Origin of the sequence: Dasania marina DSM 21967, assembly GCF_000373485.1 — a bacterium.
Taxonomy (GTDB): Bacteria; Pseudomonadota; Gammaproteobacteria; order Pseudomonadales; family Dasaniaceae; genus Dasania; species Dasania marina.
In genome coordinates this window covers 1-50036 of sequence record NZ_KB891580.1, presented here as the reverse complement: position 1 = coordinate 50036, position 50036 = coordinate 1, and the positions used below count along the sequence as shown (strand labels likewise).

The window sequence follows — 50036 nt, the reverse complement described above, 5'->3', positions numbered from 1 at the left end:
GGCCATGGGTAGATCGCCGGGTTTCGGGTCTAATGCCTGCAACTATGACGCCCTATTAAGACTCGGTTTCCCTACGCCTCCCCTATACGGTTAAGCTTGCTACAGACATTAAGTCGCTGACCCATTATACAAAAGGTACGCAGTCACAGAACAAGTCTGCTCCCACTGCTTGTACGCACACGGTTTCAGGATCTATTTCACTCCCCTCTCCGGGGTTCTTTTCGCCTTTCCCTCACGGTACTGGTTCACTATCGGTCAGTTAGTAGTATTTAGCCTTAGAGGATGGTCCCCCTATCTTCAATCAGGATATCACGTGTCCCGACCTACTTAATGCGTCAACTATCGCTTTCGTGTACGGGGCTATCACCCTGTATCGCCAGACTTTCCAGACTGTTCCACTAGCTAAAGTTGCTCGGCTAATCCCCGTTCGCTCGCCGCTACTAGGGGAATCTCGTTTGATTTCTTTTCCTCCGGGTACTTAGATGTTTCAGTTCCCCGGGTTCGCTTCCACACACCTATGTATTCAGTGTGGGATAACAGCTTATGCTGCTGGGTTCCCCCATTCGGACATCTCTGGGTAATAACGGTTGGTTGCCACCTAACCAGAGCTTTTCGCAGGCTCCAACGTCCTTCATCGCCTCTAACTGCCAAGGCATCCACCGTGTGCGCTTAGTCGCTTGACCATATAATTAAACAGCCTAGTGGCCTTCCGCTCACTTCGTTTTGTATACCGAAGCGCGCTTTCAACCGGCCAGTTACTACATGCACTTACTTAAAAGTGATTGCCAAGAACTTTGCCACACCATTACGACTTCACTTGGTATGACTACGATCGCCGGATCGTAGATATAAATTTTACACTTGAGAATTCAGTGTTGAACAAGTCGCTATTTGTCATCACAACAAACAGCGCCCATTCGTGATGACTATTGTCGACTAGGACAATAATCATCGTTATCAGCTTATTTATCTTGTTAAAGAACATCAGGTTGTAAAAACCAGAAACAAATATTCTTGTTAAAGAACACTTTTTTCTAATCTCTTAATGTAGTGTGTGCACCATTTAAAATGGTGGAGCTATGCGGGATCGAACCGCAGACCTCCTGGATGCAAACCAGGCGCTCTCCCAGCTGAGCTATAGCCCCATCTAAGTCTCTAGTAACTAGTCAATAGTCGCTAGGGATAAGTGTGTAATTTGTGCTTATCGAGGCGAAGGTTCGCGCCGCGTATTAACAATACGCAAGCGGACATTCAACGAAGAGAAACGCAAATTTGGTAGGCCTGGGCAGACTTGAACTGCCGACCTCACCCTTATCAGGGGTGCGCTCTAACCAGCTGAGCTACAGGCCTAAAACATACCCCGGCCAGTAGACCCTATCTGGGTATCACTACATCAACCAATTTGATCAAGTAATTCGTGTAGGTACTTAAAGAACAATGCTTGCGCACTTTTTAAGGAGGTGATCCAGCCCCAGGTTCCCCTAGGGCTACCTTGTTACGACTTCACCCCAGTCATGAACCACAAAGTGGTGAGCGTCCTCCCGAAGGTTAGACTACCCACTTCTTTTGCAGCCCACTCCCATGGTGTGACGGGCGGTGTGTACAAGGCCCGGGAACGTATTCACCGTGACATTCTGATTCACGATTACTAGCGATTCCGACTTCATGGAGTCGAGTTGCAGACTCCAATCCGGACTACGAGCAGTTTTATCGGATTAGCTCCACCTCGCGGCTTGGCGACCGTTTGTACTGCCCATTGTAGCACGTGTGTAGCCCAGGTCGTAAGGGCCATGATGACTTGACGTCGTCCCCACCTTCCTCCGGTTTGTCACCGGCAGTCTCCTTAGAGTTCCCACCATTACGTGCTGGCAACTAAGGACAAGGGTTGCGCTCGTTACGGGACTTAACCCAACATCTCACGACACGAGCTGACGACAGCCATGCAGCACCTGTCACTCTGCTCCCGAAGGCACCAAGCTATCTCTAGCGAGTTCAGAGGATGTCAAGACCTGGTAAGGTTCTTCGCGTTGCATCGAATTAAACCACATGCTCCACCGCTTGTGCGGGCCCCCGTCAATTCATTTGAGTTTTAATCTTGCGACCGTACTCCCCAGGCGGTCAACTTAGTGCGTTAGCTGCGCCACTAAGAGATCAAGTCTCCCAACGGCTAGTTGACATCGTTTACGGCGTGGACTACCAGGGTATCTAATCCTGTTTGCTCCCCACGCTTTCGCACCTCAGCGTCAGTATTGGGCCAGGCTGCCGCCTTCGCCACTGATGTTCCTCCACATATCTACGCATTTCACCGCTACACGTGGAATTCCACAGCCCTCTCCCATACTCTAGCTATCCAGTATCGAATGCAGTTCCCAGGTTGAGCCCAGGGCTTTCACATCCGACTTAAATAGCCGCCTACGCGCGCTTTACGCCCAGTAATTCCGATTAACGCTTGGACCCTCCGTATTACCGCGGCTGCTGGCACGGAGTTAGCCGGTCCTTCTTCTGTGGGTAACGTCACGGCTAGTTGCTATTAACAACTAACTTTTCCTCCCCACTGAAAGTGCTTTACAACCCTAGAGCCTTCTTCACACACGCGGCATGGCTGCATCAGGCTTTCGCCCATTGTGCAATATTCCCCACTGCTGCCTCCCGTAGGAGTCTGGACCGTGTCTCAGTTCCAGTGTGGCTGATCATCCTCTCAGACCAGCTAAAGATCGTCGCCTTGGTAGGCCATTACCCCACCAACTAGCTAATCTTACGCAGGCTCATCAAATAGCGAGAGGTCCGAAGATCCCCCCCTTTCCCCCGTAGGGCGTATGCGGTATTAGCATGCGTTTCCACATGTTGTCCCCCACTACTTGGTAGATTCCTACGCGTTACTCACCCGTCCGCCGCTCTACTCACCCCGAAGGGCTTTCACGCTCGACTTGCATGTGTAAGGCCTGCCGCCAGCGTTCAATCTGAGCCATGATCAAACTCTTCAGTTTAATCTTTTACCTCTGTCACCTTACCCGAAGGAAAGTAACAAGAGGGAAAGGTTACGCAAATAGCCGAAGCACCTGCTTTACCTTCCAAAATCTCGGCTCAAAAGAATCATTACATTCAAAATATACATTACTGCATGTTGTGTAAGTAACTTAACTTTTGATAATCTTTGTCGCAATTATCATCCAGTAAGCACCCACACGAATTACTTGATCAATTTGTTAAAGAGCGTCTGAATCGCTAGGATTCCCGACTAATTCTTGCTGCGCAGCGCTTAGCGCTTGCCTCAACAAGGGATGCGAATTATACACGCCGCATCCTGTTTGGCAACCTCTTTTTGAAAGTATTTTTTAGCGTCTCGCTAAACCTATTTCCAAAAGAACTTACCGGCGGCAAGAAAACAAATAACTGCGTTTCCTACCTTCTCTACTCGACCGCAGCCTTGTAGAGAGCGGCGCATTATAGACATCTAATCCGCCGTGGCAAGGGCTTTTTAAAATTAATTTTCAAAGCCGTTTTGCCTGTTGAAAAAACCATCAAAAGACTGTCTTTTCAACCTCTTGCTAAGGACTTGCCTCAACCAGAGAGCGGCGCATTATAGAGATCTAATTCGCCATGGCAAGTGCTTTTTAAAATTAATTTCAAAAGCAATTTGCCTGCAGAAAAAACCATTAACACTTCGTTTTTCCTGCACTCTAGTTGGTTGTTCTCAACCAGAGAGCGGCGCATTATAGGGAGATAAAGACGGGAGTCAACGACTATCCGAAAATTATTTGCTTACCGTCGATTCCTTAAGCAATACGTTTAAATATCAGGCTATTTCGAACAAGTGATACTTCTTTTTACCCAACTTGACGATAAAAAAGCGATTGTACAAGGACTTCTCTTTAGCAAAACACTCGGCGGCTTTCATATTATCCTCTGCCCCCTTGGCCTCACCATTTATTAGCACCGCATTTCTACCTAGCGCATCCTTTACCTCACGGCCCGCCTTCACCATACCGCACTCAGCCAACAGCGTAGTTAGCGGTGTATCCGCAAGAGCTACAATATCGAGATCACTGGCCGGTAAGCCATCTAATTTTAACTGCTCTAAATCAGATTCCGACAAACTAGACGCATCACCACTAAACATCGCCTCGGTAATGCGCTGCGCCGCCAACAAGCCTGCGTCGCCGTGCACCAACTGCGTGGCCTCTTTGGCCAAGATCATTTGTGCCTGCGGACGACCCTCTCTAGATTCATCCTCCGCCTTTATAGCAGCAATCTCTTCGGCGCTTAAAAAGGTAAAATAGCCGAGAAATTTATACACATCGTCATCGGCGGTATTTAGCCAGAACTGGTAAAAGCTATAAGGCGAGGTTTTAGCCGGATCCAGCCATACCGCACCTGATTCCGTTTTACCAAACTTGGCGCCATCAGCCTTGGTCACCAGAGGCACGGTCAAACCAAAGGTTTGCGCCTGGTTTTGGCGACGCGACAAATCTATGCCGCCCACGATATTGCCCCACTGGTCACTACCCCCTATTTGCAGAGTGCAATCGTAACGGCGATTAAGCTCGGAAAAGTCCATCCCTTGCAGCAGGGCGTAGGAAAACTCGGTAAAAGAGATGCCCGCCCCTTCGCGGTTGAGGCGCTGCTGTACCGACTCCTTATTAACCATAGCATTGATAGAAAAGTGCTTGCCTATGTCCCGCAGGAAATCCAGCACAGTCATCTGCCCGGCCCAATCTAGGTTATTCACCACTTCGGCGGCATTATCACCACAATCAAAATCGATAAATTGACTAACCTGGCCACGTATCTTATCGCACCAGCTAGCCACTATATCAGGGGTATTGAGCTTGCGTTCTTCCGCTTTAAATGAAGGATCACCGATAAGGCCGGTAGCACCCCCCACTAACGCTATAGGTTTATGGCCTGCCATTTGAAAGCGCTTAAGCACCAGCAAAGGCACTAAATGCCCTAGATGTAGGCTATCGGCCGTGGGATCAAAGCCGCAATACAAGGTACGCGAGCCCTCAGATAAGTGTCGCTCTAACTCGCCATCGCCGGTCATTTGCGCCACCAAGCCTCTGGCCTGTAAATCGTTAATCAGCGCCGAATTTACTTCAGACATACCTTATTGCACCTTCTTATATATACCTATTTACACAAGGGTAAACCCGGATTGCACTCACCGTACACATCGGGCATCATCCCCTGCAAAATCGCGCACAATACAACAACTCTAGATAATTGCAAACTGAGTTGTACGCTAACTAAGCAAAGAAACTAGTTAGATGGCACTTTTTTGTTATACTTCTGTCAGTTATACGGTTTTATTAGAATCTACTTTATCAGCAATAGATAGCGAACTATGAGCCAAGCGACACCCAACAAGCCTTCCCCGCACCTCAGCCAGATAATAGCCGAGTATCCACGACGCCATTTATTGTTTGCCGCAGCAGCCTGCTGCCTGCTATTTATTACCTTAATGGTCATTCCCAGTAAAGAAGCCGAGGCCCTACGCACCAGCCAAGCCATCACCCTACCCATAATAAGCAGCAAGCCGATTATCACTGAGGCCGCCACACCCGACACCCCGCAAGCGCCCTGGAAAGAGTTAGTGGTGCAAAACGGTGACAACTTATCCCTACTCTTTCAACGCGCCCAACTCACCGGCCGCGATGTTTATGAAATCACCAGCTCTAGCAAAGAAGCCAAGCAACTCGCCCAAATTTTTCCCGGCCAAAAAGTCGCCTTTCAAATAGATGAGGACGGCACGCTGCTCGCCCTTAAGCACCAACACGACTTACTCAAAAGCACCTTATACCAACGCCAAGGCGATAGCTTTGACGTTAGCGACTTAGAACGTGAGCCTGAAATACGCCAACGCCATGTTACCGCCACCATTCGCTCATCACTGTATACCGCTGCCAGCAAAGCGGGCCTGCAACAAAACCTGATCATGGAAATGGCTAGCGTCTTTGGCGGCGTTATCGATTTTGTTTACGACATACGCGCAGGCGACTCATTTAGCATACTGTTTCAAGAACATTATATAGATGGCAAAAAAGTGGGCAGCGGCCCTATTTTAGCCGTCGAGTTTACCAACCAAGATCAAACCTATAAAGCCTATCGCTACGAGTACGGCAATGGCGATATAGGCTACTACAACGAGCAAGGTATCAGCATGCGCAAAGCCTTTTTACGCGCCCCCTTAGACTTTACTCGCATCAGCTCTTCCTTTAACCCCAACCGTCTGCACCCCGTATTTAAAACCAAGCGCCCCCACCGTGGTATCGATTACGCCGCCGCTAAAGGCACGCCCGTATACGCCACTGGCGATGGCCGAGTAACAGAAGCAGGCTACAGCAAAGCCAATGGCAATTATGTGGTGATTAAGCACGGCGAAAGCTATACCACCAAATACCTACACTTTAGCAAGCGTGCGGTTAAGCGTGGCCAAAAAGTCAAACAGCAGCAAATCATAGGCTGGGTAGGCTCTACCGGCTATGCTACCGGGCCACATCTGCATTATGAATTTTTAGTTAACGGCGTACATCGCAACCCTCGCACCGTGCTGCGCAAACTACCTAAAGCCTTATCCATAGCAGCAGCCGATAAAGAAGGCTTTTTAACACAAATAGGCAGCTTGCAGATGCAGTTAGCGGCATACCAAAATCACCACAAGTACGCAGCTAATACACAAGTCAGCAGTAATACTCTGTAGTGGCTAGCCCCGCGCAGCGTTATATAGGCCTCATGTCTGGTACCAGCATGGATGGTATAGACGCAGCCATACTGGAAATAACCCCACACAGCTACACCCTAACTCATCACTATTGCCACAGCATCCCAGCAAATTTACGCACGCAATTACTGGCCTTATGCCAGCCTGGCGAAAACGAAATTATGCGCATGGGCCAAGCTGACTATCAGCTGGGGCTGGAGTTTGCCGCTGCCGTACGACAACTATTAAACATTAGCGACCTTAGGCCCGAAGACATTCAAGCCATAGGCAGCCACGGCCAAACCATACGCCATCACCCTGAGGGCAACACCCCTTTTAGCCTGCAAATAGGCAACCCCAATATTATCAGTCATCATACCGGCATCTGCACAGTCGCTGATTTCCGCAGCCGCGATATCGCAGCAGGCGGCCAAGGTGCGCCGCTAGCCCCAGCCTTTCATCAAGCCGCATTTGCCCATAGCAATAAAAATCGCATTATCATCAATATAGGCGGCATGGCTAATATCACACCACTAATTAAAGGCCTAGCCACGCAAGGTTTTGATACCGGCCCCGGTAATGTGCTAATGGATTATTGGATAGGTAAACAGCTAGGTGAGCCCTACGACCGTAACGGCGATTGGGCCAGCCGCGGATTAGTGATACCTGAGCTATTAGCGCAGCTGCTGCAAGACTCTTATTTCGCGCTGCCCGCCCCCAAAAGTACAGGGCGTGAACACTTTAACAGCCACTGGCTAGAGCAGCGACTAATAGGCTATGACGAACAACCCGCCGACGTACAAGCCACCCTGCTGCAACTCACTGCCAGCAGCTTAGCGCAAGCCATACTCGCTCTGGATATAGCGATAGATGAAATATTTATTGGTGGTGGTGGTGCCCACAATCAAGCACTGCTAAAAGCACTACAAACAGCGCTACCGCACTGCCCGGTGGCCGATACTAGCGCACTGGGTATAGCGCCTGACTGGGTAGAGGCCGCCGCCTTTGCCTGGCTGGCTCAACAAACACTTAACGGCCTAAACGGCAACATTCCTGCCGCAACTGGCGCATCGGTGCCCTGTATTTTAGGCGCCATACATCCCGCTTAAATAACGCTAGAAGTAGTTATAACCCTGCTGGTTAAGCAAACGCTGCTCTTCCACCGGCCCTAAAGGCACCGTGCCCACAAAGGGCAATAATTGCTGCGCGTCTAAGCTATGCATCCCCATCCAAGTCCTACACACTTTTATATCCACCACTTTAAACGCTGATAGCTTAGCGGCAAGGTCGACTAAATCCTGATGGCGGCGGTATTGTCCGCGAAAAAACACTTCGGCCTCAGGGCCGTGCAGCACAAAAGCCACCGGCACCGCAGGTGCCTGCTGAGACAACATAAATAACTGTTCAGAGCGCTGTAGCAGCGCATATAACTCTGCCGCCGTATGTAGCTCTATGCGCGCTAAATAGGCGGGCTCATCAGCCACTGCTTGGGTGACCTGCGCCAAAGATAAGGAGGATAAACAATAAAAGCTAATGGCAATAACTAACGGCTTTAAACCCATAGCAAAACCTCTAGTTAGATACCTCAAATAGCAAAAGAGGAGCCGCAGCCACAAGTGGTTTCGGCATTGGGGTTGGCAATCACAAAGCGCGAGCCCTCTAAACCCTCTTTATAATCCACCTCGGATCCAGCCAAATATTGAAAACTCATAGGGTCAACTAAGGCAGTAACGCCCTGTTTTTCAATAACAGTATCGTCTTCAGCGGGAAACTCATCAAAGGTAAAGCCGTATTGAAAACCCGAACAACCGCCGCCAGTCACAAACACCCGCAGCTTTAGGTCGTCATTAGCCTCAGCAGCGCGCAACGCCAACACTTTATTGATCGCATTGTCGGTGAGTATCAGGGGTTGAGGTGAAAATTGCTCTACAGCAGACATCTATATTACCTTTCAGTTGGGCAGCAAAAGGCTGCCCGACAGCGGATTATGCTAACAACCTAGTGTTTTAGTCAACTTCTACCGCTGTTTGTGCCACCGCCTTAGTAATAGGCGTCGGAGAAACGGCGAGTTTAGTCGCGGCGTACAACAGGCTGCCATTAACCTGCGCGCCTTTTACCATCTCTATCAACTGGTAGTGCACATTACCCTGTATTTGCGCCTTGGCAGCCAGCTCTATATGTTCAGCGCTGTGTATATCGCCTTTCACCAAACCATTAACGATAATATGCGGGGCGTGGATTTCGCCCTCGACATGGCCACCTTCAACAATACGTACTGTCGCCTTGCTTTGATCTTTGGCGATAATATTGCCTCTCACCGTCCCTTGAATTTCCAAATCGCCGGTAAATTTTATATCGCCCACAATTTCAGATTCTTTCGATATCAGCGTGGTTGCGCCGCCTTGAAATGCCATCGTATTCCCCTTTTTGCCCCACATGATATGTAATTCCCGTTTTATGTACCAAGCGTCATCACTAAGTACTATAGCGCCTGCACCTTCCATTCATAGGTTTGTTCTATTTGAACCTTTTTTGGTGACGACGCTCTAGCGACTAGTTCAATTTTTTGCACATCAAAATCTACCGGCAAGGTCAGCTCGCCCTCTATGTTTTGAAAGTATTTAAAGCGCAGTGGTATATCCACTGTTTTCAGTTCCGGCGATAAATCCGCCAAAGCATAACGACGTTGGCTGGGCATCCCCTGCTCATTAGGCGCCGTGCCCACCAACACTACTCTTACCGAGCCTTTTAACAACCGGTGCTTTAACGCGGTTTGCTGTAAGACCAGTTTGTATTGGTATACCTGCTCTGCTGCCGTAGCCAGTATTTCCATATCCCTCACACTCAGCCCGCGCTCACGTTCACTGGGTGACATCAAGCCCTTATAAAAACCAATTTCTTCAGTGAGCTCGGCAATTTTATTTTGATGGTTTTTTAACTCTATCTGTAGCCCCGCTACCGCAGCTCTATCGACATCAGCGCCAGTACTGATATTGGCTAGCTGTTGCTCGGCCACATCGCGCTGCTGCTTAACCCGCGGCAACTGTTTGTTAAGTGTGTGATTCTCTGCCAACAGCTGCTTATGCAACTGCGTGTAATGCGCTCGCGTCCACCATGCGCTGCCGCCGGCTACCGCCAGCAATAATAAAACTATCACGACTATCAGTACCACGCGCTGCCAAGGCCGGTAGCGCACCACGATAGAGCGATACTGGGAGCTGCCTTTTACATCCACCATAGCCACTAGCCTTTAGGGTGTTAACGCGACAATATTTAAGCCAGCCGCTTCTTCCAGCCCCAGCATAATATTCATATTTTGCACGGCCTGACCGGATGCGCCTTTGACTAAATTATCAATCACCGATAACACCACGATGGTGTTTCTGTTTTGTGGTTTGTGCACCGCTATGCGACAGACATTAGCACCTTTTACCGTCCGCGTTTGTGGGTGACTACCGGCGGGCAACACATCCACAAAAGGTTCGTTGGCATAACGTTGCTCAAATAATTGCTGCACGCTTTCTAAAGAGGTATTGGTATCGATAAGCTCGGCATATAAGGTTGCATGCATGCCCCGCACCATAGGCGCCAAGTGCGGAGTAAACGTTACGTTTACCGCCGCACCACTGACATCTCGTAGCTCCTGCTCAATTTCTGGCAAATGTCTGTGGCCCGGTATGCCGTAGGCTTTATAACTATCGCTAACTTCCGATAATAAATTATCCACTTTTGCCTGACGGCCAGCACCGCTAACCCCCGATGTGGCGTTAGCGATTAAACGGCTATTGTCGACCAGACCGTTTTCTAGCAACGGCAAATAACCCAATTGTATAGCCGTAGGGTAACAGCCGGGGCAGGCGACAAGTTGCGCGTTTTTAATCTGCTCGCGGTTGCGCTCGGGCAAACCATACACCGCCTGCGTTAAAATATCGGGGCAAGCATGAGGCTCGCCGTACCACTGCGACCACAGCTGCGCGTCACGTATACGGAAATCGGCGGATAAATCCACCACCCGTACACCTTTATCCAATAACTGCGGCATCATGTTCATCGCCACGTTATGAGGTGTGGCAAAAAACACCACATCACATTGCCCCAACACCGCAACATTCGGCAAAGAAAAAGCGATATCGGTGTGACCGCGCAAATTAGGATATAGGCTATCCACGCGCACGCCTTCTTCGGCGCGAGAGGTAATCGCCACCACTTCAGCCTGTGGGTGATTCACCAATATGCGTAATAATTCCACACCGGTATAACCGGTGCCGCCAACAATACCTACTTTAACCACGATCAAATACCCTCTCTAGACGCCGCAACATAGCAATCCCCGCACTAAAAACACTAACTAGGCTTTATTAGTAGGTGCTACACTCACTTTAAGCTGGCTATAATAAATCAAATAACGATGAAACGTTAGCGCCCATAAATTCTTATATAACTCCACTACACTTTTATGCTGCAAAACCAGCTACAACATTTTCGCCACCACTTGGCGCATGATAATTCCCTGTTGCACTTTTCCTTATTGGGTGTAGTCGCAGGCATTAACTGCGGTCTTATCATGCTGGCCTTTCATGCCCTATTGGCCTTTATACAAGAGCAAATACTGCCCGGCAGTGAAGCTGATAATTTTGAAGCGCTACCGCTATGGGCTTATTTTGCCCTACCCGCCAGCAGCGGCTTGATTATAGGCATAGTCATGCGACTATTTGCCAAGCACAACTCGCGTACCGGTGTGCCGCACGTATTGCACTGCCTGCACTCCAAACATGGCCACATGCCCGTTAAAAATATGCTAGTGCAATTTTTTATGGGAGCCTTTGCTCTAGCTACGGGGCAATCGGGCGGCCGCGAAGGCCCGGCAGTGCATTTAGGTGCTGGCGTGAACAGTTTAATGGGGCAAAAATTATTATTCCCCAATAACAGCATACGCATGTTGATTGGTTGCGGCACCGCCGCAGCGATAGCCGCGGCCTTTAACACCCCCATAGCCGGAGTGATTTTTGCCATGGAAGTGGTGATGATGGAATACACCATCGTCGGCTTCATACCCATTACCTTAGCCGCCATCAGCGCCACCGCCGTGATGCGGGCAATGAGCGACTCAGAAAAGCTATTCGCCATCCCCAATATTGAACACATCGCCATGTCATCGCTAGCAGAGCTACCGTTTGTGGCCGTAGTGGGGCTACTAGCGGCTTGCTGTTCGGCCTTATTTATCGTGATTTTAAAACTGGGGCTAAAACAGTCAGATCGACCCGTTATTGCCCGCTGTCTACTCGCGGGGGTCATTACCGGTAGCTGCGCTTTACTCGTACCCGAGGTCTTAGGCATAGGCTACGACAGCCTCAACGCGGTACTAGCCAACCAATACACGCTGGGGATTATTTTGGTGCTACTGGCCGCCAAGGTATTAGCCACTGCAGCCAGCTGCGGGCTGGGCTTGCCCATAGGCCTTATCGGCCCCAATCTGCTGATCGGCGCCTGCCTAGGCGGTGCTGTCGGTATAGTGGTAGAAAGCTTATTCCCTGGACTCAACTCACAGCGGGGATTTTATGTGCTACTAGGCATGGGCGCCGTTATGGGTGCGGTGATGAATGCCCCGCTGGCTGCCTTAATGGCTCTACTGGAACTGACCGAAAACACCAATATCATCTTTCCCGGCATGCTGGCCATTACCGTAGCGACCATAGGCCACAGTGCTATCTTTAAACAGCGCTCCGCCACCCAAACCGTGTTTCGCCGCTTAAATACCTTGCTGCGCACCGACCCTTTAAGCTTGGCACTGCAACGCACCAGTGTGGCCGGCATTATGGAGCGGCAGGTATTAAGCACGCCGCAAGTTATCAGTGCGATTAGCGCTCAGGTTTTATTAGATGACGCCGCCCGCCAACACTGTGTCACCCTAGTTAGCAGCAGTCGCGAACAAGGCATCAATTGCTACCCGTGGCAGGACATCAAACCCTTGCTGGAAGCTGCCATTGCCAACCAAGAAACCGAAATCGATTTATATAAAATCGCACCGGCCTTTGAAGCCGCCAGCCCGCTACATATACAAGCCACCCTGCGCGAGGCTTTAGATTTGATGAACGAACACGATATAAACTATGTGCATATCACTGGCCCACGCTTAATACAGGGCGCCCTCAGCCGCAAGGCGATTAACCACCACGCCAGCATGCCGCAGTGATGGTAATCCGAATCAGGCAGAAAAGGTCTCTACTATGCTGTGGCTAAAAGCCCTACATATTATTTTTATGGTGTGCTGGTTTGCCGGCATTTTTTATCTGCCTAGGCTGTTTGTGTATCACGCCATGGCCGAAGACCAAGCTACCCGAGAGCAACTGGCCATTATGGAGCGCAAGCTATACCGCTTTATCAGCCCCTTCGCCGTGCTCACCATCCTCTTTGGCCTATGGCTGGCCAGTTATAATATTGACTATTATCTACAAGCTAAATGGTTTTACGCCAAGCTGGCATTGGTACTACTATTAGTGGGCTACCACCTACAGTGCGGTCGCTATATTAAACAACTGGCGCAGCACAGCGAGCAGCGCAGCCATGTCTTTTACCGCTGGTTTAATGAACTGCCGGTGATTATCTTATTTACCGTTATTATTTTGGTGGTGGTTAAGCCATTCTAATAGCGGAGGAGAATAACGTGTCCCTAGCCGTACTCAATTGCACCCCCATAGTAATGAGCATTAACAGCCACGACCCGCTAGGTGGCGCTGGCATCTCTGCCGATATAGAAGCACTGAGCAGCCTGGGTTGCCACTGCACCCCCATCATCAGCCAACTCTCCCTGCAAAACAGTAATCCCGACGATCAACAAATCACCAGCGCCAGTTTACTGATAGCGCAGATGCGCTCGATATTAGAAGATGCGCAAATAGACCTAATCAAAGTTGGCCAGCTCACCAGCCTCACCCATATAGAAGCCGTACATACAGTAATCAATGACTACCCCCACATACCCGTGGTGTTAGACCCTTTCACCGGCAATATTAAAGGCCACGCACTCAACCCCGCGCTATGTGAATTATTATTCCCGCTGGCCACCATTACCCTGCTTAGCGAAACCGATGCCTACCACCTTAGCAACAGCGCCGACAGCCTCAGCGCCTATGCCCATGAGCTGCTAGAGTTTGACAGCGACTATTTACTGTTTACCAACACCACCCATAAAACCCCGCAACAAAAAGTCTGCAGCCAACTCTACAGCTCCCGCGGCCTGTGTCAGCAATATGAAAGAGAACGCCTGCCAGGCCACTTTCACGGCGGCGGCGATACCTTGAGCGCGGCACTCGCCGCCTACCTGGCCCACGGCCTCAGCGTGGCCGAATCGGTACAACAGGCCCAGCACTTCACCTGGCAAGCTCTGCAAAAAGCCAAGCGGGTAGGCATGGGTGAGCTCATCCCCGATCGCATGCATTGGGCGAATGAATAAGAGTCTCTAGTTGGTAGTCGCTAGTCTCTAGAGGGTTTTACTAGCGACTAGAGACTGCCAACTAGGAACTGGCGACTAGCGACTCTTCGCCGCTGACTGTTACAATGCCCGCAAATTTCCAGCCATTGATTGTAAAGGTACGCCATGAGCCGCTCTGAAACTCTGTTTGCACAAGCCCAAAAGACTATTCCCGGTGGCGTCAATTCGCCGGTGCGCGCTTTTAAAGCCGTAGGCGGCACGCCCATTTTTATAGAGCGTGCGCAAGGCCCTTATATCTTTGATGTCGACGACAAGCGCTATGTGGATTACGTGCTGTCTTGGGGGCCGATGATTTTAGGCCACGCCCATCCCGCCATTATCAAGGCGGTACAAGAGCAGTTAGTTAAAGGCCTAAGCTTTGGCACCCCCACCGAAATAGAAACCACCTTGGCCGAAAAAATCTGCAGCATCATGCCCAACATGGATTATGTACGCATGGTCAACAGCGGCACCGAAGCCACCATGAGCGCCATACGCTTGGCCCGTGGCTACACCGGCCGCGATAAAATTATTAAATTTGAAGGCTGCTACCACGGACATTCAGACTCACTATTAGTTAAAGCCGGTTCCGGCGCCCTTACCATGGGCGTGCCCAGCTCACCGGGTGTGCCAGCAGCACTGGCCGACCACACCGTGACCCTAACTTACAATGATATAGATGGCCTTAAAAAAGCCTTTGCCGAGATAGGCGAGCAAGTGGCCTGCGTTATTGTTGAGCCGGTAGCCGGCAACATGAACTGCGTGCCACCTATACCCGGTTTCTTGCAAGCCATACGCGAGCAGTGCGACCAATACGGCAGCGTGTTTATTATTGATGAAGTGATGACCGGTTTCCGCCTAGGCTTAACCGGCGCGCAAGGTTATTACAATGTAGAAGCCGACATCACCACCTTAGGTAAAGTGATAGGCGGCGGCATGCCGGTAGGCGCCTTTGGCGGTAAAAAAGAAATTATGGAACAGATCGCGCCACTAGGTCCTGTTTATCAGGCTGGTACTTTATCGGGCAACCCTATCGCCATGGCCGCAGGCTTAACCATGTTAAACGCCATTAGTGTTGAAGGTTTTTACCAACCGCTGTTTACAAAAACGGATACTTTGATGGCAGGCTTAAACGCCGCCGCTGAAAAAGCGGGCGTGCCATTTACGACTAATCATGTAGGTACTATGTTTGGTGGTTTCTTCACTAAAGAAAAAACTATCACCAACTATCAGCAAGTCATGGCTTGCGACATCCCTGCTTTTAACCGCTTCTTCCACGGTATGTTAGACGCTGGGGTTTATTTAGCGCCTGCGTCATACGAAGCTGGGTTTATGTCAGCGGCGCATACTGATGAAGATATACAATTTACGATTGATGCCGCTGAGAAGGTTTTTGCTGGCCTGTAACTAATAAAGGGATCAGAGTCTAGCGAGCCTGACCCCGTTCACCAACGAGAATAATCATGTCCAAATCCCTACATCGCGGCCCTTACCCACACACCCGTATGCGCCGTATGCGTAGCGATGATTTTTCGCGCCGTTTAATGCGCGAAAACGTATTAACGGTTAACGATTTAATTTATCCGATGTTTGTTTTAGAAGGTAAAGGCAAAAAAGAAACGGTTGCGTCTATGCCCGGCGTTGATCGCTTAAGCATTGATTTATTAGTTGAAGAGGCGAAGCATATTGCCGCACTAGGCATACCGGCTATCGCCCTATTCCCCGTTACGCCACAAAGTGCTAAATCCGAATTTGCTGAAGAAGCCTACAACCCCGATGGCTTAGCCCAGCGTGCGGTGAAAGCGATTAAAGATGCCTGCCCCAACTTAGGTGTGATTACCGATGTCGCCCTAGACCCTTTCACGGTACACGGCCAAGACGGCATACTCGATGCCAATGGTTATGTATTAAACGACCGCACTATAGAAACGCTAGTGAAACAAGCCGCCTCCCATGCCGATGCCGGTGTCGATATCGTCGCACCCTCCGACATGATGGATGGCCGCATAGGCGCGGTTAGGCAAGCGCTGGAAGAAAATGGCCATGTTAATACCAAAATAATGGCCTACTCCGCCAAATATGCTTCGGCCTATTACGGCCCCTTCCGCGATGCGGTAGGCTCAGCAGGCAATATCAAAGGTGGCGATAAATTCAGCTACCAAATGGACCCCGCCAACAGCAACGAAGCCTTGCACGAATGTGCGCTGGACTTAGCCGAAGGCGCCGACATGATTATGGTTAAACCCGGCATGCCCTATTTAGATGTGGTGCGCCGCGTTAAAGACGAGTTGCTAGCCCCCACCTATGTGTATCAAGTCAGTGGCGAATACGCTATGCATGTAGCCGCCTTTGAAAACGGCTGGCTAAATCGTGAACAGGTTATTTTAGAATCACTGATTAGCTTTAAGCGTGCTGGCGCCGATGGTATTTTGAGCTATTTTGCGAAAGAGGCCGCAGAACTACTGCAAAAATAACAAGTTTTACCGCACATTAATGGCTTAGTGCTACACTCTTGCTATCTTTAGCCCTAAGCTAATATCACTACATAGTTAATAAACGCGAATAATAAAATCGCTCCAGGAGCCCCCAATGAAAAAAACCACTTTAGCTGGCGCTATCGCCCTAAGCTTATTATCCACCGCAGCTACCGCCGACACCTTAGGATTTCGGGTAGGTGCTAACTCTTGGCAACAAAACTTCTCAGGTGATATTCAATCAGGCAATGCTGGCACCATCGTCGACATGGAAGACACCCTAGGTTTTGATGACGAAACCAACAATAACTTTTACATCGCCTTGGAACACCCAGTACCTTTAGTTCCCAATGTAATGCTGGCCCGTACCGAGATGGAAATTAACGCCAACTCTAACAGCAGCTTTAACTTTGACGGCGTAGATTACACCAGCAACATTAAGGCCACCGCTGACCTTAGCCACACCGATGCCACCCTATACTATGAAATACTGGATAACTGGGTATCACTGGATATAGGTTTCACCGTGCGCGCCTTTGACGAAGGCTTTAGCATTAGCGGTACGGCTGGCGGCACAACCGAAAGCAGCGACTTTGATGTAGACGTCGTGCTACCCATGATTTATGTAGGTGCCCGCTTTGAATTACCTTTGTCGGGCTTGTACTTACGCGCCAGCGGTAACGGCATTAGCTATGACGGCGACAGCATACTCGATTACCAAGCCGCCATAGGTTACGAGCATGACTTAGGCCTAGGTGTAGAAGCAGGTTACCGCTCTTTTGAAATCGATTATGAAGACGGCGATGAAAGCGCAGATCTAACTATTGACGGCGCTTTCTTAGGTGTGTTTTATCACTTCTAAGTATTCGCAGCTTAAAAAGCCCTAGCTACTGCGGTGACTAGGGCTTTTTTATGCCCAATATCTATTACTATAGCTCGCTAACCCTTAACACCAATTTAATAACAACGCATAGTTGCCAGTCACCGCTTAGTAGGTTTACCCAGCAAAGCTAAAAAACGACTAGTCAAAAGACTTAACCATGTTTAAACAGTTAATCCTACTCACACTTTTATTACTTAGCAGCCAGGCCAGCCTCGCCTGCCAATGCTTATGGCAGGGCTCCTTCACCAAAGCCGCGAACAACGCCGACCTTATCGTGAGCGGTAAAGTGTTAGCGCACAAAGGCAATGCCGCCGACTTTGAAATCAGCAAAATACTCAAAGGCAAAGAATTTTTAGAGGTGATACGACTATGGGGCGATACCGGCAAACTCTGCCGACCGAATATTTACGGTTTCCCCGAACATAGCGAATGGGTATTAGCTCTGCATAAAATCACCGAAGTACCCGATGATGGCTTTAACCCCAACACCCCCAGCTTTAGTTATGGCCGGCTAGGTGATTACAGCCTCTCCAACTGCGGCGTCTACTGGCTCAAAAATGAGCACGGTTTTATTACCGGTAATATCATCAACGGCCCACGCTGGCAGTGGCAAGATGAAAAAATGAATCCCGTGCGCATAGAAGTATTGGAAGCTTATATCAATAATAAAATTGACGACAAAAAACTGATAGAAGCCGCCAAACCACAGAAGGCTCTGAAAGACCTAATGAAAAATACCCTACAGTCGCTAGAGTAGCAGTCTCTAGTCTCTAGTCTCTAAAAATCTTTTTCTAGCGACTAGCGACTAGCGACTAGCAACTCGCATTAATTCATCTAACATTTTCAATGATAAACCCCACACCCGTTTGCCTTGGTACAAATAACAGGGCAGGTCTACGGTTTGTTTACCGCGCTGCCACTGCATAGCCTGACGATTATTTTTATTCGCTAAATAATTTAATGGCAACCAAACCACTGACGCCACCTCGTAATTTAATTGTAAGTCCGGCTCATCCTCAAGCATAAATACATAGCAGCTAATCACCATAGGGCGCAGATGCTTTTTTGGTGTGGCGATAATGTCTGGCAGGCGACCTATGCAATCACTATAAGCATTGCTAGGTAATCCTATCTCCTCGTGGGTTTCCCGCTGTGCGGTCGCCATGCCGCCGCCATCGTATTTTTCCATACGGCCGCCGGGAAAACCCATCTGCCCCGACCAAGGGTCATTTTCGCGCTCGGCGCGCTGTATCATTAAGGCCTCTAGGCCCTGCTCGCCCTGCCGTAAAATAATGGCTACTGCCGAGCGATAACAGTAACGGCGATACCATTTTTTATGGGCGCGATACTGCTGTAAACGTTTAATTAAACTCTGCATAACCCTACCGGCTTAGTTATTACCTTCACCATCATAAGCGCTGGCTTAGCATTATAAAAGCCGTTAAGCTTTGCCGGTACTCACCCACAACCGCCGTAAGCTTTACCACCACATGAGCAAGCCCACACTCTTTCAATTCCAAAACTTTTACGCTGCCTATAAAACTGAGCCGGTGTTGCAAGATATTAACTGGCAATGGCAGGAGGGGCAGCAATGGGCGGTAATAGGTGACAACGGTGCCGGCAAAAGCGCACTGGCCGACGCTCTCAGCCTCAAGCTGAAAGCCCTCAAAGGCCATTACCAGCATACCGAGCAGCTAGACCCCAAGCACGACATAGTGCAATTAAGCTTTGAATTACACAAACAACTGATAGACCACGACAAGCGCTACGACAACAGCAACGAGCGCGAAGACGCCCATGATATAGGCACCCGGGTGGACAACTTTATTTTACAAGGCCGCTCTGTACACAATCAGGCTCCCTGCCCACGCTTTCAGCAACTGATTGAGCTTTGCCACATCAGCCATATTTTAGATCACGGCATACGCTATATTTCCACCGGCGAAAGCCGCAAGGTGATGCTGGCAAAAGCGCTGTACACCGAACCTAAAGTATTAATTATCGACAACCCCTTCGAGGGTCTAGATGCACAGTCGCAGCAAGATTTACAAAGCCTATTAGACCAAGCCTTACACAGCCGCATTAATATTATGCTACTGCTACAAAGCCCTGAACGGCTGCCACAGGCCATTAGCCATGTGCTAGTACTGGAACAAGGTCGGCTAATACTGCAGGGCGAACGCGAACAAGTACTGGCCCAACTTAACCAGGCTCAGGCCGCCAACAGCGACGCCTTAGCGGAACTGCCCCCTGCCGCAAAACGCAACTACCACATAGACAACTCACAGCCTTTATTAGATTTACAGCAGGTCAATGTCAGCTACCACGAGCAAGCGGTGCTCACCGACATTAATTGGCAATTACAGCCCGGCCAGCATTGCCATATCAGCGGCCCCAATGGCGCCGGAAAATCTACCCTGCTCAGTATGATTTGCGGTGACAACCACAAAGCCTATGGCCAAAACATTTCCCTATTTGGCCGCAAACGCGGCAGCGGCGAAAGTATTTGGGAAATCAAACAAAAGTTTGGCCTGGTCAACACCCAGCTACAGCTTAACCACGTTAGCCGTATGCGCGTCACCGAGGTAGTGGCCTCCGGTTTATTTGATACCGTAGGCCTTTATGATAATTGCGCTGGCAAACAAAAAGACATAGTCAGGCAATGGCTACATTTTATTGGTCTAGATCATTTAGCCAAGAGCCGATTTGAGCAACTCTCCTTTGGCCAACAACGCTTAGTGCTATTAGCCAGAGCCATGGTGAAAAGCCCGTTAATATTAATATTAGATGAGCCCTGCTTAGGTTTGGACAGCGCCCACAGGCAGCAAATTTTACGCATAGTCGACCACATAGCCAACAGCGGCCGCAGCCATATTTTATATGTTAGCCACGAGGCTGAACAAATCCCCCTGTGCATTAATCAACAGTTACAACTTGCCCCCCACCCTAACGGCGGTTACACCGCATCAGTCAATGACATAACTCACTTATAGGATTTACCATGTCACACTACAACGTTAACTACTCGGCAGTAGCACCCACGCTAACCGCCAACTGGCAAGACCCACTCTGGCAAGCAGCGGCGGTGATTCCGATTAATCATTTCCGCGAAGAAAGCTCAGATCACCGCCCCATCACCCAAGCCAAGTTGCTATACAGCGACGAGGGCATACACGGTATTTTTCAGGTGCAAGATCGCTATGTGCGCTGTGTGCAACAACAGTTTCAAAGCTTGGTATGCAAAGACAGCTGCGTAGAAATTTATTTTCAGCCTAAGAGTGATCGTGGCTATATGAATTTTGAAATCAGCGGCAACACCACCCTATTAAGTTATTACATCACCGATGCTGAGCGTGCCCCCGGCGGCTTTAAAGAGTTTGTTGAAATCACACCGCAACAGGGACAGCAAGTCAAGATAGTCAGCAGCCTGCCGCAGGTGGTAGAGCCCGAGCTAACCGAGGCTACTGAGTGGACGCTGCAATTTTTTGTGCCCTTTAGTTTATTGGCCCACTACGTAGGCGACCTAGGCAGCATTAAAGGCCAGCAATGGCGCTGCAATTTATTTAAATGTGGCGACGAAACCTCACAGCCACACTGGGCCTCTTGGCAGCCCGTGCCCGAGCTCAACTTTCATGTGCCAGCCACCTTTGGCCATATTGTGTTTGCTTAAATAATCATTATAGAAACACAGTGTTGCCAGCGGCATCACGCTTAAATACTGGCGCGATGCCGCAACTGCCATTACAGTGAGTAGTAACAGTAACTACTTACCACTAACTGTAACTACTAGCACTAACAACAATGCCGTAGAGGTCGCCATGCAGCAGTCATTGATTATGAGTTTCATCGCCGAAGACCGGCCCGGCATCGTCGACGCCCTTTCTGAAGTGATAGCTCAGCAACAGGGTAATTGGCTAGAAAGCCGTTTAACGCGTTTAGGCGGCCAGTTTACCGGCATAGTCCGTATAGAAATTAATGAAGATGCAGTAGACGATTTAGAAAACTCCTTACAAGGCTTAGCCGTAAAAGGCATTACTTACACGCTCAACGCCAATCACGCTGGCGTAAGCAACGAAGAATTATTCCCGGTTAATTTTAAAGTTACCGGCGACGACAGGCCCGGCATAGTGAAAGAGCTATCGTCACTGATGGCCAACTGCGGTGCCAATATAGAAAGTTTAAATACCTATATCAGCCACGCCCCTTGGTCAGGCGGTCTACTGTTTACTATGGAAGGCAGCGCCACCTTGCCGCCAACCTTGGGCAAGGGTCATTTACGTAGCAAGCTAGAAGGTATTTCTGACGATTTAATCGTGGAAATAGATCCCGCCTAATTCACTGCTGCCCCACAAATTATGGAAGCATGACTTCGGTGTTGATTGTTGTGACCTTCGCCAGCATGGATGCTGGCGCGGAGCCTGCCCCACGAGCACCACGAGTGCTTTGGGTACAGGGATGTATTTACGGCGTGTCACGGCAATCAATACCGGAGTCATGTCTCGAAAGCAGCGATTAAGCTAACCGAGCCCAATCGAACAGTCACCATGCACCATGCACCATGCATCTAATATTTAGGGACACTAGTGCCCCTAATCCACTTGTTAAAACAACTCCCTAAACCATTGCAACACACCCTTAACACTGGTGCTGCAAGGGGCTTTTTGCTGTGGCGCACTACCCTGTAAAAAAGGCACGTAGCGGGCATTATCGCAGGGGCCACTGCTCAGTAGGCCGCTGTCGCTGTCCACCCAGTGGTAGGTCACCCCCGCGGGGGGCTCTAAATTAATAGGCTGCCGACTGACGCGGGCAAATAATTCACGCCAGACTTTTAACGCACCACCGGCACCGGTTATACCCGCACTTTGGTTATCGTCGCGGCCCATCCACACCACTGCTAAATAATCACCAGCAAAACCGGCAAACCAAGAGTCGCGCAAATCATTGGTACTGCCGGTTTTACCCGCCACGGCAAAATCTTCCCGCAGACGCTGGTATACGGTTTTGCCAGTGCCTTCACGCACCACTTCCATCATCGAGTAGTGCAATAGGTGCATCACCGCGGCATCAACCACGGGCTGTGACTGCACCGGATAACGCGCTAAGGTTTTGCCCTGCTGATCACTGATTTGGGTAATGGCCCGCAACGGTCGACTCACCCCGTGGCTGGCTATGGTTTGATACATTTGCGCCACCTCTAAAGGCGACAACTCACCCGCACCCAATAATAAGGCAGGCACCGCGGGCAGCTTGCGGCTTACCCCTAAACGTTCAACCATATTCAGCACCGGCTCTATGCCCAGCTGCATGCCCAAACGGGCGGTCGCCTGATTGTAGGATTGCGCCAAGGCGTTATGCAGCAACACTGAACCGTGGCTTTTCCTATCAAAGTTTTGTGGCTGCCACAGGCTGCCATCACCGCCTTCAACCGCTACCGGGCTATCACTTATAGGCGTTACTAACGTGTAACGTTTGGGTTGTTCCAGTGCGGTCAAATACACTGCCGGTTTAATTAGCGAGCCTATAGGCCGCACCGCATCCAAGGCGCGGTTAAAACCGGCATAGCGCATTTCGCGGCCGCCCACCAACGCGACTATATCGCCACTGTTAACATCGCTCACCACCACCGCACCCTCGGTGCTCTCATCCAGCGTTTTTACCACGGCGCTTAGGCTTTGCTCGGCGTGGCGCTGCACGATGGGATCAAAAGCGGTGTATATCTGCAAGCCTTGGGTTTGCAACTCTTGCTCGCTGTAATCCCTACGCAGCTGCCTACGTACTAAATCTAAATAGGCGGGAAACACCACCGCCACAGCGCTGGGCTTGGCCAAGCCCAAACTATTTATTTGATAAAAATCACTTTGCTGTGGGGTAATTAATTGGTGCTGGGCCATCAGCTTTAGCACCACATCGCGGCGTGCTTCGGCGCGCTCGGGATGCCGCCAAGGGTCGTAATAGGATGGCCCTTTAACTATGCCCACTAACAACGCTATTTGGCCGGGGTTTAATTCATATAAGGGGCGATTAAAATAATGCTGACTAGCCAAGGCAAAACCGTGAATTGCGCGCGGGCCTTCTTGCCCTAAATAGATCTCATTAATATAGGATTCTAAAATTTTATCTTTGCTGTAATGCAGCTCTACCAATAAGGTCATCACCGCTTCGGTGGCCTTGCGCCACAAACTGCGGCTGCGGCTGAGAAAAACATTTTTAACCAGCTGCTGGGTAATGGTACTGCCGCCCTGCACCGTGCGGCCGGCTTTGATATTGGCGATTAATGCGCGGGCTATAGCCTTGGGCGACAAACCCCAGTGGCTATAAAAATCTCTATCTTCTACTAATAATAAAATTTCCCGCAGGCTTAGCGGCACTTCTTCTAACTGTACCAGTAGGCGATCTTCTTTATGGCTGGCGTATATGCTGCCTATTTCTACCGGCTCTAAGCTGACTTGATCTAGGGCACTGCCCCAGGCCGAACGTAAGCCCGTCACCCGCTCATTCACCAGTTGCAGCTGAAAGCGTTGCGAGGGTTGTTCGCCATTGCCGCGCGTCACCACGCTAAAATGCTGACCCTGCTGCCAATAACTACCGGGGCGGCGGCCATCACTGTTTAATTGATAACCTAATAAGGTCAATTCATAACGCAAATCATCCGCTTGCAAAAATTGCCCGGCCCGCAGGGTTAATGCTCGGCTGTATACCCGCGCCGGAGATTGCCACTGGCGCTCGTTTAAACCGTAACGCACATTGGCATCGAGCATAATAAAAACAACCGCCAACAACACGCTAAGGCTGGCGATTAATTTCCACCAAGGGAATTTTGCTGAGGTTTTTTTGCTACTACGAGGGCGGCTGGTTTTGTCTTTTTTTGTCATGGCGAGAGTCTATCACGCCGACCATTAATTCTTTAAGCGACATTGCAAAGCACATCACAACCGGGATAATAGCCCACCATGACATTGCAGCCCCATACACAGCACAGGAATTCAGCCATGAAGCAATACCACATTTACGGCCTAGGCGCGGCCTTGGTAGACACAGAAATAGAAGTGCAAGACCAAGAGCTAAGCGCCATGGCTGTGGATAAAGGCCTGATGACCTTAGTGGATGAGGCCAGGCAGCATGAATTACTCAGCCACTTGCAAGGCCATTTAGTGCATTCTAAACGCGCCTGCGGCGGTTCGGCCTGCAACACTATTATCGCCGCCAGTTATTTTGGTGCCCGTAATTACTACAGCTGCAAGGTCGCCAACGACGACAACGGCCAGTTTTATCTAGATGACTTAAAAGCCGCGCAAGTCGATAGCGACTTTGCTAGCGTCAAGCCCGAGGGAATTACCGGTAAATGTTTGGTGCTTATTACCCCCGATGCTGAGCGCAGCATGAATACCTTTTTAGGGATTAGCGAAACCTTGTCTGAGCAAGAGCTTAATGCCGACGCCATCGCCAATTCTGAATACCTGTATTACGAAGGCTATCTTGTTACCTCTGCTACTGGCCGCGCCGCCGCGATCAAAGCGAGGGAGATTGCCGAGCAACATCAGGTTAAAACCGCCATCAGCCTGTCCGACCCCGGCATGGTGCAGTTTTTTAAAGAGGGCTTAATCGCAATGATAGGCGATGGCGTAGACTTGCTGTTTTGCAATGAGGCCGAAGCCATGGGCTGGGGCAACAGCAACAACCTAGCTGAAGCGGTCGCCACCCTAAAAACCTTGGCCAAGCAATTTGTCGTTACCTTAGGCGCCAAAGGCGCGCTACTGTTTGATGGCGAGCAGCTCATAGAAATAGCTGGCCATCCCGTTACAGCGGTAGACAGCAATGGCGCAGGCGATATGTTTGCCGGTGCCTTCTTATATGCCCTCAGCCAGGGCCAGAGCTTTAGCCAAGCCGGTCAACTCGCCTGCCGCGCTGCGGCCGAGGTGGTTAGCCACTACGGCCCCCGCCTCAACGCCAGCCAACACCAGCAGCTGCTCAGCAACCACGGCTAAGCCAAACTGTCAGGTCCAGAGAATCTGGGCCTGTATTTGCCAGCAAAACCTCCTTTTGTAAGCCATACTATAAGTGACTACCACTTGCCGTAGCTTATCTTATGAGTCAACAACCCTCTTATGCAGACCTAAGCGCCGAAGTTCAACAACTTAAAGCCGAGCTAGCTCGCCTGCGCACTAGCGACCACCGAGCCTTAAGCAGCCAATGGTTTCAGCTAATTAATCACGATCGGCTCAACGCCCAAAACCTGTTGCAAATCATGGCGGAGCTGGCAGCTCATATCCAGGTTAGCAGCGTGGCGCTGTGCCTCTATGATGGCGATAAAAAAATCTTTCACCCGCTGCTGTCATACCCCATTATCAACAGCAATGAAGAACACCGCAGCAATACTCCCAACAAACGCTACCCCTATATCACCCAGCAGTTGTTGGCAGGGCAAAACGTAGTCATCAATAACCTCAATAATTTACCCAGCGACAGCTCAGAGCGGCAAGGATTAACACAGCAAAGCCAACCAAGCCTACTCTCTATACCCGTAATGCATCACGGCAAACTACAAGCCGTAGTGGATTTACACAGCGACCAAAAACCTAAGCAGTGGCCTAGCGCCGATATAGAGCTGGCGTCTATAGCCGCACATATACTGTTTCAGGGCTTACAATTATTAGAGAGCAATAGCTTTACAGAATGGTTAAGCAATTACAGCCAACAGCTGTCTAAAACCACCAGTATAGAAAACATAGAACACTGCATGCGCGAGCTATGTCAGCTTATCGATGTAGACGGCATGAATTTACTGATACCCGACAATGCCACCAAGCACGGCATAAAAGTAACCTGCTGCTACCCCACTATAGCTGAAGATCAACTTGCGCAGACGCCTATTGATTTACAAAGTTTTCCCTGGACTTACCAGCAAGTTATCAATAACAAACCTGTCATCATTAACGACATTGAGCATCTGCCTACAGAAGCCAAGCTAGACCAGCAACTACTACGTGATAGCAAAAACTACTCCTACGTCATTTTACCGCTGCACCACAAGGGTCAAATCAGCGCAGTGGTAGATTTATATACCACTGACCGTCGGCACCAATGGCTAACTAAAGAAATAGAACAAATTAAAAAGGTGTTGCCGCTGTTATATACCGCCTATGAACAACTACAATTGCAACGTCGCCGCCAAGAATCATTGGCTACACTACAGCTAGTCATGGAAAGCACTAACGTAGGCTACTGCATAATTAATCAAGATTTATCCGAGTTTTTCTTCAGCACCTCCACTGCCATCATGCTGGGCTACCCCAGCAGCCAAGAGCTCACACCTACTTGGGTAAATAATTATTTACTATGGAACAAAGCGGTCAGCAAAAAAGACATAGACATGCGCAATCAGGTCTTTGCCAGCGGTAAAAAACAATCACAAACCCTAAAAGTTCGCACCTGTGACAATCACCCTATGTGGGTCATGGCGACCTACGTGCCCAACAGCCACCACAAGAATGGTCGGGTAGAAACATTACTCGTAGGTTACAGCGACATTAGTAGCCAAATAGAAAAACAAACCGCGCTAAAAAAAGCACGCATAGAAGCTGAGACTGCCAATGCTGCGAAAAGTGAATTTTTAGCACGCATGAGCCACGAAATACGCACCCCTATGAATGCCATTATTGGCATGAGTCATCTTATTCAAGACACCAGGTTAACTGAAGCGCAACAGGAACAAATCGATCATATAGACCAAGCGGCACAAAATCTTTTAGCCATTATCAATGACATACTGGATTTTTCAAAAATAGAATCAGGCAAGCTAGAGCTAGAAGCCACCGAATTTGATCTATACACACTACTAGATCAAGCCGTACATGTTGCCACCTTCCACGACAGTGACCGCCAACAGGAATTAATTTTAGATATAGCCGACAACGTCCCACAATACTTAATAGGTGACTCTTTACGTATCAACCAAGTTTTAACCAACCTGCTCAGCAATGCTGTTAAATTTACCCCTAAAGGCAATATCATCTTGCAGGTTAAAGCGCAAAATAAAGCACCCTATACGCAGCTATGTTTTTTGATTCGGGATAAGGGTATAGGCATGAATCAGCAACAAATAAAAAACCTATTTCAGCCATTTTCACAAGCTGACGGCAGCATATCCAGAGAGTTTGGCGGCACCGGATTAGGCCTAAGCATAGTCAAACGCTTAGTCGAACTAATGGACAGTAGCATCAAAGTAAAAAGTCAGTCCGGTGCAGGCACCGAGTTTCGGTTTTCCCTACAACTCAAGGTCATTAACCTCAGCTCACAACAGCTGCCGAAATTAAAACAGTTGCGTACTCTAGTAGTCGATGATAACAGCCAAGCTAGGCAAGCCATATGTAATATAGCACGCACACTCAAGCTATCAGTAGAAGAGGCCGACAGTGCACAGCAGGCCATTGCAATACTAAAAAATCAAAAATCAGAAGAAAACTTCGACTTAGTATTAATGGATTACCGCATGCCTGGCATTGACGGCTTGCAAGCCGCTCAGCTCATCAAACACGACCAAAGTATCAATTATGCACCAACCGTTATTATGATCTCTTCCTGCGACCGCGAGGAAGTCATGAACAATGACCTTAGTCGCAACATAGCAGGATTCTTAAGTAAGCCTGTTAGCCCGTCAAAGTTATATAACAGCGTCAATCAGCTCTATCAACAAGTACGACACACGACACCGATTCATCTAGACACCTCCGACGCCAATTCATCAGGCCTTAACGGCCTTAGAGTGCTATTAGTAGAAGACAATATTGTTAACCAAAAAGTCGCCGTAGGCATATTAAAAAAGAAAAATATTTCCACCACCATTGTTAACAATGGCCAAGAAGCCATAGATATTTTAATGGAGCGCAGCAAAGACTTTGACGCAGTACTGATGGATATAGAAATGCCGAAAATTGACGGCTACCAAGCAACCCATTTCATACGCCAGCAACTGCATTTGAGCATACCCATTATCGCCATGACCGCACATGCTATGAGCAGCGACCGCAACAAATGTTTGGACGCTGGCATGAACGCCCATATACATAAACCCATAAATCCAGACTTACTCTATCAAACACTGCATACACTATGCCGAAACACTGCATAAACGACTAGCAATACCGCCTTCAACCACCGTATTATCTGGCGACTAAAACTATATGGACAGTCAAGAACTTAAGCGATTACGTGAACAAGTCGCCAAGCTCAGCGTCGAAAAAACCGCGCTGCAGCAACGCCTGTCTGAGCTACCGAATAATGAAGAGCAAGAATTAGCCGCATGGCTAGACAGTTGTAGTAGTGCCATCCATATAGAGCAGCTAGACCTACTACTGGGCAACGTCGTCAACTACCTTCATGCCGATGGCGCCACACTGTCTATCTATCAACATGATGCACAATATGTTGCTATGACGGTTTGCTATCCCGTTGTTAACAGCCATGAAAAATTACTCTGTGATTACAGTATTGACGAGTACCCATGGAGCTGGCAGCAATTACTCACAGGGCAGACACTAATACTCAACGCTCTAGACGATATCCCAAAGCAATACACTCAAGATCTTAGCTTTTATCAAAAGCTAAACCAACCTTCCTCCATTCAAGTACCGCTGATGTTTGAGGAAAGAGTTCAAGGCCTGCTAGAGCTACACAGCCAAGGTAGAAGCCACCACTGGCGCGATATAGATATAAGAATGTTAGAAAGACTATCGCAACCCTTTTTCTCGGCCTGCAATAGAATAATCAAAGACAATATAGATAGAGAAGGTTTGGTGCTGCTGCAACAGCTTATCCATAACACCGGAGTGAGTTACGCACTATTAAACCACCAGCGCAGCTTATATACCTTTGGTTCAAACATGGCCAGCATGTTCAATCTACCCGCCAATACGCCACTAAACCCACAGTTATTTGACCAGCAATGGTGGCAGACTATTTTTGAACAGGGCAACCTAACGCCCTTGGTAATGGAATGGATAGCAGCTGACGGCAGCCGTAAGTTTTTTTCATGCACACCGACTATCATTCACCACAATACCGAGCAAAAGCCTGATACCGTATTAATAGGCTATACCGATATCACCCAGCTACAAACTAAAACCATTGACTCACAGTGGTTAATTAACATACTGCAAAAATTACATATTTCACCCGACATGGAAACCATACAGCACATCTTGGGCGAACTGCTTAAGCATGTGAACGCTTCGGGGGTTATCATATCGTTAGATAACGCCATCATCACCACCGAGTCCGCTGATGACGCCATGGTCAAAAACGTTTATCAGCAGCATGACGCCAAAAAAGTAACTCAACTACACGATGATATCTACCAAATACTTAAAACGAAAAAAACCTTATTTTTTTCGTCTCTAGATTCAGCGCCACAGCAGCTGCTTAACAACAAAGAGCATATGAGCATCTTGCAGTCCATAGCAATAAAAGGCCTGTATTCCATAAAATTTAAGCGACCCAACGGCGAATCAGCCATTATTATTTTAGACTGGGACAAACAACACGAAATACCCAAGCTTGAACTTATAGAAACCACCCTTTTATCGGTAGGTGATACTATCTTTGCCGTGATAGATCAAATTAGTGATAAAAAAATCTTACAGACAAAAATATCACAAGAACAATGGCTAACCACACAAATTGATAAGCTCTATCGCAGCAACTACCCCATAGAGTCCGCCGTTAACCAAGTACTTAAAGCGCTATGTCGCTATGTTAATGCTGAGCGTATTTTTATACGCCACAGGAAAGAAAACTCCGGCATTTATAAATTGAGCTACCAATATTGCGAACCCGGCATAGCCAGCATTAAAGACACGGTTGGCGCTGAAATTGATTTAAGTAATCTGCCGCCAGAACATATTTTAATGTTAGGTAAGCCGCAAGCTATTAACAATATGGAGGGGAAGATTAAAAGCCTTGCCGCCAAAAAAAATCTCGTACTGCATGAAGACCCGATACAGGCCACCTTAATGATGCCCTTATTTGGCATAGAGGGGATACCGGCTTATATCGCAGTAGACTGCCTAACCCGCAGCCATGAATGGACTAAAGAACATGAACAAGTGGTGCAAGCTATAGGTGACGCCATTTGTATGACACACGATAGACAGGACATTTACTACCGGCTGCTCAACAGCGAGCAACGCTTTAGCATGGCCATGGAGGCCTCGCAAAATGGCATTTGGGAGTGGCAACTAGACAGCGATGAAATTTACGTCAGCCCAGGCTGCTCCAAATTATTTGGCTTCACCCACCAAGAAACCCATATACAGTTCAACCAAGACCGCATACTAAAACGCATACATGATGATGACAAAGCGATGTTTTTGTCAGAACTGGACAAACTACTGCAACACAACCTTCCTTTTGAAAACACAAAAATTCGTTTCATCACCAAAGAAAATACTATTATCTGGTGTTACTCAAGAAAAAAATTTACCAGCTGGAACAGCCAAGGGAAACCAACTCGACTCATAGGCGTCATCATTAATATTAGCGATTTCATTAAACAGCAGCAGGCCTTAGACAAGGCGCGCATAGAAGCCGAACAGGCCAACAATGAAAAGAATGACTTTCTTGCCCGCATGAGCCATGAGATACGCACCCCCATGAACGCCATCATAGGTTTGTCACATTTAGTTAAAGACACCCCCTTAAATGAAAAACAACACGACTTTATAACGCATATACACTCTGCCGCTAACAGCTTGCTGGGTATTATTAACGACATTTTAGATTACTCAAAAATTGCCGCGGGAAAACTCATCTTAAACAATACTAATTTTGATTTTGAGGATTGCTTAAATCAAGTCATACGCATCAATTCTTTTCTCACTGATCAAAAATCACTACAACTACTACTTGATCACGACAGCCATATTCCCAAAAAACTCTTTGGCGACAACTTACGCCTCTCACAAATTTTAACTAACTTGCTAAGTAATGCCGTTAAATTTACCGAGCAAGGCGACATTATTGTAAAAACCCAGTTATTAGCCCTAGAGAAGCAGCATGCCAAAATACAAATCAATGTCATAGATTCTGGCATGGGTATTAGTGACAATTATATACAACAGTTATTTGACCCTTTCAGCCAAGCCGACGGCACTATCTCTAGGCGCTTTGGTGGAACCGGCCTAGGACTAACCATAGTGCAACACTTGGCCTCATTAATGGGCGGCAATATAGGCGTAGTCAGTGAGTTAAATAAGGGCACCAACTTTACCTTAACGCTAAGCTTTGCCTTGGCTAAAAAACACACTAATGATCAACAACGCTTGCGCAGCGAGCGCTATGATAAACAATTGCAAGGCCTGCACATTTTAGTGGCCGAAGACAATATCGTTAATCAAAAAGTCGCTGCCGGTATACTCAGAAAAAAAGGTATCAACTGCCAGTTTGCCAACAATGGCCAAGAAGCCATTAACTTACTGCAAGAACGGGGCAATCACTACGATGCGATTTTAATGGATATTGAGATGCCCGATGTTGACGGCTACCAAGCGTCTACTTATATACGACAAACCCTGCACAACAACATACCTATAATCGCCATGACCGCACACGCCATGTCTGGCGATGCCGATAAAGCTATGGCTGCAGGCATGAATGCCCACGTCACCAAACCCATCAACCCTGACACGCTGTATGAGGCGCTTAGCCAACAGCTGTCGCCGCGTTAAAACCGCCAGTCTTTTTGCGCTATGCTATACAGCAACTGCCAACCCCCCTTGTTTGCAATAAAAACCAACGCGCAATAACAGGACAACTATGAAATACCTATGCAACATCACCCTGCTCGCTCTTTTGTTACTCAGCGCCTGTAGCACTACCCCGCCACTTTTAGCGCTAAGCCCCGAGCAGGCAGCGGCCAAGCGTGGCTACGCTATAGTCAAAGCGGTCAAACAAGTGCAGGACTACCGCCTTAGCGGCTGGTCCTATATCGACCAACAAAATCTAGTGATGTACTCCAGCCCTAAGCGCCATTATCTACTCACACTTAAACAGCGCTGCCACGATTTACGCTCTATCGACAATATTGCCCTAGACACCCGCACTGGCGTATTAATGGCAGGCCTAGACGCCATTAAAATTCTGCCGCGCCACGGAATGGTATTACAACCCTGCTATATAGAAGGCATCTATTTGCTAGAAAAAATAAAGCCGCAACCCGACTCCGGCACTAGCAGCGATGAAGCTAACACGCTTGCTGCGCGATAACCGGCACAGCCCTAGCCAAGGCTATTTCGCGTTCATTAATATCGGCGCGGTAGGCCAGCACCTCTACCCCTGCCGCCAGCGCTTCTCTAAACGTGTCAGCATAAGTACTATCAATTAAATCCGCCGGGGCCACGCTGCGAATACCGCTGTGCTGCACACAAAACAACAACACCGCTCTATGACCCTGCTGCTTAACCATCATTAACTCCCGCAGATGTTTGCTACCGCGGGCGCTAACCGCATCGGGAAACACCCCCAAACCGCTGTCGGCGCAGGCTAATAAGGTGACGCTTTTCACCTCCACAAAACACTGCTCACCCTCAGCACTTTGCAGCCATATATCAATGCGGCTTTTTTCATCACCATACTTTTGCTCGGTGCGCAGCTGACTATAGCCCTGCAAAGGCGCTATCAGCCCCGACGCTATAGCTTCTACCACCAGCGCATTGGCCTTGGCCGAGTGTATGCCTATCCAATGGCCAGCTGCGGTTTGCGCCAGCTCCCATGTGTGACGGTATTTTCTTTTTGGATTATCCGACGTTGATAACCACACCTGGCTACCGGGCTGGTCACAGCCAGTCATCGCCCCGGTATTAGGGCAGTGCACGGTAATTTCCTCACCATTAGGCAGGCGCACATCGGCTAAAAAACGCTTATAACGCCGCAATAACAAAGCGGGCTGTAATAGGGGCCACTGCATAGGACACTCTCATTTATTAATACGTTATAATTCAATAACTTAACCACAGCCTTTAGCCGCCAAGCTGCACAAAGCAGGAAACTCTAGCGCAAAACCACTTAATCTGGTACTTTTGCCCCCTTAAACATTGTCTGAACATTGTCAGCAGCGAAATTATTCGGCCCAGGCGCACCCTAGGTAATGCTAACAAGGTATTTTTGAGCACATCATTGGGATTGAGTAATGCCAGTAAAAAAACAACAGTCGGCAAGCGATTTTAAAAACTTCACGCCTTATAAGCCGAAGAAAACCGAAGAGTACATGAACGAAGCCCAGCGCGAGCATTTTCGTGGCATCTTGCTTTCGTGGAAATCGGAACTCATGGAAGAAGTTGACCGCACCGTTTCGCATATGAAAGACGACGCCGCCAACTTTCCCGACCCCGCTGACCGTGCAACGCAAGAAGAAGAGTTCAGCCTAGAATTACGTACCCGCGATCGCGAGCGCAAACTGATTAAAAAAATTGATAAGACCATAGATCTTATCGACTCTGATGATTACGGCTACTGCGACACCTGTGGTGTAGAAATAGGCATTAAGCGCTTAGAAGCGCGCCCCACCGCCACCATGTGTATAGACTGCAAAACCTTAGACGAAATCAAAGAAAAACAGCAGTTAGGTTAAGCCTAACCAACTCCTAAAAAGGCAGTGCTTATCACTGCCTTTTTTATTGCTCATTTTTTAGCTACATCGTACAGCGTCTTATGACTCTACACTCCGCCCCCAACAGCGCCGCCACGTATATTGGCCGCTTCGCGCCCTCGCCTACCGGCCCGTTACATATTGGCTCGCTTATCGCCGCCCTAGCCAGCTATTTGGATGCCAAAGCGCAACAGGGCTTGTGGTTACTGCGCATGGAAGACCTAGACCCACCTCGCGAACAAGCCGGCGCGGCGCAAAGCATACTGCACTGCCTGCAAAGCCACGGACTTCACTGGGATGGCGAGGTACTGTGGCAAAGCCAGCAGCAACAACGTTATCAAAATGCGGTGGCGCAACTGTTAGCCGAGGACAAGGCTTTTTACTGCCGTTGCAGCCGCAGCCAATTGGCGGCGCAACGAGGAATACACCGAGGCAATTGCCAAGCGCAAGCACCCTATAGCCATTGCGCTGTGCGCTTGGCCGTCACCGAGCAAACCCTAGGCTTTGACGACCCACTACAGGGCCGCTTGCAACAAGCCTTAGCCAGCGAGGTCGGCGACTTTGTGATACAACGTAAAGACCAGCTGTTTGCCTACCAATTAGCGGTCGTGTTAGACGATGCCTTACAGGGCGTCAGCCATGTGGTGCGCGGTTCCGACTTATTGGACTCCACCCCCAGGCAATTATTGTTACAACAACAACTGGCCCTGGCCACACCAAAGTATGTACACATCCCCATTATCGCCAACAGCGTGGGCGACAAACTCAGCAAGCAAACCTTTGCCCCGGCATTGGCAACGCAGCAAGCCTGCCTCAACTTATTAAAAGCACTGTTTTTTTTAAACCAGCCTTTACCACCCAAAACACAGCAGCAGAACTGCCAACAGATTTTACACTGGGCGATAGCGCACTGGTCGCTGGCCGCCGTGCCCCACTGCAGCGCTATCGATGAAATATGTTTGCAGCACTTTGCATCTTAAGCAGAGCTTGAGTAGTATCAAAACCCAATAAACTAGCTCTGCTACTACGTTTACCACTGCCATCAACAGCGAAGCCCTTATGCGTATTAACCCCGCCCTGCTGCTACTGATTTTGCTGCTTATCGTTTTTACGCCATCTATACATGAGTGGATTACCGAAACCGACAGCGCCTGGTACCGGCCTTATATCGTCTGGCTGGGTTTAATTATTTTTGTGTACTGGGGTCAGCGGAGCACCACCAATAATGAACATTGATTTATGGCAGCTGTCGCTGTTTGGCATTGCCTATCTTTTATTGTTGTTTGCCATTGCCAGCATGGCCGAACGCGGCCTCATCCCTGAAAAAGTCATACGCCATCCTTTAGTCTACGTGCTATCGCTAGGGGTGTTTGCCAGCGCCTTTGCCATCTATGGGGTTATCGGCCTAGCCCACGAATACGGCTACGGCTTTCTCTCTTACTATTTTGGTATAGCAGGCGCTTTTATTTTTGCGCCGTTAATGTTGCTACCTTTATTACGTATTTGCCGCAGCCAAATGCACAGCTCACTGGCTGATGTTTTAACCTTTCGCTATCACAGCCAATGGGCAGGCTCGGTGATGACCATCTTTATGTTGCTGGCGGTAATGCCGTTACTGGCCATGCAAATTCAGGCGGTGTCCGACTCCCTGCATATTTTATCCACCGATAGCACCCAGCTATTCAGCAATGAAACCCGTCACAACAATGTGGCCCTAGTGTTTTGTTTAATTATTTCAGCCTTTACTATTTCTTTTGGCTCCAGCCACATCACCACCCACGAACGCCACAATGGCCTAGTCGCCGCCATCGCCTTTGAATCACTAATTAAATTACTAGGGCTATTAACCGCTGGCGGGGTCGCGTTATTTTATGTGTTTGATGGCCCTGCCGATCTAGACCAGTGGCTGCTAAACAACCCGCAAACCTTCGCTCTACTCAACACCCCCATGCGGGAAGACTCTGCCCGCTCCATGCTGTTGATTTTCTTTTCCGCAGTGGTGGCCATGCCTCACTTATTCCATATGATTTTTGCCGAAAACCCCAATATTAAAGCAGTGCGCACCGCCATTTGGGGCATGCCCCTGCTGATGCTGCTAATGAGCATACCGGTGCTGCCTATTTTATGGGCGGGTTTTAAGCTCGACAGCGTGCTGCCTTCCGATTATTTTCCTCTAGGTATAGGCATAGAGCTCAAGCAAACGTGGCTGGCCATGGCGGTTTTTATTGCCGGCTTATCTGCCGCCAGCGGTGCCATTATCGTTACCACCCTAGCACTAGCCTCTATGTGCTTAAAACATTTAGTACTGCCCTTTTATAAACCCAGCCATAAAAAAGATATTTACCGCTGGCTACTGTTAATACGTCGCTCGTTAATGGTGGCGATTATTTTAGCGGGCTATGCTTTTTTCCGCTTAATCGTCGGCTATGAATCACTGTCGGGTTTATCACTGGCCTCACTCATCGCCGGCTTACAATTTTTACCCGGCATACTGGCCGCCCTGTATTGGCAAAAAGCCAACCGCAATGGTTTTTTGGCGGGCTTAACCGCGGGGTTTATCGTATGGTTTTTCACCCTGCTACTGCCTATAGTGAGCGAGTTTAACCCCGAGTTTATTCGTCATTTTTATTTTAATTACAGCTACGGCGATTTATGGAATGCCTCCACTATCGTGTCGTTGCTGTGTAATATCGTCACCTTTATTACTGTGTCTTTAGCTACCTACACTAGGCCAGAAGAAATAGCCGCCGCCGAGTTTTGCTCCTCCGATGATTTAAATCGCCCGACTAGGCAGCGGCTGCGCACCAAAAACCCACAGGAAATGAAAGACAAACTGGCCGCGGCTCTGGGGCTACACACCGCCAGCCGAGAAGTGGATAGAGCACTAGAAGAATTGGATATTACTATCTACGAAACCCGGCCGCTGGCATTAAGACGGCTACGCTTTCGTTTAGAGGCCAATCTTTCTAGCCTACTGGGGCCGGCGGTAGCACACGATATGATTATTCAACTGCTAGCCACCAACGAGCATGAGTTTGGCGAGCGTGATGACTTGAATTTAATTGAAGATCAACTGGAAGGCCACAAACACAATCTCACCGGCTTGGCTGCCGACCTCGACAGCCTCAGGCGCTACCACCGTCAAACCCTACAAGATTTACCGGTAGGGGTTTGCTCTATCAGCCAAGACCACGAGATATTAATGTGGAACGACAGCATAGCCAGCATCACCACTATAGACACGCAAGCGGTCACCGGCTCACTGCTACATAAGTTACCCGCTCCTTGGGGGGCGCTACTGCACCGCTTTATCCAGCAACCGGAATTACACCTATATAAACAATATGTAGAAATCAACGGCGCGGCCACCTGGGTCAATCTGCATAAATCCAGCGCCCAGGCCAACCCCGAGCAAGATGGCCAGGTTATCGTGTTAGAAGACGCCACCGACCTGCAGCTACTAGAACACGAACTCACTCACAGCGAACGGCTAGCCTCTATAGGCCGGTTGGCCGCTGGGGTAGCCCATGAGATAGGCAACCCCGTCACCGGTATCGCCTGCCTAGCGCAAAACCTGCGCTATGACACCGACAACCCCGACAGCCTAGCCACCGCCCAAGAGATCTTGCAGCAAACCGACCGTATCTCCAAAATCGTGCAAACCCTGGTGAACTTTGCCCATGCCGGCAACAACCCCCAGCATCAAAATGAAGCGGTAGACATACACAACTGTGCCGCCGAGGCCATACACCTACTCGCCCTCAATACCGAGGCCAAGCCCATAGACTTTCAAAATCACTGCCCCGAGCAACTCTATGCGCTAGGCGACGCCCAGCGGCTGCAGCAAATCATGGTTAACCTGCTAAGCAATGCCCGCGATGCCAGCCCAGCCAATAGCAGCGTGTTAGTCAGCGCCGAACAGCAACAGGGACGGGTACTGATCAGCGTCTCCGATCAGGGCTCGGGTATTAGCAGCGAACAGCAAGAGCAAATCTTCGATCCCTTCTTTACCACCAAAGAGGCGGGTGCCGGCACCGGCCTAGGCTTATCACTGGTGTACAGCATTGTTGAGGATTTAGACGGCAGCATTAGCGTAGAAAGCCCTGTACCCCCTAACCTCAAGGGCACTCGCTTTATTGTTAACCTGCCCGCCACCCTAGCTCAAATTGGTTAAAAAAGTGACAGCCAGTACTATTACCACTTTAAAAAAGCCAAAAGAAAGAGTATGTTGTTCCCCTTGGTAACACTTCCAGCCACAACATAGATTGAGAGCCACACATGGAGCACATTTTAATTGTTGAAGATGAAGCGGTTATACGCACAGCTCTACGCCGTCTATTAGAGCGCAACAATTACCAAGTGAGCGAAGCGGGCTCGGTTAGCGAAGCCTTACAAAACATCAACAAACACAGCTTTGATTTGATTATCAGCGACCTGCGCCTGCCAGGCGCGCCCGGCACCGACCTGATTAAACAGGTAGACAACACCCCAGTACTGATTATGACCAGCTACGCCAGTATGAAGTCGGCGGTAGACAGCATGAAATCCGGCGCCGTCGATTACATCGCCAAGCCTTTTGACCACGACAATCTGCTGCAATCCGTAGCCAATATCATCAGCCAGCACAGCCCCAACAAACACCCTAAAAACACCACCGCCACCCAACACCGTGGCCAGCCCCAGCTAGGTAATATGCTGGGTAGCTGCAAACCCATGCTAGAGCTATACGAACATATTAAAAAGGTGGCCCCCACTGACACCACCGTACTCGTACATGGCGAAACCGGCACCGGTAAAGAGCTGGTAGCCACCTCCATACACAAACTCAGCAGCCGCGCCAACAAACCTATCATCTGCGTCAATTGCGCAGCCATACCCGAAACCCTCATAGAGTCCGAGCTATTCGGCTACGAAAAAGGGGCTTTTACCGGCGCCCACACTAATCGCATGGGGCTGATAGAAGCGGCCGATGGCGGCACCTTATTCCTAGATGAGATCGGCGAACTGCCACTAGAAGCACAGGCGCGACTGCTGCGCTTTATACAAGAAGATGAAGTCCGCCGCATAGGCGCTACTCAAACCATGAAAGTGGATGTGCGTCTTATTTGCGCCACCCACAGAGACCTCAAACACCTATCCGAGCAAAACCTCTTTCGCCCCGACCTCTACTACCGCATCAACGTGATGCAGCTAGTGTTACCGCCACTGCGCAACCGCGGCAAAGACATACTAGAAATTGCCGAAACGCTATTGGGCCGTTGCAGCGAAGAGCACCACAAAGGCCCCATGCACCTATCTCCCAAGGCGGTGCAAGCGATTACCACCTACCACTGGCCAGGCAATGTCAGAGAATTAGAAAACGTCATTTCCCGCGCGGTGATTTTGGCCGAAGGTGATGAGATTAGTGACGATCTGCTCAATATCGACCTCCAGCTGGTGCATGTAAACCAATTACGCAAACCCTTAAACAAAGACGACCTACTACATTTTGAGGCGGCGCCACAAACCAGCCCCTTTGCCAACAACCCCTTCGCCAACACGGCATTCCCCAACAACGGCGCCAACGTACCTGCGCCCACTAAAGACAGCCTATCGCTAGATGACTACTTCCAGCATTTCGTACTGGAACACCAAGACAGCATGAACGAAACCGAACTCGCTAAAAAGCTAGGCGTGAGCCGTAAATGCTTATGGGAACGTCGTCAGCGCCTAGGAATCCCCAGGAAAAAAACCAATAAGCAGGCCTAAGGCTATTATTTTTGTGAAATAATACCGAAAAAAAGGCTTGCCTAGCCGTTTCACAACTATTTCCTCCTATAAAATTTTTTTTGTATTCCTCATAGCTATAAACACGCTGCAAAGCCAAATGTTTATGTTACCCCAACCCTATAAATGTAACAGTCGGCGAAACATTCGGTAACAAAGCCCTCTACCCCTTCGCTACTCTACGTCAAAGAATTATCTAACTCATTGATTATAAAGATATTTAAAAGTTGGCACAGCTAGTGCATTACCCTAGCCATAATAACAATAATAAATAATAATAATATTTTATAAAATAATAATAAAAACATGAGACCTGGATGGGGAAGAGAAATCTTCCCCGTCATCGCTCTCCCCAAGCCTTTATCTACTTATTCCATACCACTACCCTGCATTATCTCAGCTCTGTATTTATCCTAAGCGCCACCGCCCTACTGTTACCCAGTGCGTAGCGTTGTAACACCATTGGTAAGTAATAGTAACAACAGCCATATGCCCCCTCCCCTATACTCTCAAGCCCAAACCCTAACACTTTGATTTAGTTATAAATTATTTTTTGGCATGATAGCTGCACTCCCTTTTCGCAAATAATAATAATGTCTTCCATAATAAAAATAACAATTGAGACCTGGATGAGGGAAAACAGTGTTTTCCCTCCATCATTCCGAACAATTACACCTCCTACAAACCCGCAAAACTATAGTCCAAGCTCTAGCCATAATCCTAACCACAACCACAACCACAACCACAACCACAGCCCAGCTGAACGCTTAGATAACATTTGTGATAATATCGCCCACCATTAACGCGCTCACCATAATCCAGCAGCAACTCGGCTAGGTTTAGGGTTCGCACAACCTTTATTAGTAATAGATCACTCACTTATGCTGAAATGGCTTTCTGGCGCTGGCAACAAATTTAATAGCTGGCTCAACAATAACGACGACGCCCACCCTGGGTCACCCCACATCATCCCCAGAGATCAACACAATATCTCGCGCAAAGATATTAGCCGGGCAGCGCTCAATGTGATTGCCGGCTTGCGCAAGGGAGGGCACCAGGGCTTTTTAGTAGGCGGCGGTGTTCGCGACTTGCTACTAGGCGGCCACCCCAAAGACTTTGATGTCGCCACCGATGCCACCCCCGAGCAAATCGTGCAACTGTTTCGCGGCGCCCGTATCATAGGCCGGCGCTTTAAAATAGTGCATGTGCGCTTTGGCCGCGAAGTGATAGAAGTTACCACCTTCCGCAGTAACCACAGCCCCAAACCGGTACAAGAGCAGGGTCGCCCCGGCAACAAAAAATCGGTACAAAGCGAAAGCGGCATGTTATTGCGCGACAATGTCTTTGGCACGGTAGAAGACGACGCCATACGCCGCGACTTCACCATTAACGCCCTCTATTACACCACCGCCGACTTTGCCATCTACGACTACACCGGCGGCCTATACGACCTAGAACACAAAATCATCCGTATTATCGGCGACCCCGCAACCCGCTACCGCGAAGACCCTGTGCGCATGTTACGTGCCGCCCGCTTTGCCGCCAAGCTGGGCTTTGACATAGAAGAGCACACCGCCGCCGCCATGCCCGAACTGGCCAGCTGCCTCAGAGATATACCCGCAGCCCGGCTATTTGACGAGGTTCTCAAGCTATTTATGTCCGGCCAAGGCCTAGACACCTATAAGCAGCTCAAACACTATGGTTTATTTGCCCATTTATTTCCGGAAACCGGAGAAGTGTTAGCGAGCAACGCCCCCATGGCCGAGCCACTGATAGAACACGCCTTAAGCAATACCGACAAGCGTATTAACCAAGGCAAACCCGTTACCCCCGCCTTTATCTTTGCTGCCCTACTGTGGCCAGCGGTACACCGCCGCCATCTAGAGCTGATGGCCGAACGCATACCCGAAGTGCCCGCCCTGCATCAGGCCAGCCAAGAAGTCGCCAGCCGCCAACAACAGCACACAGCCGTACCCAAGCGTTTTGGCATACCCATGCGTGAAATATGGGACTTACAATTGCGCCTGCCTCGCCGCAGTGGCAAACGCGCCCAAACCCTATTTGAAAATCGTCGCTTTAGAGCCGCCTATGACTTTTTACTGCTGCGCGAACAGGCCGGAGAAGAAACCGGCAACCTAGGCCAATGGTGGACGGACTATCAAAATCAGCCCGAAAACCAGCGCGACCAAATGGCTAAATCACTACGGCCGCCTGCCAACAAGCGCCGCCGCCCCCGCAAGCCCCAGCCCAATAACGAGTAGCTATAGATGACGCTGTGTTTTATAGGGCTGGGCAGCAACTTAGAGAACCCCCAGCAGCAGGTCACCGACGCGGTTAAAGCCCTGTCGCAACTGGCCGATAGCGAGTTGCTAGCCTGCTCGCCCTGGTATGGCAGCACCGCCATAGGCCCCNGCCAACAAAACGATTACATCAATGGCGCAGTGATGCTTAATACCGCACTCAGCGCCTTGGACCTGCTGGACCAGCTGCAAGCTATAGAGCAACAACACCAGCGCGTACGCATAGAACACTGGGGGCCGCGCACCTTGGATTTAGACTTACTAGCCTACGGCGATGCGCTGATAGATCACCCTAGGCTTAGCGTGCCACACCCGCGTATAGCCGAGCGAAACTTTGTGATCTACCCCTTGTACGACTTAGCCCCTGACCTTAAGCTGGCCAACGGGCTGTGCCTAAAAACCCTGCGGCAGCAGTGCGGCAGTGTAGGCCTACACCAACTTAGCGAATAGCAAACAAAAAATAATACGGGAGTATTGCTGTGACCTTAAACGATGAAGCGTCCATCATCGATTTCAAAAACCGCCAACCGCCAGCGTATATCGCCGTGGAAGGCCCCATAGGCGTGGGCAAAACCACCCTAGCCAAACGCCTAGCAGAAACCTTTAACCACCAGGCACTCTTAGAAAATATAGGCGACAATCCCTTTTTAGAAGGTTTTTACCAAAACCAAAAAAATGCCGCTCTGGCCACCCAGCTGTTCTTTTTGTTTCAGCGCGCGCAACAAATTCAAGACCAACGCCAAGCCGACATCTTTGAGCCTGTGCAAGTGTCTGACTTTTTAATCGAAAAAGACCGCCTGTTTGCCCAGCTCACCCTGGACCACAACGAATTTCAGCTATACCAAAAAGTCTACCAACAGCTCACCATAGAAGCCCCCAAGCCCGATTTGGTGATCTATTTACAAGCGCCGGTAGACGTACTAACCTCGCGTATACAAAGCCGAGGCATCACCTTTGAGCAAAATATTTCCAGCGAGTATTTAACTGCCATTAACGCAGCCTATACCGAGTTCTTCCTCTACTACGATGATGCCCCACTGCTGATCATTAACGCCGAAGAAATAGACCTCATTAACCGGCCCAGCGACTACGCCCACTTTGTTGACTACCTGCTCAACATACGCAACGGTCGCCACTACTACAATCCAACCATCTTTTAAGAGCGCCAGCCTATTATGAGAGCCGTTACTATTAACACCCTGCAAGCCCATAAAGCCGCTGGTGACAAATTTGCCGTAATCACCAGCTACGATGCCTGCTTTGCCAACGTGGTAGAAGAAGCGGGTATAGAAGTCATTCTAGTGGGTGACTCTTTAGGCATGGTATTACAAGGCCACGATAGCACCCTGCCCGTGAGTGTCAGCGATATGGCCTATCACACCGCCTGCGTACGCCGCGGTTGTAGCAAGCCCCTAGTCGTCACCGATATGCCTTTTGGCAGCTACAGCAGCACCGACGTGGCCATAGCCAATGCAGTAACACTAATGCAAGCCGGCGCCCAGATGATCAAAGTGGAAGGCGGCGCCTGGCTGCTAGATACCATCCTAGCCCTTACTGAACGCAGCATTCCGGTATGTGGCCACCTGGGACTAACCCCGCAATCGGTTAACAGCTTGGGCGGCTATAAAGTGCAAGGCCGCGAGCCCAAACAAGCGCAGGCTATTATTGATGACGCTAAGCAACTGGAACAGGCCGGCGCCAGCTTGCTGGTGCTAGAGTGCGTACCCGCCGACCTCGCCAAAAAAATCAGCCAGGCCCTGAGCATACCGGTGATCGGCATAGGTGCAGGTGCTGACACCGATGCACAGGTACTGGTACTACACGACCTATTAGGCCTCTCCAGCCATACACCTAAATTTGTACGCAACTTTATGAACGGCAGTGACAGCATCCAGCAGGCCCTCAGCAGCTACCGTGACGCGGTAAAAAGCGGTGAGTTCCCCAGCGCAGAGCACACCTTTGCCGGCTAAAGCCGTTATCCAGCTATCGTTAAGCCGCCCGGCGACAAACCGGGCTAACTACCCTGGCAGCCCCCAATAATCACACTAACAACTCACTTTTGAGTTTTTCAGTAACAAATCACTGTAATTTTTCGTAACAACAGCCCTATTTTTTACACTTTACAGGATTGAACCCCCCTGTTGATTAGGGCATACTTGCCCGCCTAACCACTTTCTGATCAGTAAACAAGCAGCCAGTGGCGACTACGGACTCTAGAAAACAGCGTACAGCCAAACACGTAGCCTTAGCATTTTTATGGCCAGGCCCACGCCACAGTAGAACAAAACTGTATGAAAACATGCACCACTACTAAACAATTACGCAACCTGCTTAGCCGCGAGAAATTGGCCGGCAAGCGCATTGCGTTTGTTCCCACCATGGGCAACCTGCACGAAGGCCACTTGCAATTAGTACGCAAGGCCAAACAGGTCGCCGATGTCGTGGTGGTTAGCATTTTTGTTAATCCGCTGCAGTTCAATGCGCAGGACGACCTCAACAAATACCCTCGCACCCTAGTCGCCGACAAAGAAAAACTCTTTGCCGAAGGCGCGCAATACCTGTTTTTCCCCAGCGTTGACGAAGTGTACCCCGAAGGCATGGCGCAACAGACCAAAGTGTCAGTGCCCGAACTCTCAGAAACCCTGTGCGGCGCCAACCGCCCCGGCCATTTTACTGGCGTAGCCACGGTGGTTTCGAAACTGTTTAACATCGTCTTGCCCGACGTGGCCATCTTCGGTAAAAAAGATTACCAACAGCTCTCCATCATCAAAAAAATGGTGCAAGACCTGTGCATGCCTATAGAGATCATAGGTATAGAAACCGCCCGCGCCGAAGACGGCCTGGCGCTAAGCTCACGTAACGGCCACCTCAAACCTGAAGAGCGCAACACCGCCCCTATACTGCATCAAACCCTGCAATCCTGCCGTGAAGCCATAGCCTGCGGCTACGACAGCTACATAGAATTAGAGCAACACGCGCTGGAAACATTAAAAGCAGCCGGCTTTCAGCCCGACTACTTCTCCATACGCGATGCCTACACCTTAAAAGACGTCACTGACGACACCGAGCTTATCGTTATAGCCGCCGCCGCCCAACTGGGCACACCGCGCCTTATCGACAACGTCACTCTCAACCTCAACCCCAACCAAGACTGGGGTATGTTGGCGACTAACTGATTAGGGCTGCGCCCTAAGAGGTAAGAGGTAAGAGGTAAGAGGTAAGAGGTAAGAGGTAAGAAAGCTTGTGCCGTGGGCTGGCTTAGTGGCAAGCCCTATAGACGTTTATTCCCTTTCTTTTATGTATTTTATTGCGCGTGGTGTGTGGATACCGGCTCGAGGCCGGTATGACTCTGTTGGGGTTTGGCTTGTGTGCCCCAACAACTCACTCAATAAAAACAATCCTTAGATGCTAAGTACCTAGATAAAGCATAACTACAAAAATCAAATACCCCGTCGCAGCCAATGGCCAAAGTACTGCGTGGGCCACGCTGAGCACTCTCCTTGCTCATGGGGCAGGTTCTACCGGCCTTGAGCCGGTACCCAGTGAAAGAGGACATGCACATACCGCCAGAACACACCACCTCTATTGCATTAACCGTGCTTACTCAGCGGCGGCGAGGCATTCACCAACGTTAGTTACCGGCTCGGTGCCCGGTATGACTCAGATAAGATTTAACCCACCCGCACAACAAAAGCTTTTTAAGTTACCCCCGAGCCGGTATGACATCGCCGCCATCTCGCGCTATGATGTTTGCTATGCAGAGTCCTATAAAACACTCATAAGAGCCCCCATAACAGTAATAAGAGATTGCCATGTTTACAGCCAAAACCCATCCCGTGCCCGCCGAATTTGCCGCTAATGCGCATATCAACAACGAACAATACCTCGCTATGTACCAAGCCTCGGTAGATACGCCCGATATATTCTGGGCTGAACAAGCCGAGAAGTTTTTAAGCTGGCAGCAACCTTGGCAGTCAGTTTGCGAATTCGACTTTACTAAAGGCGAAGCCAGCTGGTTTACTGGCGGCAAACTCAACGTGAGCGTTAACTGCATAGACCGCCACTTGGAAAAACGTGGCGAACAAACCGCTATCATCTGGGAAGGTGACGACCCGGACGACGACATCAGCATTAACTACAACGAGCTGCACGAGCAAGTGTGTAAACTGGCTAACGTCTTACGACAACAAGGCGTTAAAAAAGGAGACCGCGTGTGCATCTACATGCCCATGATCGTAGAAGCCGCTTACGCCATGCTGGCCTGTACCCGCATAGGTGCTGTGCACTCAGTTATATTTGGTGGATTTTCTCCCGAAGCCTTAAAAGACCGCATCTTAGATTCCGATTGCCAAGTCGTGATTACCGCCGATGAAGGCGTGCGCGGCGGCAAAGCCATCCCCTTAAAAAAGAACGTCGACCAAGCCCTAGCCAACTGCCCCAACGTGCGCAGCAGCATTGTGGTGAAACGCACGGGTGCTGACATACCTTGGCAGGCAGGCCGCGACATTTGGTACCACGAGGCGATAGAAGACGCCGCCAGTGAATGCGAACCCGAGTGGATGGATAGCGAAGACCCGCTCTTTATACTCTACACCTCCGGCTCCACCGGCAGCCCCAAAGGCGTATTACACAGCACCGGCGGTTATTTGCTAATGGCAGCCATGACCCACAAATACGTCTTCGATTACCACGACGGCGATGTGTTTTGGTGCACCGCCGATGTGGGCTGGGTAACCGGCCACAGTTACACCTTATACGGCCCGCTGGCCAATGGCGGTATTACCTTAATGTTTGAAGGCGTGCCCAACTACCCCGATGCCTCGCGTTTTTGGCAGGTGTGCGACAAGCACCAAGTGAATATCTTTTACACCGCCCCCACTGCCCTGCGTGCATTAATGGGTGCCGGCGATAGCTTTGTTACCAGCAGCTCACGCCAATCCCTCAAATTGCTGGGCACCGTGGGCGAACCCATCAACCCCGAAGCGTGGGAGTGGTATTACAACATCGTCGGCGAAGGCCGTTGCCCCATTGTTGATACGTGGTGGCAAACCGAGACCGGCGCTCATATGCTCACTCCACTACCCGGCGCCACCGCTTTAAAACCCGGTTCGGCCACCCGCCCCTTCTTTGGCGTGCAACCGGTATTGCTGGATAACGAAGGCAAAGAAATTGAAGGCGCAGGCTCCGGCAACCTTGCCATTAAACACTCGTGGCCCAGCCAAATACGCAGCGTGTATGGCGACCACCAACGCATGATAGACACCTACTTCAGCACCTATAAAGGCTACTATTTTACCGGTGACGGCGCCCGCCGCGACGACGATGGTTACTACTGGATTACCGGCCGCGTCGACGACGTGCTTAACGTATCCGGCCACCGCCTAGGCACTGCCGAGATTGAAAGCGCACTAGTACTACACGACGCCGTCGCTGAAGCTGCCGTCGTTGGCTACCCCCACGACATTAAAGGCCAAGGTATTTACGCCTACGTAACATTAATGAACGGGCAACAACCCAGCGACGCGCTCAAGGCCGAACTCATCGCCATGTGCACCCAAGAAATAGGCCCCATCGCCAAGCCCGACTTAATACAGTGGGCACCCGGCTTACCCAAAACCCGCAGCGGCAAAATTATGCGCAGAATTTTACGCAAACTAGCCGCCAACGAAATTGATACACTAGGGGACACCTCCACCTTGGCAGACCCAGCGGTGGTAGATGAGTTAATGGCTAATCGTTTAAATCAATAAACCTGCAGCAGCAATCTAACTTGCAGTAACATAAACCTACAAAAACCAAACCTGCAAAACCAAGCCTGTAAAACAATAAACGGCAATAGTTGTGAAAGCTATTGCCGTTTTATTTTATCTAGAGGGCTTAATACGCCTTTGTCACCCCGATTAACCACATGTGTATAGATTTGCGTAGTCTCAATATTGGAATGCCCCAACAACTCCTGAATAGTCCGAATGTCATAACCGTCTTCTAGCAAGTGCGTGGCAAAACTGTGCCTAAAGCTATGGGTTTTAGCGGGCTTGTGAATTCCTTTCTCTAAAAAAACTCGCCGTAATTTTTTAGATAAACCGCTGGAATGAGCATGATGACGCCTTAGCTCTCCACTGCGTGGGTCGCGGCCAATCGTGATAGAAGGGAATACGTATTGCCACGCCGTTTGTGCCGCAGCCCTAGGATATTTACGATCTAAAGCATCGGGCATATAAACCCGGCCATAACCATCGCGCAGATCTTGTGCATGTAATATTTTCACCCGTTCAATTTGCCGTTGCAGCTCCGCTTTTAAAAAATCAGGCAACATGGTGGTACGATCTTTATTACCTTTGCCTCCGCGAACAAAAACATTGCCACTAGAAAAATCTATATCCTTAACCCGCAACGACAAACATTCAGCTAAGCGTATACCCGAACCATACATCAACTCTGACTGTAACCTAGCTACGCCCTTCAAAGACGTAAAAATTAACTCTAACTCACTCCGACTATATACCACAGGCAAACGTCTGGGCGTGCGAGCGGGCTTAAAACACAAGTCATCCATAGCTATACCCATAAATCGCTTGTAACAATACACTAGGGCATTCAATGCTACCTTTTGGGTATTTACGGAACAAAATTTATATACCGACAGGTAGTTTAGAAACGCTTCAATTTCTGAGGCACCAAGCTTGCTAGGATGCTGCTTGTCGTGAAAATTAATAAAACGCTTAACCCAAGTGATGTAAGTTTTCTCAGTAGAAAAAGACAAACCTTGCGTACGTATGTGTATGCGCAGCAGGTCAAGAAACTTAGGGGCTTTAGCGTTAATAGCGGGGCGTATATCATCCATAGCAACTCTCCTTTTGCTGTATTTTTGAACAGTATATTTAAATTACCTCTAGCGTCAACCGGTAAGATCAGCAGCACATTAACCATTGCCATCACAGATAGGATTATAACTGCTTGATTTTGCAGGATAATTGAAATGATTTATTTAAAGCCCAGCCCAACAAATATAGGAATAGTTCTTATATTTGTTGGATGGAATATGAGAAAAATGTAAATAAGTCGTTGAATTAGAAGGTTTAAAAGCGGTAAAAGTGTCGTAGAATGCCTAGCAATATAAGAAGGGACATATAAGAACTGTTCCCAAGAATAAACTGTTATGCGCTCAAAAAACTTTGGTGCTTGCACGCCACCCTTGCATAGGTCAGTTTACTTTTGAAGCATTGTCAGCTGTGTATTATTACCAAAATAAGTAGTACCGGCAGAAGAGAAATATCACTACAATTATCGAATAATTAGTAGCAATATCGCATTAGGGTGGCTCGACGTTATCGTGCCAAGCAATGTCACTGCTAACTCATAGGGCAGTTTGGCCGCTGAGGCGGCGTAAAGGTAAGTGCCACATTAAGGTGGTTCTAAAATAATTAATCGCGAGTTTTAGCTATATGTATTTTAAGGTTCGCATAACAAGGCCAAGCACGCACGCCGCTGCGCGGCTGGACGTCAAAGCTGCGCTTTGCCGCCCGTGTTGGCGGCGTTGAGGCTGTAGAAAAACTTAATATTCTCGGTGTTTTTTGATAAAATACGGCATCTACACGGAGAGTCTACATGCCAAATTTCAAATCCTACGATTACAACCAAACAGCCATGGTTGTTATTAACTTCGAAGAGCAGCTTCAGCCCAATACCTTCGAATATACACTTCATCATCTCATCAGCAACCGCCTTGATTTATCTGCCTTCAACGACAAATATAAAAACGATAAAGGCGGCCGATCAGCCTACGACCCAGCGGTACTGTTA

General features: G+C 49.3%; 38 protein-coding genes, 2 tRNA genes and 2 rRNA genes. 28 read left to right on the top strand and 14 right to left on the bottom strand.

Translation table 11 applies throughout. The features are described 5' to 3' along the window. From B067_RS0109365 to tyrS, 5 genes are all read right to left on the bottom strand, one after another. Positions 1-683 (bottom strand): 23S ribosomal RNA (locus tag B067_RS0109365); the annotation flags it as partial. 386 nt (positions 684-1069) lie between these two features. Continuing rightward, positions 1070-1145 (bottom strand) — tRNA-Ala (locus B067_RS0109360). 128 nt (positions 1146-1273) lie between these two features. Then, a tRNA-Ile gene (locus B067_RS0109355) sits at positions 1274-1350 on the bottom strand. A 103-nt stretch (positions 1351-1453) separates the two neighbouring features. Then, a 16S ribosomal RNA gene (locus B067_RS0109350) occupies positions 1454-2987 on the bottom strand. A gap of 809 nt (positions 2988-3796) precedes the next feature. Further along, positions 3797-5104: a tyrosine--tRNA ligase gene (tyrS, locus tag B067_RS0109345; RefSeq protein WP_019529820.1), complete on the bottom strand. Its 1308-nt coding sequence runs from the start codon at positions 5102-5104 to the stop codon at positions 3797-3799. Positions 5105-5344: 240 nt separating this feature from the next. Here tyrS and B067_RS0109340 point away from each other — a divergent pair, with 240 nt between their 5' ends. Continuing rightward, entirely contained in the window at positions 5345-6700 is a 1356-nt protein-coding gene (locus B067_RS0109340) for a peptidoglycan DD-metalloendopeptidase family protein (RefSeq protein ID WP_019529819.1), read from the top strand. Then, positions 6700-7809: an anhydro-N-acetylmuramic acid kinase gene (locus B067_RS0109335; RefSeq protein WP_019529818.1), complete on the top strand. Its 1110-nt coding sequence runs from the start codon at positions 6700-6702 to the stop codon at positions 7807-7809. Before B067_RS0109340 ends, B067_RS0109335 begins: the two co-directional genes overlap by 1 nt. A 6-nt stretch (positions 7810-7815) precedes the next feature. Here B067_RS0109335 and B067_RS0109330 read toward each other — a convergent pair whose 3' ends face one another. From B067_RS0109330 to argC, 5 genes are all read right to left on the bottom strand, one after another. Further along, positions 7816-8262: a DsrE family protein gene (locus B067_RS0109330; protein WP_019529817.1), complete on the bottom strand. Its 447-nt coding sequence runs from the start codon at positions 8260-8262 to the stop codon at positions 7816-7818. Between the two features lie 23 nt (positions 8263-8285). Beyond that, on the bottom strand, positions 8286-8639 hold the full coding sequence (gene erpA, locus B067_RS0109325; protein ID WP_019529816.1) for an iron-sulfur cluster insertion protein ErpA: 354 nt from the start codon (positions 8637-8639) through the stop codon (positions 8286-8288). A gap of 67 nt (positions 8640-8706) precedes the next feature. Then, entirely contained in the window at positions 8707-9114 is a 408-nt protein-coding gene (locus B067_RS0109320) for a bactofilin family protein (RefSeq protein ID WP_205619960.1), read from the bottom strand. Positions 9115-9182: 68 nt separating this feature from the next. Next, positions 9183-9938 (bottom strand): DUF6776 family protein, encoded by a 756-nt coding sequence (locus tag B067_RS0109315; protein WP_019529814.1) that lies wholly within the window; start codon positions 9936-9938, stop codon positions 9183-9185. Between the two features lie 12 nt (positions 9939-9950). Next, the gene (argC, locus tag B067_RS0109310) at positions 9951-10991 is read right to left on the bottom strand and encodes an N-acetyl-gamma-glutamyl-phosphate reductase (RefSeq protein ID WP_019529813.1); all 1041 of its coding nucleotides are present in this window, start codon (positions 10989-10991) and stop codon (positions 9951-9953) included. Between the two features lie 165 nt (positions 10992-11156). Between argC and B067_RS0109305 the strand changes: the two genes are divergently transcribed. The 7 genes from B067_RS0109305 (at position 11157) to B067_RS0109275 (ending at position 18285) form a co-directional block, all read left to right on the top strand. Then, positions 11157-12893: a chloride channel protein gene (locus B067_RS0109305; protein ID WP_019529812.1), complete on the top strand. Its 1737-nt coding sequence runs from the start codon at positions 11157-11159 to the stop codon at positions 12891-12893. A gap of 34 nt (positions 12894-12927) precedes the next feature. Beyond that, positions 12928-13347, top strand: coding sequence for a CopD family protein (locus tag B067_RS0109300; protein ID WP_019529811.1), 420 nt, complete (start codon positions 12928-12930; stop codon positions 13345-13347). Between the two features lie 17 nt (positions 13348-13364). Then, complete coding sequence (gene thiD, locus B067_RS0109295; RefSeq protein WP_156820806.1) at positions 13365-14153, top strand: bifunctional hydroxymethylpyrimidine kinase/phosphomethylpyrimidine kinase; 789 nt, start codon at positions 13365-13367, stop codon at positions 14151-14153. Between the two features lie 144 nt (positions 14154-14297). After that, positions 14298-15578 carry a glutamate-1-semialdehyde 2,1-aminomutase gene (gene hemL, locus B067_RS0109290; protein ID WP_019529809.1) on the top strand — a complete coding sequence of 427 codons (1281 nt, stop codon included), beginning with the start codon at positions 14298-14300 and terminating at the stop codon, positions 15576-15578. A 56-nt stretch (positions 15579-15634) separates the two neighbouring features. Then, positions 15635-16645 (top strand): porphobilinogen synthase, encoded by a 1011-nt coding sequence (hemB, locus tag B067_RS0109285; RefSeq protein WP_019529808.1) that lies wholly within the window; start codon positions 15635-15637, stop codon positions 16643-16645. A gap of 115 nt (positions 16646-16760) precedes the next feature. After that, positions 16761-17507, top strand: a complete 747-nt coding sequence (locus B067_RS0109280) for a TIGR04219 family outer membrane beta-barrel protein (protein ID WP_019529807.1) — start codon at positions 16761-16763, stop codon at positions 17505-17507. Positions 17508-17685: 178 nt separating this feature from the next. After that, the gene (locus B067_RS0109275; RefSeq protein ID WP_019529806.1) at positions 17686-18285 is read left to right on the top strand and encodes a hypothetical protein; all 600 of its coding nucleotides are present in this window, start codon (positions 17686-17688) and stop codon (positions 18283-18285) included. A gap of 48 nt (positions 18286-18333) precedes the next feature. Here B067_RS0109275 and B067_RS0109270 read toward each other — a convergent pair whose 3' ends face one another. Next, the gene (locus B067_RS0109270) at positions 18334-18906 is read right to left on the bottom strand and encodes an NUDIX hydrolase (RefSeq protein ID WP_019529805.1); all 573 of its coding nucleotides are present in this window, start codon (positions 18904-18906) and stop codon (positions 18334-18336) included. Positions 18907-19018: 112 nt separating this feature from the next. On the opposite strand from B067_RS0109270, the gene B067_RS0109265 reads away from it, so the two are divergent. The 3 genes from B067_RS0109265 to B067_RS0109255 all read left to right on the top strand — a co-directional run bounded on the left by B067_RS0109265 (position 19019) and on the right by B067_RS0109255 (position 21862). Next, entirely contained in the window at positions 19019-20521 is a 1503-nt protein-coding gene (locus B067_RS0109265; protein WP_019529804.1) for an ATP-binding cassette domain-containing protein, read from the top strand. Positions 20522-20529: 8 nt separating this feature from the next. Beyond that, on the top strand, positions 20530-21198 hold the full coding sequence (locus B067_RS0109260) for a carbohydrate-binding family 9-like protein (RefSeq protein ID WP_019529803.1): 669 nt from the start codon (positions 20530-20532) through the stop codon (positions 21196-21198). 148 nt (positions 21199-21346) lie between these two features. Beyond that, entirely contained in the window at positions 21347-21862 is a 516-nt protein-coding gene (locus B067_RS0109255) for a glycine cleavage system transcriptional repressor (RefSeq protein WP_026244543.1), read from the top strand. Positions 21863-22129: 267 nt separating this feature from the next. Here the strand turns inward: B067_RS0109255 and mrcB are convergent, their stop codons facing one another. After that, positions 22130-24400 (bottom strand): penicillin-binding protein 1B, encoded by a 2271-nt coding sequence (gene mrcB / locus B067_RS0109250; protein WP_019529801.1) that lies wholly within the window; start codon positions 24398-24400, stop codon positions 22130-22132. Between the two features lie 117 nt (positions 24401-24517). On the opposite strand from mrcB, the gene B067_RS0109245 reads away from it, so the two are divergent. The 4 genes from B067_RS0109245 (at position 24518) to B067_RS0109230 (ending at position 32786) form a co-directional block, all read left to right on the top strand. Then, on the top strand, positions 24518-25513 hold the full coding sequence (locus tag B067_RS0109245; RefSeq protein ID WP_019529800.1) for an adenosine kinase: 996 nt from the start codon (positions 24518-24520) through the stop codon (positions 25511-25513). Between the two features lie 101 nt (positions 25514-25614). After that, complete coding sequence (locus B067_RS21230) at positions 25615-28656, top strand: GAF domain-containing hybrid sensor histidine kinase/response regulator (protein ID WP_019529799.1); 3042 nt, start codon at positions 25615-25617, stop codon at positions 28654-28656. A 52-nt stretch (positions 28657-28708) separates the two neighbouring features. Next, on the top strand, positions 28709-32248 hold the full coding sequence (locus B067_RS21225; protein WP_019529798.1) for a response regulator: 3540 nt from the start codon (positions 28709-28711) through the stop codon (positions 32246-32248). 88 nt (positions 32249-32336) lie between these two features. After that, on the top strand, positions 32337-32786 hold the full coding sequence (locus B067_RS0109230) for a DUF6491 family protein (RefSeq protein ID WP_019529797.1): 450 nt from the start codon (positions 32337-32339) through the stop codon (positions 32784-32786). Here B067_RS0109230 and sfsA read toward each other — a convergent pair. Then, positions 32764-33486, bottom strand: coding sequence for a DNA/RNA nuclease SfsA (gene sfsA / locus B067_RS0109225; protein ID WP_019529796.1), 723 nt, complete (start codon positions 33484-33486; stop codon positions 32764-32766). The two genes, B067_RS0109230 and sfsA, sit on opposite strands and share 23 nt — an antisense overlap. Positions 33487-33708: 222 nt before the next feature. Between sfsA and dksA the strand changes: the two genes are divergently transcribed. The 11 genes from dksA (at position 33709) to acs (ending at position 47983) form a co-directional block, all read left to right on the top strand. Continuing rightward, on the top strand, positions 33709-34149 hold the full coding sequence (gene dksA, locus B067_RS0109220) for an RNA polymerase-binding protein DksA (RefSeq protein WP_019529795.1): 441 nt from the start codon (positions 33709-33711) through the stop codon (positions 34147-34149). Positions 34150-34229: 80 nt separating this feature from the next. Beyond that, positions 34230-35147 (top strand): tRNA glutamyl-Q(34) synthetase GluQRS, encoded by a 918-nt coding sequence (gluQRS, locus tag B067_RS0109215; RefSeq protein WP_019529794.1) that lies wholly within the window; start codon positions 34230-34232, stop codon positions 35145-35147. A 79-nt stretch (positions 35148-35226) separates the two neighbouring features. Beyond that, entirely contained in the window at positions 35227-35403 is a 177-nt protein-coding gene (locus B067_RS21955) for a hypothetical protein (RefSeq protein WP_019529793.1), read from the top strand. Continuing rightward, positions 35393-38341 carry a sensor histidine kinase gene (locus B067_RS0109205; RefSeq protein ID WP_019529792.1) on the top strand — a complete coding sequence of 983 codons (2949 nt, stop codon included), beginning with the start codon at positions 35393-35395 and terminating at the stop codon, positions 38339-38341. The genes B067_RS21955 and B067_RS0109205 overlap by 11 nt, the downstream gene beginning before the upstream one ends. 104 nt (positions 38342-38445) lie before the next feature. Then, positions 38446-39915: a sigma-54-dependent transcriptional regulator gene (locus B067_RS0109200; RefSeq protein WP_019529791.1), complete on the top strand. Its 1470-nt coding sequence runs from the start codon at positions 38446-38448 to the stop codon at positions 39913-39915. A gap of 899 nt (positions 39916-40814) precedes the next feature. Then, positions 40815-42194, top strand: a complete 1380-nt coding sequence (gene pcnB, locus B067_RS0109195) for a polynucleotide adenylyltransferase PcnB (protein WP_019529790.1) — start codon at positions 40815-40817, stop codon at positions 42192-42194. A 6-nt stretch (positions 42195-42200) separates the two neighbouring features. Further along, complete coding sequence (gene folK, locus B067_RS0109190) at positions 42201-42683, top strand: 2-amino-4-hydroxy-6-hydroxymethyldihydropteridine diphosphokinase (RefSeq protein WP_019529789.1); 483 nt, start codon at positions 42201-42203, stop codon at positions 42681-42683. A 29-nt stretch (positions 42684-42712) separates the two neighbouring features. Then, the gene (locus B067_RS0109185; RefSeq protein WP_019529788.1) at positions 42713-43393 is read left to right on the top strand and encodes a deoxynucleoside kinase; all 681 of its coding nucleotides are present in this window, start codon (positions 42713-42715) and stop codon (positions 43391-43393) included. Between the two features lie 15 nt (positions 43394-43408). Next, positions 43409-44203 carry a 3-methyl-2-oxobutanoate hydroxymethyltransferase gene (gene panB, locus B067_RS0109180; RefSeq protein WP_019529787.1) on the top strand — a complete coding sequence of 265 codons (795 nt, stop codon included), beginning with the start codon at positions 43409-43411 and terminating at the stop codon, positions 44201-44203. Between the two features lie 321 nt (positions 44204-44524). Further along, positions 44525-45409, top strand: a complete 885-nt coding sequence (gene panC, locus B067_RS0109175) for a pantoate--beta-alanine ligase (RefSeq protein ID WP_019529786.1) — start codon at positions 44525-44527, stop codon at positions 45407-45409. A 636-nt stretch (positions 45410-46045) separates the two neighbouring features. After that, on the top strand, positions 46046-47983 hold the full coding sequence (gene acs / locus B067_RS0109170; RefSeq protein WP_019529785.1) for an acetate--CoA ligase: 1938 nt from the start codon (positions 46046-46048) through the stop codon (positions 47981-47983). A 98-nt stretch (positions 47984-48081) separates the two neighbouring features. On the opposite strand, the gene B067_RS0109165 is transcribed toward acs, so the two are convergent. Further along, positions 48082-49077 (bottom strand): integron integrase, encoded by a 996-nt coding sequence (locus tag B067_RS0109165; protein ID WP_019529784.1) that lies wholly within the window; start codon positions 49075-49077, stop codon positions 48082-48084. Positions 49078-49841: 764 nt separating this feature from the next. On the opposite strand from B067_RS0109165, the gene B067_RS20015 reads away from it, so the two are divergent. Then, a partial coding sequence (locus B067_RS20015; RefSeq protein ID WP_420806529.1) for a transposase occupies positions 49842-50036 on the top strand: 195 nt, incomplete at its 3' end.

Bases quoted from the DNA above. Each gene is read 5' to 3' on its own strand.
- B067_RS0109255 (WP_026244543.1), top strand. From the start codon at position 21,347: ATGCAGCAGTCATTGATTATGAGTTTCATCGCCGAAGACCGGCCCGGC.
- B067_RS0109320 (WP_205619960.1), bottom strand. From the start codon at position 9,114: ATGGCATTTCAAGGCGGCGCAACCACGCTGATATCGAAAGAATCTGAA.
- tyrS (WP_019529820.1), bottom strand. From the start codon at position 5,104: ATGTCTGAAGTAAATTCGGCGCTGATTAACGATTTACAGGCCAGAGGC.
- erpA (WP_019529816.1), bottom strand. From the start codon at position 8,639: ATGTCTGCTGTAGAGCAATTTTCACCTCAACCCCTGATACTCACCGAC.
- B067_RS0109330 (WP_019529817.1), bottom strand. From the start codon at position 8,262: ATGGGTTTAAAGCCGTTAGTTATTGCCATTAGCTTTTATTGTTTATCC.
- B067_RS0109305 (WP_019529812.1), top strand. From the start codon at position 11,157: ATGCTGCAAAACCAGCTACAACATTTTCGCCACCACTTGGCGCATGAT.
- dksA (WP_019529795.1), top strand. From the start codon at position 33,709: ATGCCAGTAAAAAAACAACAGTCGGCAAGCGATTTTAAAAACTTCACG.
- B067_RS21230 (WP_019529799.1), top strand. From the start codon at position 25,615: ATGAGTCAACAACCCTCTTATGCAGACCTAAGCGCCGAAGTTCAACAA.
- hemB (WP_019529808.1), top strand. From the start codon at position 15,635: ATGTCCAAATCCCTACATCGCGGCCCTTACCCACACACCCGTATGCGC.
- B067_RS0109315 (WP_019529814.1), bottom strand. From the start codon at position 9,938: ATGGTGGATGTAAAAGGCAGCTCCCAGTATCGCTCTATCGTGGTGCGC.
- B067_RS0109200 (WP_019529791.1), top strand. From the start codon at position 38,446: ATGGAGCACATTTTAATTGTTGAAGATGAAGCGGTTATACGCACAGCT.
- B067_RS0109270 (WP_019529805.1), bottom strand. From the start codon at position 18,906: ATGCAGAGTTTAATTAAACGTTTACAGCAGTATCGCGCCCATAAAAAA.
- B067_RS0109260 (WP_019529803.1), top strand. From the start codon at position 20,530: ATGTCACACTACAACGTTAACTACTCGGCAGTAGCACCCACGCTAACC.
- B067_RS0109275 (WP_019529806.1), top strand. From the start codon at position 17,686: ATGTTTAAACAGTTAATCCTACTCACACTTTTATTACTTAGCAGCCAG.
- B067_RS0109165 (WP_019529784.1), bottom strand. From the start codon at position 49,077: ATGGATGATATACGCCCCGCTATTAACGCTAAAGCCCCTAAGTTTCTT.
- B067_RS0109265 (WP_019529804.1), top strand. From the start codon at position 19,019: ATGAGCAAGCCCACACTCTTTCAATTCCAAAACTTTTACGCTGCCTAT.
- B067_RS0109230 (WP_019529797.1), top strand. From the start codon at position 32,337: ATGAAATACCTATGCAACATCACCCTGCTCGCTCTTTTGTTACTCAGC.
- panC (WP_019529786.1), top strand. From the start codon at position 44,525: ATGAAAACATGCACCACTACTAAACAATTACGCAACCTGCTTAGCCGC.
- B067_RS0109280 (WP_019529807.1), top strand. From the start codon at position 16,761: ATGAAAAAAACCACTTTAGCTGGCGCTATCGCCCTAAGCTTATTATCC.
- B067_RS0109205 (WP_019529792.1), top strand. From the start codon at position 35,393: ATGAACATTGATTTATGGCAGCTGTCGCTGTTTGGCATTGCCTATCTT.
- B067_RS0109245 (WP_019529800.1), top strand. From the start codon at position 24,518: ATGAAGCAATACCACATTTACGGCCTAGGCGCGGCCTTGGTAGACACA.
- B067_RS0109340 (WP_019529819.1), top strand. From the start codon at position 5,345: ATGAGCCAAGCGACACCCAACAAGCCTTCCCCGCACCTCAGCCAGATA.
- B067_RS0109300 (WP_019529811.1), top strand. From the start codon at position 12,928: ATGCTGTGGCTAAAAGCCCTACATATTATTTTTATGGTGTGCTGGTTT.
- sfsA (WP_019529796.1), bottom strand. From the start codon at position 33,486: ATGCAGTGGCCCCTATTACAGCCCGCTTTGTTATTGCGGCGTTATAAG.
- panB (WP_019529787.1), top strand. From the start codon at position 43,409: ATGAGAGCCGTTACTATTAACACCCTGCAAGCCCATAAAGCCGCTGGT.
- B067_RS21225 (WP_019529798.1), top strand. From the start codon at position 28,709: ATGGACAGTCAAGAACTTAAGCGATTACGTGAACAAGTCGCCAAGCTC.
- gluQRS (WP_019529794.1), top strand. From the start codon at position 34,230: ATGACTCTACACTCCGCCCCCAACAGCGCCGCCACGTATATTGGCCGC.
- B067_RS21955 (WP_019529793.1), top strand. From the start codon at position 35,227: ATGCGTATTAACCCCGCCCTGCTGCTACTGATTTTGCTGCTTATCGTT.
- acs (WP_019529785.1), top strand. From the start codon at position 46,046: ATGTTTACAGCCAAAACCCATCCCGTGCCCGCCGAATTTGCCGCTAAT.
- pcnB (WP_019529790.1), top strand. From the start codon at position 40,815: ATGCTGAAATGGCTTTCTGGCGCTGGCAACAAATTTAATAGCTGGCTC.
- hemL (WP_019529809.1), top strand. From the start codon at position 14,298: ATGAGCCGCTCTGAAACTCTGTTTGCACAAGCCCAAAAGACTATTCCC.
- mrcB (WP_019529801.1), bottom strand. From the start codon at position 24,400: ATGACAAAAAAAGACAAAACCAGCCGCCCTCGTAGTAGCAAAAAAACC.